We start from the raw sequence: 57424 nt of genomic DNA, 5'->3' as shown, positions 1-57424 counted from the left end.
TACCGCGTGCTGACGGTCTGGCTGCCCATGCCGCCGGGCATGCTGGCGCTCTCGGCCCTGGTGCAGCGCGAGGCGCTGTGAGCGCCCGGCCCCTCGGACCGGACGCTCACCCATGCTCCCGTGCCGGCGTCAGCTCTCGGCCGGCGTCAGCCGCAGCGACACGCTGTTGATGCAGTACCGCTGGTCGGTCGGGGTGGGGTAGCCCTCGCCCTCGAAGACATGGCCGAGGTGCGAGCCGCAGCGCGCGCAGCGCACCTCGGTGCGCACCATGCCGTGCGAGCGGTCCTCGATCAGCTCGACGGCATCGCTGTCCTTCGGGTCGAAGAACGACGGCCAGCCGCAGTGGGACTCGAACTTGGTGTCGGAGGTGAACAGTTCGGCGCCACAGGCCCGGCAGGAGTACACGCCCCGCGTCTTGGTGTCGGTGTACTCACCGGTGAAGGCGGGCTCGGTGCCCGCCTGGCGCAGCACGGCGTACTCGGCCGGGGTGAGCTCCGCCCGCCACTGCTCGTCGGGCTTTTCGACGTCGTACGACATGATGGCCAACCCCTCTGCTTCTCTCTACCGCTGTGCGAGACGGTCCAGGATCCTCGGGCCCAGGTCGGTCACGTCTCCCGCGCCCATGGTGAGAACGAGATCACCGGGCTTGGCCATTCCCGCGACGAGGGCCGGGGCCTCGTCCTTGTCGTGGACCAGGGTGACGTCCGCGCCCGCCGCACGGCCCGCGGCGATGATCAGCTCGCTGGTCACACCGGGGATCGGGTCCTCACGGGCCGGGTAGATGTCGAGGACGAGGGAGGTGTCGGCCAGGGCCAGCGCCTCGCCCATCTCCTTGCCCAGCTCCTGCGTGCGCGAGAACAGGTGGGGCTGGTAGACGACGACGATGCGGCCGTCGCCGGCGGCCCCGCGCATCGCCTCCAGGTCGGCGGTCATCTCGGTGGGGTGGTGCGCGTAGGAGTCGATGACCTGGACGCCCGCGGCCTCGCCCTTGAGCTGGAGGCGGCGCTTGACGCCGGTGTACGCGCCGAGCGCCGTCGCCAGCGCGGTGGCCGGGACGCCGAGGGCGACGCCGGCGGCGAGCGCGGCGACCGCGTTGTGCGCGTAGTGGCGGCCGGGCACGGAGACCGTGAAGGTGATCTCCTGGCCGTCCAGGGCGACGGTCACGCTGCTCTTCAGCCCCTGGGCCGTCACGGACAGGATCCGCACGTCGGCGTCGGCGGACTCGCCGTACGTCACCACGCGCAGGCCGCCCTCGATCCTCCGCGTCAGCTCGCGCGCGCCCTCGTGGTCGGCGGAGATCACCAGGGTGCCGCCGGGGACGATCTTGCGGACGAAGGTCTCGAAGGACTCGTAGATCTCGTCCATCGAGGCGTAGTTGGCGTGGTGGTCCAGCTCCACGTTGAGGACGATGGCGACCTCGGGCGCGTAGGTGTGGAAGCTGCGGTCGGACTCGTCCGCCTCGGCGACGAAGATCTCGCCCTCGCCGTGCTCCGCGTTGGAGCCGGGGACGTCCAGGTCGCCGCCGATCGCGTACGAGGGGTGCAGGGCCAGCTCGGTCAGCGCGACCGCCAGCATGGACGTGGTGGTGGTCTTCCCGTGGGTGCCGGCGACCGCGATCGGGCGCAGACCGTCCATCAGCCGGGCGAGAGCGTCCGAACGGTGGACGACCGGAATGCCCAGCTCCCCCGCGCGGGTGAGCTCCGGGTTGTCCGCGCGGATCGCCGACGACACCACGACACAGGTCGCGTCGTCGGCCAGGTGCCCGGCCGCGTGCCCGATGTGCACGGTGACGCCGAGCGCGCGCAGCGCCTCGGCGGTCGCGGTCTCCTTGGCGTCGCTGCCCGCCACCCGGGCCCCGCGCCGAGCGAGGATCTTGGCGATGCCCGACATCCCGGCGCCGCCGATGCCGATGAAGTGCGGTCGGTCCATGGCGGTAGGAAGGCCAGGTGCCATGCGTGTTCTCCCAAGTTCCGTACGACACTGAACGCGCCCCCGGGCGGGAGCGCGCCCCCAGACTATTGCGTACAGAACCGACGCGTCCCGGTAGGTGCCCGGAGCGCGCCCGCGTGCCGGGTCACGTCTTGCTGTGTGAGAACAGTTTGAGCACGGGCACGCCGACCTTGTGGCGGGCGCGGGAGGCCCAGTCGCGGTGGAAGAACTCCTCCACGTAGTGCGGATCGGTCAGGACGATCACCTCGTCCGCGTTCACCTCGTCGACGAGGGACTTCAGCGCGTCCAGCGGATGGTCCTCCACAAGCCGCCCCGACGCCCCGCTCCCGGCGGCGTGCAGCGCCTGAAGGGACACCTCCAGGGCGCGCTCGCCGAACCCCTTCGCCTCGTCGCCCTCCGGCGTCTCCCCCTCGCGCGCGGCCTCGTCGATCTCGCCGAGCGCCACGTCGTCGATGGCCCGCAGCAGCCGGTCCGCCTGGTCGCCGCGCGGCTGGAGCAGCACGTGGAAGGCGACCTGCTCGTCGCCGTGCAAGGTGGTGACGAACTCCACGTCGGCGGACGTCAGGGCCTTCTCGATCATCAACACGCTTGTGAACACCAGCGCCCCATTCTCCTATGAGGACCCCCGTGGCCCTCAGTCCTCCGTGAGCCGTGCCCGGCCCTGCCGAAACCATCCTTCCCCGTGCGCGCACGGGAAGCGCGCGGCGTGGTCCACCCGCGCGCCGTGCCCGCCTGCCCCGGATCCGGCCCGCCACACCCGGGTGCGTCCAGCCGGCGCCTGCACGTCAGTCGCCCCGCTCCCGGCGGTAGCTGCCGTACAGGAAGCCGTCCTCCTCCAGGAGGGAGGCCAGCGCGTACCGCTGCGGCACGGCGATGGCGGGGCCGCCCGCGATCCGCTGCGCGTCGCCCGCCGTGAGCAGCGGCGAGAGGGTCACGCACAGTTCGTCCAGCACGCCGGCGGCGACGAGCTGCCCCAGCAGCCGGGGGCCGCCCTCGGTCAGCAGCCGGGTGTGCCCGAGGCCGGCGAGGGCCGGCACGACCCGGTCCGGCTCGACGCCCGTGCCGTCGCCGGCGACGACCACCCGGGCGCCGGCCTTCTCGGCGGCCGCGACCCGGTCGGGGGCGGCCGCCGCGCCCGTCAGGACGAGGGTGGGGACCAGCGGCGAGGTGAACAGCGGGAGGGAGAAGTCGAGGTCCAGGCTCGCGGAGACGATGGCGATGGCCGGGGCGGGCCCCTGCCCGGCGGCCTCCCTCCGCCGCGCGAACTCCGCACGCGCGCGTGCCGGGCGGTACCCCTCCTGGCGTACCGTCTCCGCGCCGACGAGCACCACGTCGGCGAGGGCCCGCAGGGTGCCGAAGATCCGCATGTCGGTGGCGTTGGAGATGGGCTGGGAGCGCCCGTCGTGCTGGGCGGCGCCGTCGAGCGTGGACACCATGTTGGCCCGCAGCCAGGGCGCGGGCCCGCCCGGCCCGGGCCGGGGGTAGGCGTAGGCCTCGGCGATGTCGTCGAGCCCCCACTCCCGGGGCTCGGTCGCTGTCTGGTCGGTCACAGGGAACAGCCGTCGCATGCCAGGCAGTCTGGCACGCCCCGTACCGCCCCGGCGGGCGGCGTTCGCCGCGGCAGTACGATGGGGAACCGTGTCGTCCTCCACTCCCGCCTCCGCCCAGACCTCCCCTCACGGGCCGATAGCCGACGCCGCGCCGGTGTCCCTGTGCGCTCGTGAGCCGCGGGTCCCTGCGGACCGGCTGGTCGCCGAGATGGTTCCGCCGCCGCGGTTCGACTCGGTCCGCTTCAGCACGTACATCCCGGACCCGAACCAGCCCAGCCAGACCGAGGCGGTCGGCGTGCTGGAGGGCTTCGCGGCGGGGCTCGGCGCGCGGGCGGCCGCCGGTTCCGCCAAGCGGGGGTTCTTCGGGTTCGGCAGGGCGAAGGCGCCGAGGGCCGCGGCCGGCCCGCGCGGCGTCTACCTCGACGGCGGCTACGGCGTCGGCAAGACGCACCTGCTGGCCTCGCTGTGGCACGCCACCGAGGCCGAGCCCGAACTCAAGGCGTTCGGCACGTTCGTGGAGCTGACCAACCTGGTCGGCGCGCTCGGCTTCCAGCAGACCGTGCGCACGCTCTCCGGCCACCGGCTGCTGTGCATCGACGAGTTCGAGCTGGACGACCCCGGCGACACCGTCCTCGTCTCCACCCTGCTGGGCAAGCTGGTCGACGCGGGCGTCGCGCTCGCCGCCACCTCCAACACCCTGCCGGGCAAGCTCGGCGAGGGCCGCTTCGCGGCGGCCGACTTCCTGCGCGAGATCCAGGGCCTGTCGGCCCACTTCCGCGCCCTGCGCATCGACGGCGAGGACTACCGCCACCGCGGTCTGCCCGAGGCGCCGGCGCCGTACTCCGACGAGCAGGTGAAGAAGGCCGCGTACGACGTCGAGGGCGCCTCGCTCGACGACTTCCCCCGGCTGCTGGAGCACCTCGCCAAGGTCCACCCCAGCCGCTACGGCGCGCTGACCGACGGCCTGGAGGCGGTCTGCCTCACCGACGTGCGGCCGGTTCCCGACCAGTCGACGGCGCTGCGTCTGGTCGTCCTCGCCGACCGGCTCTACGACCGCGAGGTGCCGGTGCTGGCCTCCGGGCTGCCCTTCGACCGGCTGTTCAGCGAGGAGATGCTGAACGGCGGTTACCGCAAGAAGTACTTCCGGGCGATCTCGCGGCTCACCGCGCTCGCCCGTGACGCGGGCCGCCTCGTCGAAGGCGGCTGACACACCCGGCCGACAGGCCCACTACCCCGAGAGACCGAAGCGGATCAAGAGGCTTTTCCAGCCGTCCACCCCGCACGCTTCAGCCTGTCTTCAGCTCGAAACGTTAAGTTAACCCTGCAAACGACTTTGCAGGGCTAATGTGTTTCTTGACCATCCGTTGACCAACCGTTGGTCCGGACTAGAGGCGTGAACGGCCGGGAGGGGGGCGTGTGTTCCGAGGTACGACCGTCAAAGCCCTGCTGGCGCTCCTCGCCGCCGCCCTGCTCGCCCTCCCGCTCCTCACGCCCGCCGAGTGCTTCGCAACCGCGCACACGGCCCGCCATGTCGAGGCCAAGACCCAGTCCGGAACCAAGCTCTCCGGCAAGGCGCTCCGCGACACGAGCACATCGCCCCGCCCCTGCGACCCCTCCGGGGACCCGACCGGTCCCCTGCGCGCCCGCGACCGGCACCGCGCCGCCGACCTCCCCCCACAGGGAATCGAACGGCCCCTGCCGGCCCAGGACCGGACGGACCCACCCCCACCCTCCGCCCGCGCCGCGCTCACCCTGTCGAGACCGTCGGCAGCACACTCCCCGGCCGCACTCCAGGTCTTCCGCTGCTGACCGCACAGAGCAGTTCCCCCCACCTCTGTCACGCAAGCCCGACGCGCCGTTCGGCGCGCCAGGAGGAGTCAACACGCCATGCAGCCCCTCATCGACAACGCCCGCACGCACGGACAGCGCCCTGAGGAGTTCGCCCCGCTGGCCCAAGGCCAGTCACCGCAGGTCCTGTTCATCACCTGCTCCGACTCCAGGGTCGTCCCGGCCCTGATCACGGGCGCCCGGCCCGGCGAGCTCTTCGAGCTGCGCACCGCGGGCAACATCGTCCCGCCGTACGCCTCCGAGCACCCCACCAGCGAGGCGGCCACCATCGAGTACGCCGTGGAGGTCCTCGGCGTCAGCGACATCGTGGTCTGCGGGCACTCCCACTGCGGCGCCGTCGGCGCCCTGGTCCGCGGCGACGACCTGACCGCCGTGCCGGCCGTGCGGGAGTGGCTCGCGCGGGCCGAGCCCCGCCCCTCCGGCGCGGCCGAGGACCCGTGCGTGGCCGAGGGCGTGCAGAACCACGTCCTGGCCCAGGTGCTGCGGCTGCGCTCGTACCCGTTCATCGACAAGAAGCTGTCGGCCGGTGAACTCACCGTGCACGCCTGGTACTACGAGGTCCACACCGGTGCGGTGCTGACCCACGACACCGCCACCGACACCTTCCGCGCGCTGTGAGGGGCCCCGTGAACATAGCCAGGTTCCCCCATCTGAAGGCGGACTTCGCCGCCTCCCTCGTGGTCTTCCTGGTCGCGCTCCCGCTGTGCGTGGGCGTGGCCGTGGCCTCCGGCGTGCCGGCCGAGCTCGGGCTCGTCACCGGCATCGTCGGCGGCATCGTCACCGGTCTGATGCGGGGCAGCAGCCTTCAGGTGTCCGGTCCGGCGGCCGGTCTGACCGTGCTGGTCTTCGAGGCGGTGCAGGAGTTCGGGCTGCCCGCGCTCGGTGTGATCGTGCTCGTCTCCGGGATGCTGCAGATCGCCATGGGCGCGCTGAGGCTCGGGCGGTACTTCCGGGCCATCTCTGTCTCCGTCGTCGAGGGCATGCTGGCCGGGATCGGCCTGGTGCTGATCGCCGGGCAGCTCTACTCGATGGCCGGCGCCAAGGCGCCGGAGTCCGGGCTCGCGAAGATCGCGGGGCTGCCGGAGGCCCTCGTCACGTCCCTCGGCGACACCGGCGCGCTGGCCTCGCTGGGGCTCGGCGCCGGCACCATCGCCGTGCTGGTGCTGTGGAAGCGGATGCCGGCCAAGGTGCGCACGGTGCCCGGGCCGCTGGCCGCGGTCGGTCTCGCGACGCTGGCCGTGCTGGTGTTCTCTTTGCCGGTGGCCACCGTCGAGGTGCAGGGGCTGCTCGGCTCGATCCAGCCGCCGCCGCTGGGCGAGTTCGGCGAGCTCGCGAGCGTCGGTCTGCTCGGCACCGTCATCGCCTTCACGCTGATCGCGTCCGCGGAGTCGCTGTTCAGTGCGGCGGCGGTGGACCGGCTGCACGACGGGCCGCGCACCGAGTACGACAAGGAGCTGATGGCGCAGGGCGCCGGCAATGCGGTGTGCGGTGTGCTCGGCGCGCTGCCGATGACCGCGGTGATCGTGCGCAGCTCGGCCAACGTCGCGGCGGGCGCCCGCACCAAGGCCTCCCGGGTGATGCACGGCGTCTGGCTGCTGCTGTTCGCGGCGCTGCTGCCGAGCGTGCTGGCCTACATCCCGCTGCCGGCCCTCGCGGGCGTCCTCGTGCACGCCGGCGCCAAGCTGGTGCCGCTGCGCGCGATCGCCACGCTGTGGCGGGAGCACCGGGGTGAGGCGCTGATCCTCGTCGTCACGGCCGTGTCGATCGTCGCGGTCAGCATGTTCGAGGGCGTCCTGATCGGCCTCGCGCTCGCCGTCGTCAAGACGGCCTGGGAGGCCTCGCACATCAGGGTCCAGGTGATCGACAAGGGCGCGGGCCCGGTCCGCGTGTACCTGTCGGGCAACGCGACCTTCCTGCGGCTGCCCAAGATCCTCGACGACCTGGAGGCCCTCCCCCAGGACCGCCCCGTCGAACTGGACCTCACCGGCCTCCACCACCTCGACCACGCCTGCCGAACCGCACTGGAAACCTGGGCAGAACGCCACAGCGCGGTAGGCCCGGAACCGGTGAAGGTACGAGAACCCCACCCGGAGCCGGCCACAGCAGCGTGACGCCCTGCCGGGCGGCCCAACGGGTACGGGGGCTGGCCCAGTTGGCCGGTTCAGCCGGTCCGGCAGGCCCGGCAGGCCCGGCAGGCCCGGCAGACCCCGGGTCTGGCCCGCTGACCCGGCCGACGCGACTGAACCGTCAGCCCCGTCTGGCCCACTGGCCCGGCTGGCCAGCTGAACCGACTGGCTCGGCTGGTCGCTGGCCCGGCTGGTTGGACTGGCCGAGCTGGGTTCGACTGGTTCGGCCGTTACGCCGGTCCGCCGGGACCGGCTGGTCCCGCTGGTTCGACTGGTCCCCCGACGGCTGGCCCGGCGGACGCCGATTCGGCCGGCAGGGCCGGCAGCCCCAACCCGTTCAGCGGGTTCCACCGATTCCGCTGGCCCGGCTGAGACGGCTGGCCCGTGGCCCGACTGGCCCGGCTGGCCCGACTGGCCCGGGTGGCCCGGGTGGCCCGGCGGCGCAGACCTGGCAGGCGGCCTCGGCCGGTTCGGCCAGTTCAGCCATTCCAGCTGGTCGGGCCGGTTTGGCTGGGGCAGGCCCGGCTCGTTCGTGCTCGTTCGGCCGGCGGGACCACGGCGGTTCGGCCGGGGGCGGTCGTTGTGGCAGCGCGGCCCGTTTGGGAGTGCTGCGGGGTGCTGCCGGTCTCGTTGGTGCGGCCGACGCTCCGGTCCCCCGTGTCCGTCCCCACGGACACGGCCGCCCACCTGTTCCGGCCGGGCGGCTCCGCCAGGCTCAGCCCGCCGGTGTGCCGGCCCCACCTCCCGGCGGTTCTCCTGCCCTCCGGCTACCTTCCGAACGGCGGTCCCTTCGGTACAGCCGCCCTCGTCGGACCGCCCGACCGACCTGCCGGCCAGCCCCTCCCCATGCCTGCCCCGCCGGACCACTGGGTCCCGAGTCGGCCTGGCCACCTCCGCCTGCCCACCCGACAGCTCGCCCGGCCTGCCGGAGCCGCACCCGTCGGGGGTGCATGGCTCGGGGGACACCTCGGGGCATATCGTTGCATAGCAGGCTTTGGGGCGGGGGTGGGGTGAGGAGGTCGTCATGCTGGAGGATCTGCTGGCGGCGGGCGCGGCGGTCGGGATCGCCGGGGTGGCGTATCTCATCGCGGGTGCGCGGGTGGTCAAGCAGTACGAGCGCGGGGTGGTCTTCCGGCTGGGCCGGGTCCTCGGCGACATCCGCAAGCCCGGCTTCACTCTGGTGATCCCCGCCGTCGACAAACTGCGCAAGGTCAACCTGCAGATCGTGACGATGCCCGTGCCCGCCCAGGAGGGCATCACCCGGGACAACGTGACCGTGCGGGTGGACGCCGTCGTGTACTTCAAGGTCGTGGACCCCGAGGCGGCGATCGTCAACGTCGAGGACTACCGCTTCGCCGTCTCGCAGATGGCCCAGACCTCCCTGCGGTCGATCATCGGCAAGAGCGAGCTGGACGACCTTCTGTCCGACCGGGAGAAGCTCAACCAGGGCCTGGAGCTGATGATCGACAGCCCGGCGGTGGGCTGGGGCGTGCAGATCGACCGGGTCGAGATCAAGGACGTCTCCCTCCCGGACACGATGAAGCGGTCGATGGCCCGGCAGGCCGAGGCCGACCGGGAGCGGCGGGCCCGGATCATCAACGCGGACGCCGAACTCCAGGCGTCGAAGAAGCTCGCCGAGGCGGCACAGCAGATGGAGGACACGCCCTCCGCGCTCCAACTGCGGCTGCTCCAGACGGTGGTGGCCGTGGCCGCCGAGAAGAACTCGACGCTGGTGCTGCCCTTCCCGGTGGAACTGCTGCGGTTCCTGGAGAAGGCCCAGCAGCCGGCGCCGGCGACGCTCCCTCCGTCGAAGAGCCCGCAGAACAGCCCGCCGCATCCTGAACGCGCCACGCCGTGACACGTGCTACGCGCGTGGTTCCCGGGGCGCGCGGCGAGTGATAGACACGGGCGGGTCAGTGTGTTCCTGTCCGCCAGCAGGAAGGTGACTGCCCGTGCCGCAAACCCCTCGCCCCACGCCCCCCACCGCCCCCGCGCCGGAGGCCTCGCCCACCACCCGCCGCCAACTCCTCGCCCGCACCGGAGCGTTGGGCGCCGGCATCGTCTTCTCCGGGGCCCTCTCCGAGCTGTTCCCGGCCACCGCCGCCGCCGAGGACCTCGGCCACAGCGGCTACGGCCCCCTCGTCCCCGACCCCGACGGCCTGCTCGACCTGCCGAAGGGCTTCCGCTACCGGGTCCTCTCCCGCGAGGGCGATCCGCTGCGCTCCGGCGAGGGCCCGGTGCCCTCCAACCACGACGGCATGACGGCCCTCCCCGCCCGCGGCGGCCGCGTCCACCTCGTCCGCAACCACGAGAACCGCCCCACCGCGAAGATCGGCGTCCCCACCGTCGAGGGCCTGACCTACGACCCCGCCGGCAAGGGCGGCTGCACGGCCCTGACCCTCGGCCCCGGCGACAGGGTGCTCTCGGAGCGGGTCGCGATCGCCGGCACGGCCGTCAACTGCGCGGGCGGGCCCACCCCTTGGCGCACCTGGCTGACGTGCGAGGAGACCGAGGACAAGGCCGGCGTGAACGGCTACACGAAGGATCACGGCTTCATCTTCGAGGTGGACCCGGCGGACCCGCACCGCACCGGCGCCGTCCCGCTGACCGCGATGGGCCGCTTCCAGCACGAGGCGATCGCCGTCGACCCGGTGCGCGGCATCGTCTACGAGACGGAGGACGCGTTCCAGAAACCCTTCGGCCTGTTCTACCGGTTCCTGCCGAGGAAACCGCTCGGCGGCGTCGGCTCGCTGCGCGCGGGCGGCCGGCTCCAGGCGATGCGGGTGCCCGGCGTACCCGACCTGTCGGCGGTGAAGGAGACCGGTGCGTCCTTCGGCGGCGTCGAGTGGGTCGACGTACCGGACCCGCTGGCCGTCGGCACGCCAGTCCGGCTCCAGGACTTCGGGCCGGGGGGCATCACGCACGCGCAGAAGCTGGAGGGCTGCTACTGGGGCGGCCGGTGCGTGTACTTCGTGTCCTCGTTCGCGCGCGGCGCGGACGGCTCGGCGGCCGACCACTTCGGCCAGATCTGGCGCTACGACCCGGAGCGCCGCCGGCTGACCCTGGTGATCGTCTTCGGGCCCGACACGGACGTGCAGCTGCCCGGCGAGTCACCCGACAACATCTGTCTCGCGCCCAGCGGCGGCCTGATGGTCTGCGAGGACGGCAACGGCGCCCAGCACGTCTACGGGGTGACCCGCGGCGGCGAGGTGTACGCGATGGCCCGCGGACGCCAAAACATCGGCACTCAGGAGCCCGAGTGGGGCGAGTTCGCCGGCGTCACCTTCTCCCCCGACGGCCGCACGATGTACGTCAACTGCTACACCCCGGGGACGACGTTCGCGGTGACGGGCCCCTGGCGGCGGTAGCTCCGCCGGCCCGGTGATCCGGGCGGGTGACGGGACCGAAGACGCGAGCATATTTACACACGAGTGATCGCTCGTTTCTCGTACTTTCATCGGGTGATCACTCCTGTACGTCGTCTCGCCGTGGTCTGTGCCCTGGGCGCCGCTCTGGCCGCCTGCGGCCAGGCCCCGGCGCCCCCGGCCGGCCGCCCGGCCCCCGACCGCCCCAGCCCGTCCGGCTCCCCCACGGCACCGCCGTCCGGCGCACCCCCCGCCACGGCGCCGCCGTCCCCCACGAGCCCCTCCCCCGCGCCCACGCTGGCCCCGGGGCCGGCCGGCCTGACCCCCGTCTTCGAGCACGGCCCCCGCACCGGCGGCAAGACCGTCGCCCTCACCTTCGACGCCGACATGACCGCCGATCAGGGACCGCGGGCAGCGGCCGGGGAGCGTTTCGACCACCCGCAACTGATCGCCGCGCTGCGCGAGCTGAGGGTGCCGTCCACCGTGTTCATGACGGGCCGGTGGGCCGAGGAGTACCCGGACCAGGCCCGTTCCGTGGGACGCGACCCGCTGTTCGAGGTCGCCAACCACTCCTACAGCCACTACGCCTTCACCGACGACTGCTACGGCCTGCCCACGGTGCCGAAGGAGCGGATGCGGGCAGACGTGGAGCGGGCGTACGCGGCCTTTCGCGCGGCCGGGGTGCCGAACGCGATGCCCTACTTCCGCTTCCCCGGCGGCTGTCACGACCGGCGGGCGCTGCGCGAGGTGAGCGGCGCGGGCGTCACCGCCGTGCAGTGGGACGTGGTGAGCGGCGACGCGTTCGCGACGGACGCGGACGCCGTGGCCCGGCAGGTGCTGGACGGGGTGAGACCCGGGTCGGTGGTCGTCATGCACTGCACCCGCAGCGCAGCCCCCACGACCGAGCGCGCGGTCCGCGCGATCGTCCCCGAACTGCGCCGCCGGGGCTACCGCTTCGTCAAGGTCTCCGAGCTGATCCGGGCGGCCGGCGAGCGGCGCTGAGACACACCCGCGCGCGTGCGGCGCGTTCGTACCCTTGGAGGCATGAGCGACGAGAGCGGCAACGACTACTGCCTGATCGACGACGCCCGGCCGCCCCGGGCCGACGGGCCGCCGTACGCGGCCTGCGTGCTCTGCCAGGAGCCGACGGAGTACCCGGAGTCGTACAAGGGCATCACTCTGTGCCCCGTCTGCGAATGGCAGGAGGCCCAGCGCACGGCCTGCTCGGGCTGAACGGGCACAGCCGCGTCGGCGGCTTCAGGCCGACCGCCGGGACGTCAGCGCGCACGCCACCGCGGTGGCCGCGGCGCAGACCAGCGCCGCCGCGGCCAGCGGCAGCAGCGGCGGATGCGCTGTCGCCGACCGCGACCCGCTGACCAGGCCCTCGACCGCGGCCTGCGCCGGAGAGCCGGTCGCCACCAGCGCGAGCAGCGCCGCGAGCAGCAGCGAGGGCACCGCCCGGCCGGGCGTGCGCAGGACGGGCCAGGCGGTGAGCGCGCCCACGGCCGTGCCGAGCAGCGCGCAGGTCAGGGCCGCGAGCAGCCCCGCCGCGGCGGCCTCGGGCAGGGGGATCCGCTGCTGGTGGTCGGCGCTCACCGGGTCGCTGATCAGCGCCAGGACCGCCGTCGCCGCCGTCCCGAGCACGGCGGCGGCCGTCAGCGCCGCCAGCACGGCGGCCAGGTGCGCCCGCGCGGGTCCGGCCGCCGCCGCGACGACGGTACGGGCCGCCGGGGGCTCGTCGGTCACGCAGATCCGCACCAGCCAGGCGGCGACGGGCAGCAGGGCCGCGGCCGCGTAGCCGAGCGAGTCCAGCACGGGCTGGCCGCTCTGCACGCCGACGCCCAGGAACACGGCGTACAGCAGGAACGGCGGCAGCCAGCGCTGGGAGCGCACGAGCAGGGCGGCCCGGTACCGCAGGAGGGCCTTCACGAGGTGCCTTCACGGTCGGGTGCGGTCGCCGCCGCCGGGCCGACGCCGATCACGTGCCACGGCGGGCGGGCGGTGAGCAGGGCGCGGAGCAGCACGTCGGAGCGGGAGGCGGGGACGGTGAGGCGGTGGACCCCGGGGGCCGTCTCCTCGGCGGTGACGGCCAGGCGCAGCGCCTGAACCGGCAGCGGCCCGGCGGGCGGCCCCTCCACCTCGACGGCCACCTGCGGCCCCGGGACGGCGGGGGGCGGTTCCGTACGGGGGTGCAGGCCGCCGTCGCGGACCGTGTACTCGGCGTCGGTGGTCCCGGCGAGCCGGCGCGGGTCGTGGTCGACGAAGACGACGGCCGCTCCGGACGCCGTCCTCTCGGCGACCGCCCGCTCCAGTTCGGCCCGCGCGCCGGCGTCCAGTCCGGTCCACGCCTCGTCCAGGACGAGCAGTTCCGGCTCGGCGAGGAGCGCCTGCGCCACGGCGACCTTCTGGCTGGTCCCCTTGGACAGCCGGGCCATCGGCACGCGCGCGTGGGCGGTGACGCCCAAGCGGTCCAGCCACTCCTCGGCGGCCCGCCCCGCGGCGGGGCGGGTGAGGCCGTGCACGGTCCCGAGGTGGGTGAGGTAGCCGACGGCGGTGAAGGGCAGGGCGGCGGGGAAGCGTTCGGGGACGTACGCGGTGCGGGGGCGGCCGGTGAGCCGTCCCTCCGTCGGGGCGTCGACGCGCGCCAGGACGCGGAGCAGGGTGGACTTGCCGGTGCCGTTGGCCCCCTGGACGCGGGTGAGGGCGCCGGGCGTCAGCTCCAGGCTCGCGTCGCGGAACACCCAGGGCCCCCGCACGCCGTAGCGGCGGCCCACCCTGTCCAGACGTAACACGTAGGTCATCGCCACATCCTCCCGTACGCGCCCCCCGCGGACGAGGAGGGCGGCCCCTCGCCAGGAGGACTGTCCGGGGCCCCTTAGGGTTGGCCGGTGTGAGCTCTGATCGTGCGTCCGCCGGTGACAGTCCCTTCCGGTCCGAGGTGAGCGCGCGCGACGCCGCGCCGCAGTTCGTGCTGCCCCTCGTCCTCCACCTGGAGAAGGCGGCTCCTCCCGCCCGTACCGACGCGCTGGAGACGGCCGCCCGGGCGGTGCTCGTGCTGCTCAGCGACGAGCGGGCCGCCGGGGACGGGGAGTGGGCGCAGGCCGTGCGGGACTGGCAGGACGCCCGGATCCGGAAGGTCGTGCGGCGGGCCCGGGGCGCCGAGTGGCGGCGTGCCGAGGCGCTGCCCGGGATCACCGTCACCGGGAAGGCGGCCGAGGTGCGGGTGTTCCCGCCGGTGCCCCTGGACGGGTGGCCGAAGGAGCTCGCGAAGCTCCAGGTGTCCGGCACCGAGCTGGACGACCCCGAGGCCCCGGCGAAGCCGGATCCGGACGCGCCGGTGTTGTGGATGAGCCCGGAGGTGGAGATGTCCGCGGGCAAGGCGATGGCGCAGGCCGGGCACGGGGCGCAGCTCGCCTGGTGGGAGCTGACGGACGACGAGCGGTCGGCGTGGCGGGAGGCGGGGTTCGCGCTCTCGGTGCGGACCGCGGAGCCCGCACGGTGGCGTGAACTGACCGCGAGCGGGCTGCCGTTGGTGCGGGACGCCGGTTTCACCGAGATCGCTCCCGGCAGCTGCACGGTCGTCGCGGACCACCCGGCCCTGCGGGCGCGGTCGACGCGGTGAGCGCACCCCGTCCGGCTCCCCTGCCTTGACGTGCACGCGGTCGATTCCTCTCCGCTCCTTTGAACCCGCTGTGCCCGGCGCGCGTACCAGACGGTGACGGGGACCGCGGGCGCTGCCCGCACGCCCCGGGCCGAACCTCAAATGTTGCTCTGAAGGACGGCGGCGGGCGGTTCGGGGAGCGGTGCCCGGGTCATATCCCCGTCACCGCGGTGGGGGCCGGACGGAGGAGGGGACCATGACGCGACTCGGGACGGGAATCGGCTGGCGGCCGGAGATCGCGGACGCGGTCGAGCGGATGCCGGGCATCGACTGGGTCGAGGCGGTGGCGGAGAACGTCTGCCCCGGCCACCTCCCCGACTCCCTGCTGCGGCTGCGCGAGCGTGGCGTCACCGTCGTACCGCACGGCGTCTCGCTCGGGCTCGGCGGCGCGGACCGGCCCGACGAGGGGCGGCTCACGGCGCTGGCCGAGCGGGCCGAGGCGCTGGGCTCGCCGCTGGTCACCGAGCACATCGCGTTCGTCCGCGCGGGCGGTCCGCTGACGGCCTCCCCGCGACTGGAGGCCGGGCACCTGCTGCCCGTGCCCCGCACCCGCGACGCCCTCGACGTGCTGTGCGAGAACGTGCGCATCGCTCAGGAGGCGCTGCCCGTGCCGCTCGCCGTGGAGAACATCGCCGCGCTCATCTCCTGGCCGGGCGAGGAGATGACCGAGGGCCAGTTCCTCTACGACCTCGCCGACCGCACCGGAGTGCGGCTGCTGATCGACGTCGCCAACCTGCACACCAACCACGTCAACCGTGGTGAGGATCCGGCCGAGGCGCTCGCCGAACTGCCCCTGGAGGCCATCGCGTACGTCCATGTCGCGGGCGGCTTCGAGCGGGACGGCGTCTGGCACGACAGCCACGCCCACCCGGTGCCGCGCCCCGTCCTCGACATCCTGACCGACCTCGCCTCCCGCGTCTCCCCGCCCGGGGTGCTGCTGGAGCGCGACGAGAACTTCCCCGAGCCGGCAGAACTTGAAGGGGAGTTGAGCGCGATCCGGGAGGCGGTGGAGCGGGGCGCCCGCACCCGCCCGCAGGCGGAGAGCCGCCCGGAGCGGCAGGCCCAGGACCACACCGCTCCGGCGCCTCCCGGCGGCGAAGCGGCCCGGCAGCGTCTCGCCCTGGCCCAGGCCGCGCTGCTGTCCTCGCTGGTCGCCGGGACTCCCGTCCCGGAAGGGTTCGACCGGGTGCGGCTCGGGGTGCAGTCGCGGGCGCTGGCGGCCAAGCGGGCGGACGTGGTGGCGAAGGTCGCCCCGGAGCTGCCGTCGATCCTCGGCACGGAGTACCGGTCCGCCTTCGTCGGCTACGCCCAGCGCCACCCGATGCGCGGCGGTTACCGCCAGGACGCCCTGGACTTCGCGGAGTCGCTGCTGCTGGGCGAGAAGCTGACGGAGGGCCGCGCACGGCGTGAGCTGCGCCGGTGGTGGCTGGACCGGTCGGGGCCCGCGCCGCGGCCGCTGTCGCGGCTGGCCCGGGTGGGGCAGGTCGGCCGATCGCTGATCGGACGCTGAGGCGGCGCTGGGACTGGCCCCTGGCCCGGGGCCCGGCCCGGCGCCTGGTCCGGCGGCCGGCCCGACGCCTGGCCCGATGCCTGGCCCGGGGCAGTAATATGCCTTTCCCGCACGTACCCGAAGCGCACTGGCGTGCGGTGCGTGTGCAGGAGGCTCCATGCGACCGCGACCCCCGATCAGGGGCAGAGGCATGTTCACCGGCACCGGGCTCATCATCACGGGCCTGGTGGCGACGCTGGCGGCGTTGATCCTCCCGCTCTGGTCCTACGAGGGCCGGTCCTCGCCGGGGACGAGCGTCGACACGCTGAACGCCGACACCGTGCCGACGCTGTACGGGCCGCTGACCGCTCTCGACCGGGACTTCCTCGTCAAGGTCCGGCTGGCCGGGCTCTGGGAGCTGCCGGCGGGGCGGCAGGCACAGCAGAAGGGCGTCGGCGAGGCCGTACGGACGGCGGGCCGGCATCTCGTCGAGGGGCACACCCTCCTCGACGAGCGGGTGCGCACCGTCGCGGCGCAGTTGAACATCGCGCTGCCCGACCAGCCGAACGACCAGCAGAAGGCCTGGCTGTCCCAGCTGGACTCGGCTCAAGGCACGGACTACGACCGTGAGTTCGCCAACATCCTGCGGCTGGCGCACGGCCGGGTCTTCCCGCTCGTCGCCCAGGTGCGGGCGAGCACCCAGAACGCGCTGGTGCGCGGCCTCGCCGACGACGCCAACACCACCGTCCTGGACCACATCACGGTCCTGGAGGCGACCGGTTACGTCGACTTCGCCGCTCTGGCCCGCGAGCTGGCGGCCACCGGCGCATCGCCGACCACCGCCGCCACGACGCCCGCCGCACCCGCCTCGCCCGCCGACCTCGGTGCTGCGACGCCCGCCGACCCCACCATCCCCGCCGATCCCGCCGCCCCCGCCGTCTCCGCCCCGGCCGCCCGGTCCGTGCCGGTGGATCCCGGCACCGGGCCCGGGCAGGTCGTCCCGGTCACGCCGTGACGCCGTGACGCCGACACAAACGGAACATCACGTACCAGCAACGCTCTGGGTCCGAACAGTGAACGAGGCATGGTGCTCCCGTGTGCGTCCGGCATAGAAACACGGCATGTTCTGGCTTCTTCTCCTCCTCCTGGCCTGGGCCGGCGCCGGTGTGACGTGCACCCGGCTGTGCCTGGCCGCCGTCCGGGCGGCGGCCGTCGGCACGGACGCGGGACGAGCATATGAACTGACCCTGTACGAGGCGGCGTTCCTGTCCGGGGGACCCACCCGGGTCGCCGACCTCACGCTGGTGGCCATGGCCCGGCAGCGGCGGCTCCTGCTCGCCCACACCGGCTGGGCGACCGTCGTCGACCCGTACGGGCGCGACGAGATGGAGCGGTCGGTCATCGGAGCCATCGGACCGGCCGGGCAGTCCCGCACAGCCCCGGTGCGCGCCGCCGCGGCCGCCGCCGACGCCGTGCGCGGACTGGCGGACCGGCTGGTCGCCGCGGGCCTGGCCGTGCCCGACGGCGCCCGGACGACGGTCGCCACCGGAGTGCGGCAGGTGCGGGCGGCCGCCGTGGCCGTCGTCGCGCTGGGCGCCGTCGCGCTGCTGCTGCCGGTCGCCCAGGACGTGCCGCGCGCCCATGTGGCCCTGTGGTTCGCGCTGCCCCTGGCGCTCACCCTGAGCTGCCTTGCGATCGCCCGGTTCGAGGCGCACCCGTACACCCGCTGGGCCTCCCCGGCCGGTATGCGCCTCCTGAGCGCACTGACCGTGCCCTCGGCCGGCGCGGGCGACGACGGCGCCTACCTGGCCTCGATCGCCGTCCACGGCGTCCACGCCGTCCGCGAGCCCGGGCTGCGCGCCGCGCTGGCGCACCGTCACCACTGAGCGGGGCGCTCGGATCCCTCGGGGGCGCGCCGACATTGAAGGGGCGCACCGGGGGCATCGGATGCGACACCCGGGTGCGGTGCTTGCCTTCGCCCACGGCCGAACCAACCATCCCTTCTGTCGCCGCCGTGCACCGAAGGGACACCGATGAGAGCCGCCGTCCTCTACCCGGCCGCCGGAGCCCTGCTCCTGTCGACCCTGACCGCCGCGCCGGCCGGCGGCGCCCCGCGCACCGCGGGCGTCTCCGGCGTCGCGCTCGCCGCCGCCCGGGCCGCCGCCACGGGCATCGCCTTCGGGAAGTGCTCCGCCGCGCAGGACCTGCCGGGCGACCTGCAGTGCGGCAAGGTCTCCGTCCCGCTGGACTACGCCCGGCCGGACGGCAGGCAGATCGAGCTGACGGTCAGCCGGGTGCGGGCCACCCACCGCGACCCGCACAACAGCAAGCGCCGGGTGCCCCGGCAGGGCGCGCTCGTCTTCAACCCGGGCGGGCCCGGCGCCTCCGGGCTGTTCTTCCCGCTGGTCGGGCTGATGCCCGAGTGGAAGCGCATCGGGGGCGCCTACGACCTCGTCGGCTACGACCCGCGCGGCGTCGGCCGCTCCGCGCCGCTGTCCTGCCAGAAGCCCGAGGACTTCTTCAAGGGCCCCTCGCCCGCCCCGGCCCACCCCTCGGAGGCGTACAAGCGGGAACGCGTCGCGCGGGCCAAGAAGCTGGCGCGCGGCTGCGCCGAGCGGACGGGCAGCGCCCTGCGGCACTACAACTCGCTCAACAACGCCCGCGACCTGGACGTGCTGCGCGCCGCGCTCGGCGAGGAGCGGCTGACGTTCATGGGGGCGTCGTACGGCACCTACTTCGGCGCGCTGTACGCGACGATGTTCCCCTCACACGTGCGGCGGATGGTGTTCGACGCGGCCGTGAACCCCGACCCGGCGAAGGTCTGGTACCGCAACAACCTCGACCAGTCGGTGGCGTTCGAGAGCCGCTGGACCGACCTGCGCGAGTGGATCGCCGCCAACGACGAGGTGTACGGGCTGGGCGGGACCGCCGAGGCGGTGCGGGGGAGCTACGAGCGGGCGCTGGCCCGGCTGGCCGAGAAGCCGGCCGGCGGCGCCGTCGGCCCCGGCCAGTTGCAGGGCGCGTTTCTCCAGGCCGGCTACTACGACGACCTCTGGCCGTCGCGGGCCGAGGCGCTGTCGGCGTATCTGAAGGGCGATCCGGAGCCGCTGGTCGCGCTGGCCTCGCCGGTCCGGGAGGCCGCCGCCGAGGCGGAGAACGCGAGCGCCGTCTACACGGCCGTGGAGTGCAACGACGCGCCCTGGCCGACCGACTTCCGGGTGTGGGACCGCGACAACACGCGGCTCGCGCGGGTGGCGCCGTTCGAGACCTGGGACAACGTGTGGGCGAACCTGCCGTGCGCGTACTGGACCGCGCCCCGGCAGCGGCCGCTGGACGTGCGGACGGGGCCGGGCGAGCTGCCGCCGACGCTGATCCTGGCCGCCGAGCGGGACGCCGCCGCGCCGTACGACGGGGCGCTGGAGATGCACCGGCGACTGTCGGACTCGGTGCTGGTGACCGAGCGGGACGCCGGCACGCACGGCATCGCGGGCGGGCCCAACCGGTGCGTCAACGGCCACCTCGACGCGTACCTGCTGGAGGGCCGGCTGCCCTCACGGCGGGCCGCCTGCGCGGGACACGCGGCGCCTTCGGCCACGGCCCCGGAGGCGGAAGCGGCGGCGAAGTGAGACCGTGAGCGGCCTCCGGCCCGCCCGCGCGCGTGGAGCCGCACGGTGATGCGGCTCCACGCGCGTGCGGGGCGTTCTAGGCGAGGCCCGCGATCAGGTCGGCGACCGACTTGCGGCGGCCCGTGTAGAACGGGACCTCCTCGCGGACGTGCATACGGGCCTCGGAGGCGCGCAGGTGGCGCATGAGGTCGACGATGCGGTACAGCTCGTCGGCCTCGAAGGCCAGGATCCACTCGTAGTCGCCCAGCGAGAACGAGGCGACCGTGTTGGCGCGCACGTCCGGGTAGCCGCGGGCCATCTTGCCGTGATCGGCGAGCATGCGGCGGCGGTCCTCGTCGGGCAGCAGGTACCAGTCGTAGGAGCGCACGAAGGGGTAGACGCTGACGTAGTCGCGGGGCGTCTCGTCGGCGAGGAACGCCGGGATGTGCGAGCGGTTGAACTCGGCGGGGCGGTGCAGCGCCATGTTGGACCACACCGGCTCCAGCGCGCGGCCGAGCCTCGTGCGGCGGAAGAGGTTGTACGCCTCCTGGAGCTGGTCGGCGGTCTCGGCGTGCCACCAGATCATGACGTCGGCGTCGGCGCGCAGCCCGGAGACGTCGTACGTGCCGCGGATCGTGACGTCCTTGGCGGCGAGCTGGTCGAACAGCTCCTGGACCTCGTCGGCGTAGCAGGTGCGGTCCTCGGGCAGCACGTCCTTCAGCCGGAAGACGGACCACAGGGTGTAGCGGATGACCTCGTTGAGGTCCTTGGCCAGCTTGCCCTTGTTGGGGATCCTGCCGGGCTCGGTGGTGGAGGCGTCGTCACTCATGGTCCTCATTCTCCCGCTCCGCCGTGCAGGCTCTGCACCGGGTGGGCGGTGAGCTCCTGCACAGCGCGCAGGTCGCCGTGGATCTGGTCGACCGCCGCGTGGGCGCTGGCGACGCAGGCGGGGATGCCGACGCCGTCGTACTGCGCGCCGCACACGGCGAGGCCGGGCAGCTTGGCGACGTGGTCGCGGACGCGGGCCACGCGCGCGTGGTGGCCGACCGGGTACTGGGGCAGGCCGTCCGTCCAGCGGGTGACGCGGGTCTCCACGGGGGCGGCGGCGAGACCGGTGGCCGCCTCCAGGTCGCCGCGGGAGACGGCCACCAGGTCGGCGTCGGAGCGGTCCAGGATCGCCGTCTCGCCGTGGCGCCCCACGGAGGTGCGCACCACGACGACGTCCGGGTCCTGGTCGGCGATCCAGCCCCACTTCTGCGAGGCGAACGTGGACGCCTTGATGGTGCGTCCGTCGACGGGCGGCACGAGGAAGCCGCTGCCGTCGGGCAGCGCGGCGGCCTCGGAGCGGCGGTAGGCGAGGGTGATCAGGGCCATGGAGGCGTACTCGACGGCGCGCAGTTCGGCGGCGGCCCCGGGCGACTCGGCGGCGAGCAGCGCGGCGGCGGCGGGCGCGGGGACGGCGACGATCACTGCGTCGGCGTGCAGCACCCGGTCGCCGGCGACGACCCGCCAGCGCGCCGGGCCCGCGTCGCCGTCCGCGCCGTCGGCCGGTGCGGACGTCCTGCGCAGCCCGGTGACCGGCGTGCCGGTGACGATCTCGCCGCCCCGCGCGCGGACCGACTCGGCGACCGCGAGCGGCAGGGAGCCGACCCCGCCCTCGATGCCCATGAACACGGGTCCGGTCTGCTGAGCGGCGGCGGCCTTGGCCTGGATCTCGCGGACGGCCTCGGTGAGCGAGGTGTGCGTGCGCGCCGCCTCGAAGAGCTGGGGGACGGCCGACCGCATCGAGAGGCGGTAGGCGTCACCGGCGTAGACGCCGCCCAGCAGCGGCTCCACGAGGCGGTCGACGACCTCACGGCCGAGGCGGGCCGCCACGTACTCCCCCACCGCCACGTCCTCGCCGACCTCCGTGCGGGGCAGGTCGGCGTCGCGCTCGACGCGCGCGAGGCCCTCGTCGGAGAGGACGCCGGCGAGGGCGGAGGCGGTGCCGGGGACGCCCATGACGTGGCCCTTGGGCATGGGGCGGAGCGCACCGCGGGTCCACAGGGACGCGGTGGCGGTGGCCGGCGGCCGGAGCCGGTCGGCGAGGCCGGCCTCGCGCGCGAGGGCGACCGCCTCGGGACGGCGCGCCAGCATCGACTCCGCGCCGAGGTCGACGCGGACGCCCGCGATCTCGCCGGGCAGCAGCTTGCCGCCGACCCGGTCCGACGCCTCCAGCACGGTCACGCGCGCGCCGCGATCCAGCAGCCGGTGGGCCGCGGCCAGGCCCGCGACACCGGCTCCCACGACGACGACATGCCCGCTGCTGGTGCCCGTTGCGCTCATGTCCCCACTCTCTCAGACCCCACTGACACTCCCGCCGCGCCCCGGTGTCCTCCCCGCGTCCCGACCGTGACCTGTTCGGGACCGTCGGCCGCCAACGTTCCGGTCCGCCCCGGCGTCGAAGGACCGTCAGCCGTTCCACGACTCTCGGGGGTACGCCCGCATGCGCACACGACGATCCGTACGAACCGTACGACCGGCCCGGGCCCTGGCCGGACTCCTGCTCGCCGCCGTCGCGCTCGCCGGCTGCGGCGCCGGGGGCGACTCGGGCGACGCGCCTTCCCAGATGAAGGACGCGGCCGCCGCGCCGGGCGAGGCCGACGGCGCGAAAGCGGACGCCAAGGAGGGCGCGGGCCCGGCGGCGAGCGGCGCGCGGCCCGGCGCCGCGCCGAAGCTCCCGGTGGACCACGTCATCCGCACCGCCACCCTGACCGTGCAGGTCAAGGACGTCTCCAAGGCCCTCGACACCGCCCGCACGGCCACCGAGAACGCCGGCGGCTACATCGGCGACGAGACCACCACCCGCGATGTGGACAGCGCCGAGCAGACGCGGGTCGTACTGCGCGTGCCCGTCGAGAAATACGACGACGTCCTCACCGCCCTTCAGGGCACGGGCACGCTCCTGGAGCGCACGGCGAAGGCCCAGGACGTCGGCGACCAGGTCGTCGACGTGGACAGCCGCGTCGCCTCGCAGCGGGCCAGCGTCGCCCGGGTCCGGGCGCTGATGGAGCGGGCCACCAAGCTGACCGACGTGGTCGCCCTGGAGGGCGAGCTGAGCCGCCGCGAGGCCGACCTGGAGGCCCTGCTCGCCCGGCAGGCGTCCCTGAAGGACCGCACGAGCCTGGCCACCGTGACGCTGACGCTGACGGAGACGCCGGTGAAGAAGGCCGCCGAGGACGAAGACCCCGGTTTCCTGGACGCACTGGCCGGCGGCTGGCACGCACTGCTGACGACCCTGCGCTGGATCGCCGTCGCAATCGGCGCGGCCCTCCCGTTCGCCCTCCCGGCCTTGGCGATCCTGCTCGTGTGGCGGCGCCTCAGGCAACCCCGCCACGAAACCCGTCCGGACAAGCCCACCGAGGACTGACCCGCCCGCCTCCCCGGCCCGGGAGGCACCCAGGCGGAGGCCAGGGTGCGGCGGCGGTCGCCGTCCGGGCGGCGTGGGACGTGGACGGGCGAGCCCGCCGGCGATTGACCCGCCCGGCCCCACAGCGGAGCCGCAGGGTGCTGCGGCGGCTCTGCCCGGGGCCGCCGGGGCTGGCCCGACCGGACTCACGAGCTGAGCCGCCCCGTCAGCGGCCAGAGTGTTGCATCGGCCGCCACCCGGGGCAGCGCAGGACGCGGACGGGTGACCCACCGGCGACTGCCCCACCGACGCCCCCGGCCGGGGCCCCCGGCGGAGACCAGGGTGCGGCGGCGGCCGCCGCCCGGGCAGCGGGGGACGCGGGCGGGTGACCCACCGGCGACCGGCCCGCTGACACCCCCGGCCGGGGCCACCCTGGCCGAGACCAGGGTGCGGCGGCGGTCGCCGTCCGGGCGGCGTGGGGCGCGGGCGGGGGGACCGGTTCGAGAATGGCCCGGCCGGGCCCCGCGGTCCGGGCCGGCCCCGGCGGGGAGTGGCCCGGGCGGGAGTGAAGTTGCGGGCGGTCGTAGCGTGTTCGCATGAGTTCGAGTGAGAGCGTGCGGGGTGGGGGCAGTGGGCGGGAGCGTCTCGTCGTGGTCGGTGGGGACGCCGCGGGGATGTCCGCGGCGTCCCGGGCCCGGCGGCTGAAGGGGCCCGGGGAGCTGGAGATCGTGGCCTTCGAGCGCGGGCACTTCACGTCCTACTCGGCGTGCGGCATCCCGTACTGGGTGGGCGGTGACGTGCCCGACCGGGACGACCTGGTCGCCCGCACGCCCGAGGAGCACCGCGCCCGCGGGATCGACCTGCGGCTGCGCACGGAGGTCACCGAGATCGACGTGCCCGGACAGCGGGTACGCGCGCGTGACGTCGACTCCGGCGCCGAGTCCTGGACGTCGTACGACAAGCTCGTCATCGCGACCGGGGCCCGGCCGGTCCGGCCGGACATGCCGGGCGCGGACGCCGACGGGGTGCACGGCGTGCAGACCCTGGACGACGGCCAGGAACTGATCGACACGCTCACGCGTGCGCGTGGCCGGCGCGCGGTGGTGGTCGGCGCGGGCTACATCGGCGTGGAGATGGCCGAGGCGCTCATCAACCGCGGGTATGAGGTGACGGTCGTCAACCGGGGCAGCGAGCCGATGTCCACGCTGGACGCGGACATGGGCCGGCTGGTGCACGAGGCCATGGAGGGCCTCGGCATCACCATGGTGAACGACGCCAAGGTCACCAAGCTGCTCACCGGCGAGGACGGCCGGGTGCGGGCCGTCGTCACGGACGACGCCGAGTACCCGGCGGACGTGGTGGTCCTCGGTCTCGGCGTCCGTCCGGAGACGAGCCTGGCGGAGGCCGCCGGCCTGCCCCTGGGCGCCCACCGCGGTCTGCTCACCGACCTGGCGATGCGGGTGCGCGGCCACGAGAACATCTGGGCCGGCGGCGACTGCGTGGAGGTCCTGGACCTGGTGTCGGGCCGGGAGCGCCACATCGCCCTGGGCACGCACGCCAACAAGCACGGCCAGGTCATCGGCACCAACGTCGGCGGCGGTTACGCCACCTTCCCCGGCGTCGTCGGCACCGCCGTCAGCAAGGTGTGCGACCTGGAGATCGCCCGCACGGGCCTGCGGGAGAAGGACGCGCGCCGGGCCGGACTCCGGTTCGAGACGGTCACCGTGGAGTCCACCAGCCGCGCCGGCTACTACCCCGGCGCCTCCCCCATGACGGTCAAGATGCTCGCCGAGCGGCGGACCGGCCGCCTGCTCGGCGTGCAGATCGTCGGCAGGGAGGGCGCGGCCAAGCGCGTCGACATCGCCGCGGTGGCCCTGACGGCCGGTATGACGGTGGAGCAGATGACCGCCCTGGACCTGGGCTACGCCCCGCCGTTCAGCCCGGTGTGGGACCCGGTGCTGGTGGCGGCCCGCAAGGCGGCGGCGAAGGTACGGGGCGACTAGGCCGTCCCGGACAGCCTCGGCAGCGTGGAGACCGGTGAGCCGGACGTGGGCGGCTGCTCCGCCGGCTTGGCGTGCGCGGCGGTCGCGGGCCGGGAGCGCAGCCGGTGGCTCACCGCCTCGTCCAGCGTGACCGGCCGCTGCGACTGGGAGGCGAGCCGTGCCGCCTCCTGGCCGAGCCTGGCCACGTCCTCCCAGGGGAGTCTGATCACGAGCGCGATCTCCGCCTCGCCGTCGGGCAGAGCGTGCATCGGGGGAGTAACCCGGTCGTTCATCGCCTGATCCTCACGTCGTCCCCGCGGCCCGCATCCCCGTGCCGCGGACGGTTGACGCTTGATACGCGGTCACGGGAGGGCGCGTTCACCGATTCACCGAACGGATCGGGGGCAGTACTTCCTTGTGGTCATCCCCGTCCATGACGTGAACCCTGTGCGCCGTACTCCGGTGGTGACGTACGCGCTGATCGGCGTGAACGTCTTCGTGTTCTTCTTCATGCCCGGCCTGTCGGGCTCCGTGGCCGGCGACAGCACCCTGGTGCAGACGTGCAACCTGCACGCGTTCCTGGAGCAGTACGCGGCCGTGCCGACCGAGTTGATCCACCATCAGCTGCCGCAGCTCGTGCCCACGGGCGACGCGCGCGACGGCGGCTGCGTGCTGGGCCCGCCCGGCTACGACAAGTCCCCGGCGCTGAGCGTCCTCACCGCGATGTTCCTGCACGGCGGCTGGCTGCATCTGCTGGGCAACATGCTGTTCCTGCTGATCTTCGGCAACAACATCGAGGACCGCATGGGCCACCTGCGCTTCGCGCTGTTCTACGTCGCCTGCGGTTACGCGGCGTCGTACGGCTTCGCGCTGCTGAACGCCGACTCCACCGATCCGCTGATCGGCGCGTCGGGGGCGATCGCGGGGGTGCTGGGCGCCTATCTGGTGCTGTATCCGAAGGCCAGGGTGTGGGTCCTGGTGCCGTTCCTGATCTTCCTGCCGCTGCGGCTGCCGGCCTGGCTGGTGCTCGGCTCCTGGTTCGTGCTGCAGGCGGTGTACTCCTCCGGCGAGGGCGTCTCCGAGGCGGGCACCGTGGCGTACGCGGCGCACATCGTCGGTTTCCTCGCCGGCATGCTGCTCGCCTGGCCCCTCAAGCCGGGCACGCCCCCGCCGCCGGAGCCGGGCGGCCTGCTCTTCGGCAGGCGGGCCCGGCCCCGGCAGACGTGGTGAGCGACTCGCCCGCCGGTCAGCCGGCGGTCTGGGTGTGGACGTAGTCCACGAGGCGGGTGAGGGCGTCCGGGTCGGTGGACGGCATGACGCCGTGGCCGAGGTTGAAGATGTGGCCCTCCAGACCGGCGGCGGCGTCGAGGACCTCGCGGGTCTTGGTCTCGACGGCCTCGCGGGTGGCGAAGAGGACGGTCGGGTCCAGGTTGCCCTGGAGCGCCTTGCCGGGGCCGACGCGCCGGGCGGCCTCGTCCAGCGGGACACGCCAGTCGACGCCGACGACGTCCGCGCCGGCCTCGCCCATGAGCGTCAGCAGCTCGCCGGTGCCGACGCCGAAGTGGATGCGCGGGACGCCGTACCCGGCGACGGCGTCGAAGACCTTCGCGGAGGCCGGCAGCACCGAGCGGCGGTAGTCGGACGGGGCGAGGGCGCCGGCCCATGAGTCGAACAGCTGGACGGCGGAGGCGCCCGCCTCGATCTGCACCTTCAGGAACGCGGCCGTGATGCCGGCGAGGCGGTCGAGCAGGTCGGCCCAGAGCTCCGGGTCGCCGTACATCATCGCCTTGGCGTTCTCGTAGGTGCGCGAGGGGCCGCCCTCGACGAGGTAGCTCGCGAGGGTGAAGGGTGCGCCGGCGAAGCCGATGAGGGGGGTGGCGCCGAGCTCCCGGGTGAGCAGGCCGATCGCCTCGGTGACGTAGGAGACGTCCTCGGGGGTGAGTTCGCGCAGCCGGGCGAGGTCGGCGCGGGTGCGGACCGGCTGTTCGACGACCGGGCCGACGCCGGGCTTGATGTCGAGGTCGATGCCGATGGCCTTGAGCGGGACGACGATGTCGCTGAAGAAGATCGCCGCGTCCACGTTGTGCCGGCGGACCGGCTGGAGGGTGATCTCGGTGACCAGTTCGGGCCGCATGCAGGACTCGAGCATCGGGATGCCCTCGCGGACCTTGCGGTACTCCGGCAGGGAGCGCCCGGCCTGCCGCATGAACCACACGGGCGTGTGCGGCACGGGTTCACGCCTGCACGCCTTCAGGAAGGGGCTGTCGTACGTCGCTGTCGGCTGCCGGCCCGCGGGGCCCTCGTTCACGCTCACGACGGCAAGTCTCGCACGGCGCCGGAACCGGTGCGGCCGCCCTCTTGCGGGCCCCCTCCCCCGCGCTCCCCGGGGCCCGCCGCCCGCGCGCGTGTTCGCCCAGCGCGCATCCGCCCGCGGCCCGCGCGCGGGTGTCTTGCCCTGCGCGAAGGCCCCGTTCCCTTTAATCTTCCCCGCATGGCTGCGGCTCAGGGACGACTGTCGGACGGCACGGACGGAATGGACGACGGGAACGAGGAGGACCGGAATGGGACCAGTTCGGCTCCGCCGCCCTTCCGGGCCGCCGTCGACGCGCTGAGGGCCGCCCGGCTGCGACCACAGATCGAGGTCGAGCCGACGCCCGCCCCGCAGCGGCTCGCGCCGCACGCGTACGCGTTGGAGGCGACCGTCGTGGACGGCGACCTGGACCTGGCCGACGGCCGGCTGGTGCTGCTGCACGACCCCGCCGGGCACGAAGCGTGGCGCGGCACGTTCCGGCTGGTGACGCTGATCCGGGCCGAGCTGGAGCAGGAGATGGCCGTCGATCCGCTGCTGCCGGAGGTGTGCTGGTCCTGGCTGACGGGCGCGCTCCAGGCCCGGGGGCTGACCTACGGCGAGCCGAGCGGGACCGTGACGCGCGCGAGTTCGCACTACTTCGGCGGGCTGTCGGAGCGTCCGGCGGCCTCGCAGATCGAGATCCGGGCCTCATGGACGCCCCGGGAGGGGCTGGGCGGGGTGCCGGACACGGGGGCGCATCTGGCGTCCTGGTGCGATCTGCTGGCCCAGGTGGCGGGGCTGCCGCCGGCCGGGCCCGGGGACGCCTCGGTGGTGACGCTCCCCCAACGACGGGATCCCCAGGCCCGCTGACCCCCGGCGGGACCCCGGGGGGCGCCCCCCGACGAGACCTCAGGCGCGCTGCCCTCGTGGCAGCGCGCTTTGTCGTTCCGTACCCCAGTCCGGGGAACCCCTGTGCTGCCGGAAACCTCGCGCCGCCCTCATTGACCATCTCTTTGTCGATACGACCACTTTCGATCTCGTACGACACCCACTCAAACCGACTCGATCTTCGGATGATCGATCGCGTGTCCGAATTGCACAGATTGTTACTCACTAGATCGTGATCATCCCCTAAAGGACACCGGGCCCGGTGCCGAAGACGACTGTGACCTTGAAAGCACGGTTCGCCCCGGCTCCACTCCCCACGAGCCGGCCCGTCCCGCAACCCAGGAGGCCTGGTGTCCGTTCTCCTCGAGCAGCCCGCAAGCCTGGTCGCCTACCGCCCGAACAAGCCCACCGCCATGGTGGTCGTGGCCGACCCGCGCGTCCGCTCCACCGTCACCCGCCATCTGTGGGCGCTCGGTGTGCGCGATGTCATCGAGGCCTCGTCCGTCGCGGAGGCTCGTCCCCGCATCGGCAACCCCCGCGACATCTGCGTCGCCGACGTCCACCTTCCCGACGGCTCCGGCCTGACCCTGCTGTCGGAGACCCGTGCCGCCGGCTGGCCCAACGGGCTCGCCCTGTCCGCCGCCGACGACATCGGAGCCGTGCGCAACGCCCTCGCGGGCGGCGTCAAGGGCTACGTCGTCACCGGCACCCGTACCAACGTCGGGCTCCCCACCCGGCCCGGCGCCGCCCCCATCGGTGCGGCCGCCGCCCGCCTCCACCGCCGCCCCCCGGGCGCCCCGAGCCACCCGGGCGGCTACCGCGAGCTGTCAGGCCGCGAGGTGGAGGTGCTCAGACTGGTCGCCGAAGGCCAGTCCAACAAGGCCATCGGCGTCTCCATGGGCCTGTCCGCGCTGACCGTCAAGAGCCACCTCGCCCGCATCGCCCGCAAGCTCGGCACGGGCGACCGCGCCGGCATGGTCGCGGTCGCCCTGCGGACCGGCATCATCCACTGACCCCCACCCCCACCCTGACCTCACCCGTGACCTCGCACCGACCGCTCCGCCTTGCGACCATTGCCCTGAACCGACCGACCGCCGTCCCGACCCTTACGGGACCGCCCGATCGATCACCGATCTGACCGGTTTACGACCCCGCGAAGCCCGCCGACGGAACGTTCCGTCGGCGGGCGACGCCCCCACACGGATACCCTTGACAGGTGACCGACGCCCAAGAAACCGCAGCAGCCAGCTCACTGCGAACCACCGGAGGCGCCCCTCCGGACGACGGCGGATCGACTGCTTCCGGGGCGCCGACACCTCTCCTCGAACCGCGCGAGGGCATCCCCGAGGTGATCGCCGACGAGGCCTCGCTCGCCGAGGTGATCGCCGCGTTCGCCGCCGGCTCCGGCCCCGTCGCCGTCGACGCCGAGCGCGCCTCCGGCTACCGCTACGGACAGCGCGCCTATCTGGTGCAGCTGCGCCGCCAGGGCGCCGGCACCGCGCTGATCGACCCCGTCGCCTGCCCCGACCTCTCCGCGCTGGGTGAGGCGCTCTCCGGCGTCGAGTGGGTGCTGCACGCCGCCACCCAGGACCTGCCCTGCCTGCGCGAGATAGGCATGGTGCCGACGCGGCTGTTCGACACCGAGCTGGCCGGACGGCTGGCCGGGTTCCCGCGGGTCGGCCTCGGCGCGATGGTCGAGGGTGTCCTCGGCTTCGTACTGGAGAAGGGGCATTCCGCCGTCGACTGGTCGACCCGCCCGCTGCCCGAGCCGTGGCTGCGCTACGCCGCTCTGGACGTCGAGCTGCTCGTCGACCTGCGTGACGCGCTGGAGAAGGAGCTCGACCGGCAGGGCAAGCTGGAGTGGGCCCGCCAGGAGTTCGACGCGATCGCCTCCGCGCCCCCGCCCGAGCCCCGCAAGGACCCCTGGCGCCGTACGTCCGGCATGCACAAGGTGCGCCGCCGCCGGCAGCTCGGCGTGGTGCGGGAGCTGTGGCAGACCCGGGACCGGATCGCGCAGCGGCGGGACGTCTCGCCGGGCAAGGTCCTGTCGGACGCGGCCATCGTGGAGGCGGCGCTCGCCCTTCCCACCACCGTGCAGGCGCTCGCGGCGCTGAACGGCTTCGGGCACCGGATGGGGCGGCGCCAGCTGGAGCAGTGGCAGGCCGCCGTCGACCGGGTGAGGTCGCTGACGGAGGCGCAGCTGCCGCTGCCGGGGCAGTCGGTCGCCGGGCCGCCCCCGCCCCGGGCGTGGGCCGACAAGGACCCGGCGGCCGCCGCGCGGCTGTCCGCCGCGCGGGCCGCGGTGTCGGCGCTCGCCGAGGAGCTGAACATGCCCCAGGAGAACCTGATCGCGCCGGACAGCGTGCGCCGGGTCTGCTGGGAGCCGCCCGCACAGGCCGACGAGAGCGCGGTCGCGGCCGCCCTCGCGGGACTCGGCGCGCGTCCATGGCAGGTGGAGCAGGTGACACCGGCCCTGACCGCCGCCCTTTCCGCCAAGCCGGCCTAGGCACCGCGGGCGAACGGACGGCGGTCGGCAGCGGCACAGGGGCGGCGAGATCACGCCAAGATCTGCGACGGACGCACCCGTCGGTGTGACCTTCGCCGCTCGCCACGCGAGGACTGGGCAGCTACGTTACTCAGAAGTAGCATGGTCTGAGCAAGCGCTCAGCGTCCCGCACCTGGAGGAGAGCCATCGTGCCTCGTACCGTCAGGGACGTCGTCTTCGTCGACGGCGTCCGTACCCCGTTCGGCAAGGCGGGCCCGAAGGGCATCTACCACGAGACCCGCGCCGACGACCTCGTCGTGAAGGCGATCCGGGAGCTGCTGCGCCGCAACCCCGGGCTCGACCCCGCGAAGATCGACGAGGTCGCCATCGCCGCGACCACGCAGATCGGCGACCAGGGCCTCACCATCGGCCGCACGGCCGGGATCCTGGCCGGTCTCCCCCAGTCGGTCCCCGGCTACTCCATCGACCGCATGTGCGCCGGCGCCCTGACCGCCGTCACCTCGGTCGCCGGCTCCGTCGCCTTCGGCGCGTACGACATCGCCGTCGCCGGCGGTGTCGAGCACATGGGCCGCCACCCGATGGGCGAGGGCGTCGACCCCAACCCGCGCTTCGTCAGCGAGAAGCTGGTCGACGAGTCCGCGCTGTTCATGGGCATGACCGCGGAGAACCTGCACGACCGCTACCCGCAGATCACCAAGCAGCGCGCCGACGAGTACGCCGTGCGCTCCCAGGAGAAGGCCGCCAAGGCGTACGCCAACGGCAAGATCCAGGCCGACCTGGTGCCGATCTCGGTGCGCCGCACCAACCCGGAGGCCGGTGAGACGGGCTGGGGCCTGGTCACCGCCGACGAGCCGATGCGCCCGGGCACCACCCTGGAGAACCTCCAGGGCCTGAAGACCCCGTTCCGCGTCCACGGCCGGGTCACCGCCGGCAACGCGGCCGGCCTGAACGACGGCGCCACCGCCTCGCTCATCGCCTCCGAGGACTTCGCCCGCGCCAACGACCTGCCGGTCAAGATGCGCCTGGTGTCCTACTCCTTCGCGGGCGTCGAGCCCGAGGTCATGGGCTACGGCCCGATCCCGGCGACGGAGAAGGCGCTGGCCCAGGCGGGCCTGTCCATCTCCGACATCGGCCTGTTCGAGATCAACGAGGCCTTCGCCGTCCAGGTCCTGGCGTTCCTGGACCACTACGGCATCGCCGACGACGACGAGCGCGTCAACCAGTACGGCGGCGCCATCGCCTTCGGCCACCCGCTCGCCTCCTCCGGCGTCCGTCTGATGACGCAGCTGGCCCGCCAGTTCGAGGAGCAGCCGCAGGTCCGTTACGGCCTGACCACCATGTGCGTCGGCTTCGGCATGGGCGCGACGGTCATCTGGGAGAACCCGCACTTCGAGGGGGACAAGTGAGCACCACCGCTGAGCTGTTGAAGGGTGCGGCCGAGCTGTTCCCGGACGAGGTCGTCACCCAGGCGCACGTACGCCACCTGGACCTGCCGTTCGGCGCAGGGCGCTTCGCCCTGATCACGCTGGACAACGGTTTCGACCACACCAAGCCCACCACCTTCGGCCCCGCGTCGCTGGCGAACCTGAACCTCGCCATCGACCAGGTCGAGAAGGAGGCCGCGGCCGGCGACATCGTCGGTGTCGGCATCACGGGCAAGCCGTTCATCTTCGCCGTCGGCGCGGACCTCAAGGGCGTCGAGCTCCTCAAGGAGCACAAGGACGCGCTCGCCATCGGCAAGGGCGGCCACGAGGTGTTCAAGCGCCTCGCGGGCCTCGGTGTGCCGACCTTCGCGTACTACAACGGCGCGGCCATGGGCGGCGGCGTCGAGGTCGGCCTGCACTGCACCTACCGCACGGTGTCCGCGGCGCTGCCCGCGTTCTCGCTCCCCGAGGTCTTCCTCGGCCTGGTCCCCGGCTGGGGCGGCTGCACGCTGCTGCCGAACCTGATCGGCGCCGAGAAGGCCGTCTCGGTGATCATCGAGAACTCGCTCAACCAGAACAAGCAGCTCAAGGGCGCCCAGGTCTACGAGCTGGGCATCGCCGACGCGCTGTTCGAGGGCGCGGACTTCCTGGAGCAGTCCCTGCTGTGGACGGCGTCCGTCCTCAAGGGCGAGATCGTCGTCGACCGCCCGGTGATCGACCGCGGCGAGGCCTGGGACCAGGCCGTCGCCAAGGGCCGTTTCGTCGCGGACTCCAAGGTGCACGGCGCGGCCCCGGCCGCCTACCGCGCCCTCGACATCATCGCCGCCGCCAAGAACGGCGACCTCCAGCAGGGCTACGACGCCGAGGACAAGGCGCTCGCCGACCTGATCATGGGCGGTGAACTGCGCGCCGGCATCTACGCGTTCAACCTGGTGCAGAAGCGCGGCAAGCGTCCCGCGGGCGCCCCGGACAAGAACCTCGCCCGTCCGGTCACCAAGGTCGGCGTCGTGGGCGCGGGCCTCATGGCCTCCCAGCTCGCGCTGCTGTTCCTGCGCCGCCTGGAGGTGCCGGTCGTGCTGACCGACATCGACCAGGAGCGCGTCGACAAGGGTGTGGGTTACGTCCACGCCGAGATCGAGAAGCTGCTCGGCAAGGGCCGTATCAACCAGGACAAGGCCAACCGCCTCAAGGCGCTGGTGTCCGGCGTCCTGGACAAGGCCGAGGGCTTCTCCGACGCGGACTTCGTGATCGAGGCCGTGTTCGAGGAGATCGGCGTCAAGCAGCAGGTGTTCGCGGAGGTCGAGGCGGTCGCCCCGGCGCACGCGATCTTCGCCACCAACACCTCCTCGCTGTCGGTCTCCGAGATGGCGTCGAAGCTGAAGCACCCCGAGCGGGTCGTCGGCTTCCACTTCTTCAACCCGGTCGCCGTCCTGCCGCTCCTGGAGATCGTCCGCGGCGAGAAGACCGACGACGCCTCCCTCGCCACGGCGTTCGCCGTCGCCAAGAAGCTGAAGAAGACCGCGGTGCTGACGAAGGACGCCCCGGCGTTCGTCGTGAACCGCATCCTGACCCGCTTCATGGGCGAGATCCAGAACGTCATCGACGAGGGCACGCCGGTCGAGGTCGCCGAGAAGGCGGTCGAGCCGCTGGGCCTGCCGATGTCGCCGCTGGTGCTGCTGGAGCTCGTCGGCCCGGCCATCGGTCTGCACGTCTCGGAGACCCTCAACCGCGCTTTCCCGGAGCGGTTCACGGTGTCCCCGAACCTGGCCGCCGTCGTCAAGGCGGGCAAGCGCGGCTTCTACGTCTACGACTCCGGCAAGCCGGAGCTGGACCCCGAGGTCGCCGCGCTCCTCAAGCAGGGCGATGTCGTCCTCACCGAGGAGCAGGTCCGTGACCGCGTTCTGGACGCCGTCGCCCAGGAGATCGGGCTCATGCTCGACGAGGGCGTCGTCGCCGAGGCCCAGGACATCGACCTGTGCCTGATCACCGGTGCCGGCTGGCCCTTCCACCTGGGCGGCATCACGCCGTACCTGGACCGCGAGGGCGTGTCGGAGCGGGTGAACGGCAAGCGTTTCCTGGCCCCCGGCGTGGCGTCCGTCCCGGCGTAACCGCCGTACGGCACACGGGAGCACGACCGTGAAGAGGGCCTCCGCCGGTTCGGCGGGGGCCCTCTTCCGTACTCGCCCGTCCCCTCAGACCTCCTGCCAGGACGCCGGCGCGGGGCCCGGCTCGCCGGCGTGGAGGCGGGCGACGAGGAGGCGGCCGGTCGACGGGGACAGGGCTGCCGCGACCACCCGGCCCTCGTCGTCCTTCGCGAGGGCCACCTCGGTGTCGTCGGGCAGCGTCGGCCCGGACTCGGTCCAGCCGCCGGCCGCTTCCTCCCCGGCGCGGTACGCGATGAAGGCGACGCGGCCGTCCGTCGAGCGCTGGGCGAGCAACGTGACGTCCCGGCCGTCGAGTTGGCACCGCACGGCGGCCACCGGGCCGGGGCCCGCCACCGGCGCCACCGTGACCGGCTCGCTGCCCGGACGCCAGGCGCGCAGGTCGCGGGAGTCGTCGGCGTAGAAGAGCGTGGTCTCCTCGGACGAGGTGGCCAGGGCGCGGAGGGTGCCGGGCCGGACCGGCGCGCGAAGAAACTCGGCCGCCGCCACCCGCTTGGCCGGCGCGTCCTGCCGTCGGCGCAGGATCCCGCCGCCGACCACGGTGTACACCTCCACGCACCCCGACTCCCCGACCATGGCGGCCGGCGGCCCCTGCGTCTGGGCCCCCTCCGTCTCCGGTAGGTCCTCCAGCACGCGCCAGGGCCCCCAGCCGCCCTTCTCCTTCTGCGCGATCATGCGCAGCCCGCCGTCGCCGCAGCGCACGAAGACGTGCGCCCGCCCCTGGTGGTCGACGGCCACCGCGGGCGGGCCCGTGCGGTCGCCCTTGGTGTCCGGGTGGCCGAGAGGGGTCCAGTCCATCGGGGAGAGCAGCGGACGGAAGTGGGTCGAGTGCACCACGCCCGCCTCGCCCTTCCCCAGGGGCCGCCAGGAGACCAGGTGTGCGTAGCCGTCGACGCCTCGGCCGACGGCGAGGACCGGGTGCACCTTCTGGTCGCCGCCGACTTTGCGGGGTGTCTGCCACGAGCCGCCCGGGGCCTGCTCGGCCCGGCACAGGACGCCGTCGTCCGACGTGAGGTAGACACAGAGCCGCCCGTCACGCCCGCGTATAAGCCAATCGCCGTTCATCGGCACACTGTAAGCCGCGGACATCGGGTGCCGTGCGCCGCCCGTGCGACCCTGGGCGCATGGACGACGACAGTGACCCTGTGCTGGTGATCGTGGACGCCGCGAACGTGGTCGGGTCGGTGCCCGACGGCTGGTGGCGGGACCGGCGCGGCGCCGCCGAGCGGCTGCGGGACCGGCTGGCGGCGGACGGGCTGCCGGGGCACCCCGGGCCCACGGAGATCGTCCTCGTCGTGGAGGGCGCGGCCCGCGGGGTCTCGACGGTGCCCGGCGTACGGGTGGAGTCGGCCCCCGGCAGCGGCGACGACCACATCGTCGCCCTGGTGTCCGACGCGACCGACCGCCGCCGCCTGGTGGTGACGGCCGACCGGGAACTACGCCGCCGGGTGACGGAACTGGGCGCGGAGGTGACGGGCCCCCGCACGGTACGCGGCTGACCCCCGCACGGGAGCGCCGCCGCACGCAGCGGGCTGCCCGTTCCGCAGGTGCGCATCCCGCGGGCATCCAGCCGCCCCGGGTCACGGCCCGGCCCGCAGGCATCCAGCCGCCCCGAGGACGCAGCCCACTCAGCGGACCTTCCAGCCCCACCTGCGTCGCGCCCCGACCGGCGAACCGGCTTCGCAGCTCGCACAGGGCATCCAGCCGCACCCGGGCGCCTCATGCTCAGCCGGCAAGCAGGGCCGTATCCCGGCTCGCGGGCATCCGGCCCCACGGCCGCATCCCGGCGCGGGTCCAGCCTCCCCCGGGGGGCAGCCCACTCAGCGGGCCTGCGGGCGCCTCTGGGGCGCAGAGCCATCAGTGGGCTTGTGGGTTCGCCGGGGGCGTTCCCTGGGCCGTTGCGGCCTCGGCGCGGCCCAGGCGGCTGTGGGAGCGGCCGTAGAGGAAGTAGACGGCGATGCCGATGACCATCCAGACGGCGAAGCGGAGCCAGGTCTCGGCGGGCAGGTTGAGCATGAGCCACAGGGAGGCGGCCACCGACAGGATCGGGATGACCGGCACCCACGGGGTGCGGAAGGCCCGGTGCAGGTCGGGGCGGGTCCGGCGGAGGATGATCACGCCGATGGCGACGACCACGAAGGCGAACAGAGTGCCGATGTTGACCAGTTCTGCCAGCTCGCTCAGCGGCGTGAAGCCGGCCAGGACCGCGATGAGCACACCGAGCAGGATGGTCGGCCGGTGCGGGGTCTTGAAGCGCGGGTGGACCTGGGAGAAGAAGCGGGGCAGCAGTCCGTCGCGGCTCATCGCGAAGAAGACCCGCGTCTGGCCGAGCAGCAGGATCATGCAGACCGTGGTGAGGCCCACGGCGGCGCCGAAGCTGATGAACCCGGCGAACCAGGGGTGCCCGGTGGCCTTGAAGGCGTCGGCGAGCGGCGCGGTGACGGACAGCCTGCTGTAGTGCTGCATGCCGGTCACGACGATCGACACCAGCACGTACAGCGTGGTGCAGATGACGAGCGAGCCGATGATGCCGCGGGGCATGTCCCGCTGCGGGTTCCTGGTCTCCTCGGCGGCCGTGGCGACGACGTCGAAGCCGATGAACGCGAAGAAGACGACCGAGGCGGCCGTGAAGATGCCCAGCACGCCGAAGTTGGACGGCGCCCAGCCGAACATCAGCTGGATCAGCGGGGACTGCAGGCTGTCCCCCGCCGGCACCGGCTGCGACTTCGGGATGAACGGCTTGTAGTTGTCACCGTTGATCAGGAAGGCCCCCGCGACGATCACCGTGAGCACGACGGTCACCTTGATGGCGACGACGACCGTGGTCACGCGCGCGGAGAGCTTGGTGCCGACCACCAGGATGGCGGTGAGCACCAGCACCAGCAGCGCGGCGAGGAGGTCGAAGCCGAAGCCCGTGGCGCCGTCCCGCACGCCGAGCGCGGCCGGCAGGTGCACGCCCACGTTGTCCAGCAGCGAGTGGATGTACCCGGACCAGCCGACGGCGACCACCGCCGTGCCGAGCGCGAACTCGAGGACGAGGTCCCAGCCGATGATCCAGGCGGGCAGTTCCCCCAGGGAGGCGTACGAGAACGTGTACGCGGAACCCGCCACCGGGACGGTGGAGGCGAACTCGGCGTAGCAGAGCGCGGCGAGCGCGCAGACGACGCCGGACACCACGAAGGCAAGGGCGACGGCGGGGCCGGCGTTGTTCTTGGCCACGGTGCCGGTGAGGACGAAGATGCCGGTGCCGATGATGACGCCGACGCCGAAGACGGTCAGGTCCAGCGCGGACAAGGACTTCTTGAGCGCGTGCTCTGGCTCCTCGGTATCGAGGATGGACTGCTCGACCTTCTTCGTCCGGAAGAGGGTGCTGCTCACGGGGTACCTCCCACGCTGTGTCGTCCTCGACATGATCGAGAGGGGGCGTATTGCGTATGCCCCGGCGCGGGCGCGTTAACGCGAATGGGCCGGTGCGACCACTCCTTACAGTGGCCGCACCGGCCCATCCGGGCGTGTCGGGTGGCGTCAGTCGCGCGCGGACTCCACCGCGTCGGCCGCCGCCGTCGTCCCGCCGTACCGGCCGTCGAGCCGGGAGACCAGGCCGGTGACCTGGCGGGCGATGTCGGGGGCGGTCAGGCCGATCTCGGCCATGACCTCGGCGCGGGAGGCGTGGTCGAGGAAGCGCGGCGGGATGCCGAAGTCGCGCAGCGGGACGTCGACGCCGGCGTCGCGCAGGGCCTGGGAGATTGCGGAGCCGACGCCGCCGACGCGGGAGTTGTCCTCGACGGTGACGACGACGCGGTGGCGGTCGGCGAGCGGGGCCATCGCCTCGTCGACGGGCTTGACCCAGCGGGGGTCGACGACGGTGGTGGTGATGCCCTGCCGGTCGAGCAGCGCGGCGATCTCCAGGCACATCGGGGCGAGGGCGCCCACGGAGACGAGCAGCACGTCGGGCCGGTCGGTGCCGGGCTCGCGCAGCACGTCCATGCCGCCCACGCGGCCCACGGCGGGCACGGCGGGGCCGACGGCACCCTTGGAGAAGCGGACGACGGTCGGGGCGTCGTCGACGGCGACGGCCTCGCGCAGCTGGGCGCGCACCTGGTCGGCGTCGCGCGGCGCGGCCAGCCGCAGGCCGGGGACGACCTGGAGGATCGACATGTCCCACATGCCGTTGTGGGAGGCGCCGTCGGTGCCGGTGACGCCGGCCCGGTCCAGGACGAAGGTGACGCCGCACTTGTGCAGGGCGACGTCCATCAGCACCTGGTCGAAGGCGCGGTTGAGGAAGGTGGCGTAGACGGCGAAGACGGGGTGCACGCCCGCGTGCGCGAGGCCCGCGGCGGAGACGGCGCCGTGCTGCTCGGCGATGCCGACGTCGTAGACGCGCTCGGGGAAGGCCTTGGCGAACTTGTCGAGGCCGACGGGCTGGAGCATCGCGGCGGTGATGGCGACGATGTCCTCGCGCTCCTTGCCGAGCTCGACCATCTCGTCGCCGAAGACGGAGGTCCAGTCGGCGCCGGAGGTGGAGATCGGCAGGCCGGTGTCCGGGTGGATCTTGCCGACGGCGTGGAAGCGGTCGGCCTCGTCCTGGAGGGCAGGCTGGTAGCCGCGGCCCTTCTCGGTGAGGCAGTGCACGATGACGGGGCCGCCGAACCGCTTGGCGCGGGCCAGGGCCGACTCCAGGGCCTCGAGGTCGTGGCCGTCGATGGGGCCGACGTACTTCAGGCCGAGGTCCTCGAACATGCCCTGGGGGGCGACCAGGTCCTTCAGGCCCTTCTTGGCGCCGTGCAGGGTCTCGTACAGGGGCCGTCCGACGACCGGCGTGCGGTCGAGGATCTCCTTGGTGCGGGTGAGGAAGCGCTCGTAGCCGTCGGTGGTGCGCAGCGTGGCCAGGTGGTTGGCGAGGCCGCCGATGGTGGGCGCGTAGGAGCGCTCGTTGTCGTTGACGACGATGACGAGCGGGCGGTCCTTGGCCTCGGCGATGTTGTTGAGCGCCTCCCAGGCCATGCCGCCGGTCAGGGCGCCATCGCCGATGACGGCCACGACGTGGCTGTCGCGTTCCAGCAGCTGGTTGGCCTTGGCGATGCCGTCGGCCCAGCCGAGCACCGTGGAGGCGTGGCTGTTCTCGATGACGTCGTGCTCGGACTCGGCCTGCGAGGGGTAGCCGGACAGGCCGCCCTTCATCTTCAGCCGGGAGAAGTCCTGCCGCCCGGTGAGCAGCTTGTGTACGTAGGACTGGTGGCCGGTGTCCCAGAGCACCTTGTCCTTGGGGGACTCGAAGACGCGGTGCAGGGCGATGGTGAGCTCGACCACGCCGAGGTTGGGGCCGAGGTGGCCGCCGGTCTTGGAGACGGCGTCGACGAGGAAGCTCCGGATCTCCCCGGCCAGCAGGGTCAGCTCCTCCGGGCTGAGCCGGTCCAGATCGCGCGGTCCCCTGATGCGGGTCAGCAGCGGCACCCGTGCCTCCTTGCAGTAGAGCTGATCGAGCTGTTTCCGGGCGCATCGAGTCTAATGTTCCGCCCGGGCGGACGGCGCCCACCCCGTGCGTAGTGCGTCACGCCGGGTCAGTACCCGTGACGGCGGTCCCCGTCACACGGGTCGTGCCCGGGCCGCCCGCACACGACCCTGCCCGGCACCGAGGACGGTGCCGGGCAGGGGTGCGGGGCTTCGTCGTGCCTCGTGAACCGCTATCCGCGGCCCGCGGCCTTCTGGCTGCGGCGGGAGACGGAGTCGATGACGACCGCGCCGAGCAGGACACCACCGGTGATCATGTACTGGATCGAGGTGTTCATGTTCAGCAGGTTCAGTCCGGTCGTGATCGACTGGATGACGAGCATGCCCAGCAGCGCGGACCACACGGAGCCGCGGCCGCCGAAGAGGCTGGTGCCGCCGATGACCGCCGCGGCGATGGCCAGCATCAGGGTGTTGCCGCCGCCCGCGTTCAGCGTCGCGGACGCGGTCTGGCCGGCGAAGAACATGCCGCCGATCGCGGCGAAGCCGCCGGAGATGGCGAACACCGTGATGCGGATCATCGGCACGTTGATGCCGGCGCGGCGTGCGGCCTCGATACCGCCGCCGACCGCGAACACCTTGCGGCCGTAGGTGGTGCGGCGCAGCACGAAGTCCACGATCACCAGCGCCGCGAGGAAGATCACCAGCGCGTTGGAGACGCCCTGGGCGTTGTTCAGCACGGCGGCGGCGACGAAGGAGGCGACGGCCAGCAGGCCGACCCGGACGAGGATCTCGCCGGTGGGCCGGAAGGGCACGCCGGCGGCCTTGCGGCGGCGCTGCTCGCCGAAGTTGCCGACGAGGGAGAGCACGACGCCGAGGCCCGCCAGCAGGTAGGCGCCGACGATGGCCTGGTCCATGAAGAAGGAGCTCTGGCCGAGGATGTGGACGGGGCCGTCGTCGGAGGGGATGTTGATGGTGCCGGTCGAGCCGAGCAGCCACAGCATCAGGCCGTTCCAGCCGAGGAAGCCGGCGAGGGTCACCACGAACGCCGGCACGCCGATCTTGGCGAAGAACCAGCCGTGCAGCGCGCCGATGCCGAGGCCCGTGACGATGGCGAGGATCAGCGCCAGCCAGCCGTTCATGCCGTGCTCCACGACGAACACGGCGAAGAGCGTGGAGGCCAGACCGCTGACGGAGCCGACGGACAGGTCGATCTCGCCGAGCAGCAGGACGAACACCAGGCCGATGGCGAGCATGCCGGTGGCCGACATGAAGTAGCTGACGTCGGAGAGGTTGTCGGCGCTGAGGAAGCGGTCGTTCTTCGACTGGAAGATGACCCAGATGATGATCAGGCCGAGGACGACCGGGAGCGAGCCGAGCTCGCCGCCCTTGATCTTGCGCTTGAACTCGGTGACGTATCCCTTGAGTCCCTCTTCGCGGACCAGCAGGCGCGGGTCGACGACGGCGACCGGGGCGGCCGTCGGGTCGTCGGCGGGCGCGACCGTGGTCTGGTCCTCCACGACGCCGTCGGTCTTGACGTCCCCGGCGGCGCTCTTGACGGTCTTGGACGTGTCGCTCACTTGGCCGCCTCCGTGGTGCGACGTCCGGCACGACGGGTGACGGCGTTGTCCGTGGCACCCGTGATGGCGGCGATGATCTCTTCGTGGCTGGTGTCCTTCACGGGGAAGGAACCGTTGTTCTTGCCCAGGCGCAGGACGGCGACGGTGTCCGCGACCGCCTTCACGTCGGCCATGTTGTGGCTGATGAGGATGACGCCCAGGTCGCGCTCGCGCAGCCGCTCGACCAGGTCGAGGACCTGCGCGGTCTGCTCGACGCCGAGGGCGGCGGTGGGCTCGTCCAGGATGACGACCTTGGGGTCGCCGATCAGGGCGCGGGCGATGGCGACGACCTGGCGCTGGCCTCCGGAGAGGCTGGCGATCGGGATGCGCACGCTCGGGATGCGGATGGAGAGCGTGGACAGCAGCTCGCGGGCGTTCTTCTCCATCATCACCTCGTCGATGACGCCGCGGTGCAGCAGCTCGCGCCCGAGGTAGAGGTTGCCGACCACGTCGAGGTTGTCGCAGAGGGCGAGGTCCTGGTAGACCGTCGCGACGCCGAGTCCCTGGGCGTCGTGCGGCTTGTTGATGCTGACCGGCTTGCCCTCCCACTCGATGACGCCCTCATCGATGGGGTGGACACCCGCGATCGTCTTGACCAGGGTGGACTTTCCTGCGCCGTTGTCGCCGACCAGCGCGACGACCTCTCCGGCGTGGACCTCCAGTTCGACGTCGGTGAGGGCCTGGACCGCACCGAATCGCTTGGAGACTCCGCGCAACGCCAGCACGGGCGTAGCGGACACGTGAACCATCTCCTTCGCCGCCTGACCGGCGGGGATGCCGCGCTGTGGGACAGGCGCGGAGGGATGTGCGGGGCGGTCGCGGGTGGGCGGCGCCGGCGCACGAGGTTTACAGAATGAACATGCGCGAGACCGTCTGCGTTGGCAACGGTTCCGTTCGGTCGTCGTCGGCGACGGTTTTCGCGTCGTCGTCGGCGGCGGCGGTTCCGTCCGACGCCCGCCCCGCAGCGGGGTGTTGGGCGGGGCGGGCGTCGGCGGGGTCTCGCGGGGCCTTACGGCGTGAGGCCGTCGGCGTGGGCCGTGCGGCGTGGGGCCGTGCGGCGGCCGGGGGCCCGGGTCCCCGCTGAGGGGCCCGGGCCGCCGGCGCGGTGCGGGCGCCTACTGCAGGCCGGCGGCCTTGCAGGCGGCGGCGTACTCGGCGGTGCAGATCTCGCCGACGGTGTACACCTTGTCCTTGAGGACGGTGTCCTTGATGTTGGTCTTGGTGACCGACACCGGAGTCAGCAGCTGGGAGGGCACCTTGTCGCCGGAGCCGCTGGTCAGCTCCTGCGAGGCGAGGGACTTGATGTCCTTGCCCTGGAGCAGGTTGACGGCCATCTGCGCGGCGGCGTCGGCCTCCGGCTTGAAGGCCTTGTAGACCGTGGCGGACTGGGTGCCGGCCACGATCCGCTGGATGGCGGCGAGTTCGGCGTCCTGACCGGTCAGCGGGATGGTGCCGATGCCGGCGCCCTTGAGGGTGTTGGCGATGCCACCGGCCATGCCGTCGTTGGCGGCGTAGACGCCGGCTATGTTCTTCGCGCCGATCTGGGTGATCGCGGCGGACATCTTCTCGGCGGCGACCGTGTCCTTCCACAGACCGGACTGCTCGTAGTCGATGGCCACCTTGCCGTCGAGGGCCTTGTGGGCGCCTTCCTTGAACTGCGCGGCGTTCGGGTCCTGGTCGTCACCGTTGATCATGACGACCTTGGCGGCCGGGGTGGCCTTGGCGCCCAGGGCGTCGAGCAGGGCCTGGCCCTGGAGCTCGCCGACCTTGACGTTGTCGAAGGAGACGTAGGCGGAGACGGGGCCCTGCGCGAGGCGGTCGTACGCGACGACCTTGACGCCCTTGTCCACCGCGGCCTTGATGGAGGACTTGATCGCGGCGGAGTCCTGGGCGGAGATCACGATGACCTTGACGCCCTTGGTCACCATGCTGCTGACCTGCTGGGCCTGCTTGGCGGTGTCGGCGGCGGCGTTGGCGTACTCGACGGTGCAGTCGGAGCAGAGTTCCTTGACCTTGGCCGTGAACAGCGGCTTGTCGAACTTCTCGTAGCGCGCGGTGACGCTGTCGGGGAGCAGCAGGCCGATGGACTTGCTGTCGGAGTTGCTGCTGCCGGAGTCCTTGTCGTCGCCCGCCTTGCCACACGCGGCAATCGACAGGGCCATGGAGACGGCGGTGGCGCCGATCACGACTCTACGCATCGTTGCGTTCATTTGGGGTGTGCCTCCCTGACAGGGCCGCAACGCTGCGGCCGAGGTGGCTCGAAGTCAACTCGGCCGCAAGTTCGACGTCAAGAAGTAAATACTTAACGAGATGGCAACGGCGTCATGCGTTCTCTAAGTGAAGGCGGGTGCCGCGACGGTGAGGGTTCCGTCCAAAAGGGTTGAATCGCCCATCTCGCTGAGGGCGAGCGCGAGCGCGCCGAGCACCTCCGCACGGCCCCCAAGTGCCCCTGGGAGCACGGAGAGCTGCCGTGCCGCACTGGGGATCGCGTAGCGGCCCACGGACTCCCTTATGGGCCCGAGCACCAGCTCACCGGCCTCGGCGAGATCGCCGCCGAGGACGACCCGGCTCGGGTTCAACAGGTTGCAGAGGTTGGCGACTCCGCTGCCGACGTGGCGGCCGACGTCGGCGATCACCCTGCGGCAGCCGGGGTCTCCGTCCCTGGCCAGCCGCACGACGCCCTCCATGGTGAGGTCGGTGCCGTGGCTCCCCTGGAGCAGCGGCAGGACGTACCGCGCGGCCGCGAAGGTCTCCAGGCAGCCGCGGTTGCCGCAGCGGCAGACGGGGCCGGACTCGTCGAGGGTGATGTGCCCGATCTCGCCGGCGGTTCCGCCGGGACCGCGGTAGATCTTGCCGTCTATCACCAGCCCCGCGCCGACGCCGCTGGCGACCTTGATGTAGGCAAGATCACGTACGCCCCGGCCGCTGCCCCAGACCATCTCACCGAGGGCGCCGAGGTTGGCGTCGTTGTCCACGTGCACGGGCACGCCGAGGCGGCCTCTCAGTTCCTCGGCGGGACGGGTGCCGATCCAGCCGGGCAGGATGGCGGAGGAGCCGAGCGTGCCGGACTCCAGCTCGATGGGGCCGGGGACGCCGAGGCCCACTCCGGCGACCTTCGAGCGGTCCACGCCGGTGGCCTCGATCAAGCGGCTGACCAGCTGTTCCGCCCGGTCGAAGCCCTGCTGTGCGGAGGCGTCGACGTCCAGCGGCTCGGACTCCTCGGCGAGGACCTGGTGGGCCAGGTTGCCGACCGCGACCCGCAGATGGGTGTGGCCGAAATCGACCCCGATGACGATGCCGGCGTCCCCGCTCAGCGATACGCTGCGAGCCCTTCGGCCGCCCGCGGAGGTGGGCGTGACCTCGACGGTTCCGCCGTCCTTCAGCTCCCGCACGATGTTGGACACGGTCGCCGCCGACAGCCCGGTCGTCCGGGCGATCTCCGCCTGGGTGAGTGACCCGGCCAGACGCACGGCCCGTACGACTCGCTCCAGGTTGGCTCGGTGCAGCGACGACTGCGACCCCGGAGTCTCCACGACGACCTCCTGCGCGCGGGGCCGCTTCGATGAGACCCCGTCCATGTCCAACTAGTGAACTCTAAGCTGAGCTGTTCGGGTCGCCTCCCGTCAAGAGGTTGAACGGTTTCCGCGTGGTCGAACACTTGGGCGCGAAGCGACCCGATCGGTGGTCGCGGGGTGTACGGGGGCAGGTGCGCGGTGTCGCCGGACGGGCCCTGCGCGGGCAGTTCATACCGGCACGGATACGGGCGCAAGCGGACAACACGCGGCGCGTGCGTGGCTCCGTGGCCGAGGGGGGCGCGTACGCCGCCTGAAGGCACGGGGTTCGTTCCAGCGCTCCCGCCGCCGAGTTCCGTGAATCAGCCCGGGAAAGTGCGCCGGAAAAGCACGAGCCGTTGGCGCGACAGGCCTTCTTGACACCCTCCGTCGCCGGGCCGCTACTGAAGTCTGCGTGTCCCGCGGGACAACGTTGTCCGGCACCGTGAGCGTGCACGGTTTCCCGAAGGGGAGTTGTCGTCTTGAGTCGAGCGGATGCGGCGGACGTCGACCCGGCCTGGCTGCCGCCCGAGGCGTTTCGCGCCCTGGGGGCGCGGCGGACCCTGGTCCGTGGGGCGGGGCCGCTGGTGGACACCGTACGCGGCGAGGTGGCGGACGCGTGCGGGCGGTTCGGCGGGCGATTGGTCGAGGACGGCGGCTCCCCCGACCTCCTGCTCGAAGTGGTCGACTCGGAAAGCGAGTCGGGATCCGAGGGCTTCACGTGCGCACGGGACGGCGGCACGACGACGGTCACGGCCTCCGACGGACGCGGGCTGCTGTACGGCCTCTTCCACGTCGTACGGCTCGGCGAGGCGGCGTTCGACGGCGAGTCCCCGCGCGAGACGCACCGGCCGGCGACGGCGCTGCGGATGCTGGACCACTGGGACAACGTCGACGTGCACCCCGTCATGGGCCAGGTCGAGCGCGGCTACGCGGGCGGCTCCCTGTTCTGGCGGGACGGACGGGCGCGGGGCGATAAGGAGCGGATACGGGCGTACGCGCGGCTCCTCGCGGCCTGCGGGATCAACGCCGTCTGCGTCAACAACGTCAACGTGCACGACGCGGAGGCCCGTCTGCTGACCGACCGGATCGGCGAAGTCGCCGACATCGCCGAGGAGTTGCGGCCGTACGGGATCCGGACACATCTGTCGGTCACCTTCGCCGCGCCGATCGTGCTGGGCGGGCTGCCCACGGCCGACCCTCTGGACGCGGCCGTGCGCGACTGGTGGGAGCGGGCCGTGCGCGGGGTGTACGCGGCGATCGGGGACTTCGGCGGGTTCGTGGTGAAGGCGGACTCGGAGGGCCGTCCGGGGCCGTTCGCCTACGGCCGCTCGCACGCGGACGGCGCGAACATGCTCGCCGCCGCGCTCGCCCCGTACGGGGGCACCGTGCACTGGCGGGCGTTCGTCTACGACCACCGCCAGGACTGGCGGGACCGCACCACTGACCGGGCGAGGGCTGCGTACGACCACTTCGCGCCGCTCGACGGGGAGTTCGCCGGCAACGCGGTGCTCCAGGTGAAGCACGGGCCGATGGACTTCCAGGTGCGCGAGCCGGTCTCGCCGGTGCTGGGCGCGATGCCGCGGACCCGGCTGGCGCTGGAGGTGCAGGCCACTCAGGAGTACACCGGCCAGCAGCGGCACGTGTGCTGGCTGGGCCCCATGTGGAGCGAGGTGCTGCGGTTCCGGCTTCAGGAGGAGGCCTGTGTCGGGGAGACGGTCCGGGGCGGGATCGTGGCCGTGTCCAACGTGGGCGACGACCCCTTCTGGACCGGGCATCCGCTGGCGCAGGCCAACCTCTACACCTTCGGGCGGCTCGCCTGGCGGCCGGACGCCGACCCGCTCGGGATCCTGGACGAGTGGATCGCGCTGACCTTCCCGGCCGCCCCCGAACGCCTGACGGCCGGCCTGCACCGGGTGCTGGACGGCTCCTGGGCGACGTACGAGAAGTACACGGCGCCGCTGGGCGTCGGTTTCATGGTGCAGCCGGGGCACCACTACGGGCCGAGCGTCGACGGCTACGAGTACAGCCCTTGGGGCACCTACCACTTCGCCGACCGCGACGGCGTGGGCGTGGACCGCAGCGCCGCCACCGGGACCGGTTACGCCGCCCAGTACGCCAAGCCCTGGTCCGAGCTCTACGAGACGCCCGGCACGTGCCCGGACGAGCTGCTGCTGTTCTTCCACCACGTCCCCTACGGGCATGTGCTGCAAAGCGGGAAGACGGTGATCCAGCACATCTACGACACTCATTTCGAGGGCGTCGAGGAGGTCGCGGAGGCCCTCCGGGTGTGGGAGGGCCTCGAGGACCTGGTGGCGCCGGCCCGGCACGCGCGCGTGGCCGAGCGGTTCGAGGAGCAGCTGCGCTGTGCGCGGGAGTGGCGGGACCAGGTGAACAGCTACTTCCTGCGCAAGTCGGGGATCGGGGACGAGCGGGGCCGGACGGTCTACTGAGGTCTGAGGACCGCCACGCCCAGCGGGTCGAGGGCGAGGGGCTCGCCGCGCGCGTACCGCTTGCCGGTGAGCAGGTCGGTGGCGGCGGTGTGGGCGGTCAGGTGCGCCGGTGCGGCTGCGTGGTTGAGGAGGAAGAGGAGGTGCTCGCCGGCGGGGGTGACACGGCCGGCGGTCTCGACGGTGGGCAGGTGGGCGTAGGGGCCGACGAGGCCGTGGCGGTCCAGGACGCGCCGGACGACGTCGTCGACGCCGCTCGGGTCCAGGGCGGTGGCCACGTACCAGGCCTCACCGTCGCCGAACCGGTTGCGGGTCACGGCGGGCGTGCCGGCGTAGAAGTCCGCGCCGTAGGTGGCGACCGGTTCGGCGCCGCGCGGCTGCACGATCTCGAAGACGAGATGGGCGTCGTGGCGGGCCTCCCCCATGCGCACGGGCTGTACGACGTCCTGCGGGCGGGCGTCCCACTCGTCGACGCGGATGCCCAGGAGGCCGGCGAGCGGGCCGGGCACGTCGGTGGGGAACGCCCGGTCGTGCTCGTCGCAGCGCGCGGTGAGGAAGGTCGCGAGGAAGGTGCCGCCGCGCCGGGTCAGCTCCTCCAGGCGGGTGGGCAGGTCGCCCCGGATCAGATGCAGGACGGGGGCGAGGACCACGTCGTAGCGGGTCAGGTCGGCGGTCACGGGGACGACGTCCACGTCGGCGCCGGCCTCCCGGGCGGCCCGGTAGTAGGTGTGGACTACGTCCGGGTAGCGGACCAGCCGGGAGGGGCCGTCGGAGATCTCCAGGGCCCACCAGCTGTCCCAGTCGAAGAGGAGCGCGGTGCGGGCCGGGGTGCGGGCGCCCAGGGTGAGGTCCCCGAGCTGCGCCAGCTCCTCGCCGAGGGCGGCGACCTCGCGGAACACCCGGGTGTCGGCGCGGCCGGCGTGTCCGATGACCGCGCCGTGGTATTTCTCGCAGGCGCCGAGCGAGGCCCGCAGCTGGAAGAAGAGGGCGGCGTCGGCGCCGTGGGCGACGGCCTGCCAGGTGGCGAGGCGGAGCTCGCCGGGGCGTCTGAGGGGGTTCACGTCGCGGCAGGCTGTCGTGGACGGGGTCTGCTCCATCAGCCAGAAGGGCGCGCCGTCCTTCAGGCCGCGGATCAGGTCGTGGGCGAGGGCCGGCCGGGTGGGCGGCGCGTCGAGGGGCGGGTAGTTGTCCCAGGAGGCGAAGTCCAGGTGGGGCGCCCAGCGGTGGTAGTCGAGCGGGCGGTAGGCGCCCATGAGGTTGGTGGTGACGGGGGTGTCCGGGTCGTGGACGCGGATCGCCTGCTTCTCGGCCGTGAAGCAGCCGAGCAGGGCGTCGGTCATGAAGCGCTGGTAGTCGAGGGTGATGCCCTGGAAGGCGGTGTGGTCGGGGCCGCGCCAGTGCTCGGTGAGCGCGCTCGGGGGCTCGATCTGGTCCCAGTCGGTGTAGCGGTGCGACCAGAAGGCGGTCCACCAGGCGTCGTTGAGCCCGTCGAGCGTGCCGTGCCGCTCGCGCAGCCAGCCGCGGAAGGCCTCGGCGCACAGGTCGCAGTGACAGGCGCCGCCGTACTCGTTGTTGATGTGCCAGGCGAGCAACGCCTCGTGTCCGGCGTACCGTTCGGCGAGCCGGCCGGCCATCGCGGTGGCGAGCCGGCGGTAGGCCGGCGCGGTGGGGCAGAAGTTGTGGCGCTGGCCGTACCGGTGCCGGCGGCCCTCGAAGTCGGTGCGGTTGACCTCCGGGTACCGCTTGGCGAGCCAGGGCGGGACGGCGGCGGTGCCGGTGGCCAGGACGATGTGCCGGCCCGCACGCGCGGCGCGGGCGAGGACGCGGTCCAGGAGGCCGAAGTCGTAGGTGTCCTCGGCGGGTTGGGTGAGGGACCAGGAGAAGACGCCGACGGTGAGGGTGTCCACGCCGGCCCGGGAGAACAGGCGGTGGTCGTCGTCCCAGACCCGCTCCGGCCACTGTTCGGGGTTGTAGTCGCCGCCGTAGGGGATCTTTCCGGTGCGCGGGAGGCGGCCGTCGTCTCCGGTGTCGGGGGCGGTCATACGGTGAAGTCCTCCTGGGTCTCGGCGATCACCGTGCGGCTCGTGTGCAGCAGGGAGAGCAGCAGCGGCGCGGCGAGCAGGGCGGGCAGGGCCTCGGTGAGCAGGGCGGTGAGCGCGCCGGCCAGCACGAGCAGGGAGGCGGCGGCGAGGGTGGCGCGGCCGTGCCGGAGCAGGAAGTACGCGGCGAGGCGGGCGGTGTCGCGGGCGCGGAAGGCGAAGAGCGAGGTGAGGACGAGGGCGTGGGCGCCCCACAGCAGCAGTGTCACGCCGATCGCGCCGAGCAGCGCCGCCCACCAGCCGGGCAGTCCGGTGGCGGTGAAGCGGGTGAGGGTGAAGGCGATCACGGTCAGCCAGGCCAGCAGCGGCGTGAAGAGCTTCAGCGCGGGCAGGGCGTTGAGGCGCAGGCCGCGCAGGTAGGCGCGGGCCGGGTGGAGGTCGGTGAGGTCGCGGCCGCGGTGGTGCAGGGCGTAGACGGCAGCGGACAGTGCGGGGCCGAGCGGCAGCAGACAGAGGGCGGCGAGCGGCAGACTGCCCGGGTCGGTGCCGAGGGACAGCAGGGCGGCGAAGCCGGGTGCGGCGGTCAGGAGCAGCAGTGCCTCGACGGTGAGCAGCGTGTGGACGAGGGCGGCGGCGCGGGAGAGGGGGCCGGCGCCGAAGGCGATCGGCGGGGTGCTCATCGCGGGTCCCTTCCGAGCAGCCGGCGGTCGTCCGACCAGGGCGGGGCCTCCTCCTCGACGGGGCTGATCTCGACGAGGGTGATCTCGTGGCGGGTGAGCGTGAGGTCGAGGGCGGTCCGGCCGTCCTCGACGGGCAGCCGGAGGTGGGCGCGTGCGGGCTCGGCCGCTTCGTGCAGGACGTCGAGCTGGTGCGGGCGGGGTGAGCGTGGGCTGCCCATCCGCTGCCATGCGGTACGGGCGTTGCCGTGCTCCTCGTCCACGGTGGACCGGCGGACGAACGCCTCCGGCCCGCGCAGGGGGACGGACAGCCGCAGGGTGTGCCGCTCCGGTCCGGGCGTCGTGCCGCTCGGGTCGACGGGCGCCCAGGCCAGGACGGTGACCCGGCCGTCCGGGTGCCGTGTCACCAGGTGGTCCGGGCCGCGCGTCAGCAGTTCCTCGCCCATCCGCGCCATGAACGCGTACAGGTGGTACGTCGGCTTCCTCACCTGCCGGTGGGTGAGGAGCCCGAAGCCGCCGTGGAAGAGCGCGGTGGGGACGCCGGCCTCCTCGAACATGTCGCTGAACGTCCAGTAGGAGAAGGAGTCGGCGTGCTCATGGCCTCCCGCGAGAACGGGGGCCAGGTACGCGGCGTTGAAGGCGGTGTCGTGGACGGGGTTGTCGGGGCAGTACGAGGAGTTGAACTCGGTGATGTGGACCGGGAGTTCCGCCAGACGGGTGCCTTTGAGCAGCTCACGGGGCGGGGCGAACTGGTCCAGCAGCTGCCGCGCCGGCGCCAGCGTCTGGTACGAACCGAACGGCACGTGCTGGGCCGGCCCCGAGGTGTAGGCGTGCTTGGACACGAAGTCCACGGGCACGTCCCGGCGTTCGGCGAACTCGGCGAAGCGGAGCAGCCAGTCGTCGGCGCCCGGTGAGATCGCGGGACCGCCGACCTGGAGGCTCGCGTCCACCTCCTTCACGGCGTGCGCGGTCACCTCGTAGAGCCGGTGGTAGGCGGCCTCATCGGCGCCCTGCCAGAAGTCGGACAGGTTGGGCTCGTTCCACACCTCGATCGGCCAGGTGCGGACCTCGTCCAGGCCGTAACGGTCGACGAGATGGGCGAGGGTGGCGCGGACGAGGGCGGCCCACTCCCGGTCGGAGCGGGGTGGGGTGACGTTGCCCTTCCACCAGAAGACCGTCTGCTCGCCGGAGGCCAGTCCCGTCGGCATGAAGCCGAGTTCGAGGAAGGGCCGGATGCCGAGTCCGAGGTAGGCGTCGACGACCTGGTCGACATAGGTGAAGCAGTGGTGGACGTGCCGGGCGCCCTCATGGTCGTAGGGGCGGTGTACGCCCATGCCGTCACTGAGGAGGCCGTGGCCGCGGATGTACCGGAAGCCGATCTCGCGCTGGAGCAGGGCCAGGGAGTCCTGGTAGTCGCGGCGCAGGGCGAGCTCGATCCGGCCGGTGCCGACGCAGGTCCGCCAGGCGTCGGGGAGCCGGCCGGTCGCCTCGGCGGGGACGCGGATCACTTGCTCTCCTTCGTGAAGCGCTCATGGGCCTTGTTGTGCAGGTCGACGAGCCGGTCCATGTTCTTGGCCTTCAACTCCCGCACGTAGGACTCCCATTCGGACAGCGGGCGCTTGCCGAGGACGAACTTCAGCGTGTTCTGGGTGACGTGGTCCCTGAGCGGGGTGTCCCACAGGGTGGCCTGTTCCTGCTCGACGGACTGCAGCGGGTGCGCGGGCGCGATCGGCAGTTGCCGCCGCTCGGCCATGGCGTCCTGGAACTTCTTCTCGTCCGGGCTGAAGGAGGAGGAGACGAGGGCCCAGCTGCCGCCGTAGGTGAAGACGCCGTTGAAGAAGCCGTAGTCCTTCTGGAGGTCCTTCGGGGCGTCGGCGTCGGAGCCCATGAGGGAGATGCCGTCCTTGAGCCGGTACCGGCCGCCGGCGTCGGTGTAGGTGAGGCCCTCCACGCCCCACTTGGCGAACCGCTGCCCCTCGTCGGAGTACCAGAGCCAGTCGACGAACTGCATCATGGCGACGAAGGTGTCGCTCTCCAGCGCCTTGCTGGAGATCATGACGCCGTTCTCCAGCCGGGCGCCGCCCAGCACCACGGGCCCGGCGGGTCCGAGCGGTACCGGGATCATCTCGATCCGCGCGCCCTTGACCTGCCTCTCCAGGTTGTAGCGGTACTTCTGCACCAGCTCCTGGGGGTTGGCGCTGATCACGAAGGACTTCTCGGACAGCAGCTTCGTCACCGCGTCGTCGTCGGTCTGGGTGAAGCTCTCCGGGTCCATGAGCTTCTCGGCGACCAGTCTGCGCACGTAGTCGATCATCTGGCGGAAGCCGTCGGTGGCGCCGGTGAAGACGAACTTCTTCGTGCCGTCGTCCCAGCTGATGTTGTCGTAGGTCCAGCCCGCCCGAACCCCGTACGCCTGGCCGAGGTAGCTGAAGAAGGCGCCCGCGGGGAAGGGGGTGTTGGTGCTCCAGCGGTCGGTGAAGGGGTAGCGGTCGGGGTACCGGTCCTTGATCGCCTTGAGGACGGTGTACACCTGGTCCCAGGTGGTGGGCGCGGTCAGGCCGAGCCGGTCGAGGACGTCCGTGCGCAGCGACAGCGAGTAGCCGGACTTGACCTTCTCGTGCAGGCCGGGCAGCAGGTAGTACTTGCCGTCGGACTGACGGATGGAGTCCAGTTCCGGTTCCAGCCGCCACTTCCGCACCTTGTCCTGGAAGTTGGGCATCAGATGGACGTACTCGCTGACCGGGAGGATCGCGCCCGACGACACGAACGCGACCTCGGAGGGGTGGTACGTCTTGGGGATCAGGAACGGGGCGTCGCCGGCGCCGATGAGGAGGCTGCGTTTCTTCTCGTAGTCGCTCAGCGGGACCGACACCGGTTTCAGGGTGATCCCGGTGCGTTTGGTGAGCTCCTGCCAGAACGGCCAGCCGCTCTTCATCGGGTAGGCCGGGTTGTCGTTGTGCAGCATCGAGAAGGACAGCGGCCGGGCCGCCTTGAACTGCTGGCCGACGCGGTACTCCTTCATCGCGCCGTTCTGCTTCTTCGACAGGTCCTTGCCGTCGCCGTCTCCGCCGCTGCCGCAGCCGGTGAGGGCGGCGAGGCCGACGAAGCCGGCGGCCGCGAGGATCTGACGCCGCGACAGGTTCCCTTGGTTCTTCACGGACGCTCCTTTGTTCGTCGAGCCGTTGCGAGCCCTCGGTGGCGCTCAGCCCTTCACCGCGCCGAGCATCACGCCCGAGACGAAGTAGCGCTGGACGAAGGGGTACACGCTGAGGATGGGCAGGGAGGTCAGCACGATGGTGACCGCCTGGATGTTCGCCGCGACCTGGCTGCCCTGTTCCGTCGTGGCGCCGGCGTTGGTGGCGCCGGTGGCGCCCGCGATGAGGTTGCGCAGATAGACGGTGACCGGCATCAGGTCGGTGCGGTCCATGTAGAGGAAGGCCGAGAACCAGGAGTTCCAGAAGGACACCGAGTAGAACAGCACCATCGTCGCGATGACCGCCTTGGACAGCGGCAGCACGATCCTGAGCAGGATGCCGTAGGTGCTCAGCCCGTCGATCTCGGCGGCCTCCTCCAGCTCGGCCGGCAGGCTCTCGAAGAAGGCCTTCATCACCAGCAGGTTGAAGACGCTGATCGCGTTCGGCAGCGCGATCGCCCACACGGAGTTCTTCAGGCCGAGGCTGGTGATCAGCACGTAGTTCGGGATGAGACCGCCGGAGAAGAACATGGTGAACACCGCGACCCCGACGAGGAGTCCGCGCCCCCGCAGCTGCTTCTTCGACAGCACGTAGGCGTAACAGGTCGTCAGGACCATGGCCACCACGGTGGAAAGCACCGTGTACAGCACGGTGTTGCCGTAGTTGCGCCAGAACACCCCGTCCCGGACGACGATCTCGTACGTGGTGAGGTTGAACCCCTTGGGCCACAGGGTCACTTCACCGGCCCGGATCTGGCGTTCGCCGCTGAGGGAGCGGGCGACGATGTTCACGAACGGGTAGAGGGTCACCACCACGACCAGGGTGAGGATGACGCCGTTCACACCCTGGAAGGCACGCTGGCCGCGCGTCGGCCGGCCGGCGCTCACCATAGGCTCGTTCCCACCGTGCGGCGCGACAGCTGGTTCGCCGAGGTGATCAGCACCAGCCCGATGACCGCCTCGAACAGGCCGATCGCGGCGGCGTAGCTGAAGCTGTTGGACTCCACGCCGGCGCGGTACAGGTAGGTGGAGACCACATCGGCCGTCGGGTAGGTCAGCGGGTTGTAGAGCAGCAGGATCTTCTCGAACCCGACCGCCATGAACGTGCCGATGTTGAGGATCAGCAGCGTGATCATGGTGGGCCGGATGCCGGGCAGGGTGACGTGCCAGATCTGCCGCAGGCGGCCGGCTCCGTCGATACGGGCTGCCTCGTAGAGGTCGTCGTCGATCGTGGTGAGCGCGGCGAGGTAGAGGATGGTGCCCCAGCCGGCGGTCTGCCAGATCTCGGAGCCGACGTAGATCGTGCGGAACCACTCCGGTTCCTGCACGAAGCGGATCGGGTCGTGCCCGAACCAGCCGAGCGCGTGGTTGACCGGACCGTCCGTGGCCAGCATCTGCATGGTGATGCCGGCGACGATCACGATCGACAGGAAGTGCGGCAGGTACGACACCGTCTGCACGAACCGTTTGAGCGCCGTGCGGCGCACCTCGTTGAGCAGCAGCGCCAGCACGACCGGGACCGGGAAGCAGAAGACCAGGGTGAGCGTGCCGAGCCACAGGGTGTTGCGGAACACCTGCCAGAAGGTCGGGTCGGTCAGGAACATCTCCACATAGCGCAGCCCGACCCAGCGCTCCCCCAGGATGGAACCGCCCGGCTCGAAGCGGCGGAAGGCGATCACGTTGCCGATCATCGGCAGGTAGCGGAAGACCAGGAAGAACAGCAGCGGCAGCACGGCCAGCGAGTACAACTGCCAGTCCCGGCGCAGGGAACGCCGCCAGCCGCGCCGGGCGTTCGGGGCCGCCGGTCCGTGCCGGGTCTTCGCCGGCTGCTGCCGGGTGCCCGGCGGTGGGGCCGATGTGGTGGAGGTGCTCATGCTCGGGCCTCCCGGGGCGTCATCAGAAACGCTCGATCTCCGGACGCCCCGACACGGCGCGCCTCGAAACTTTCGTGCCCTTACCGGTAACTGTGCGGAAACGTAAGGGCACTCGGAAAGCGCTGTCAATGGGTGCTGCACGGCGGGCGGTTGGGGCCCGACGGGCGTTGGAAACCCCGTCGGGCGGGGTAGGACCGGTGAGTCGAGTGGTACTGTCCTGGCGCAAATTTCTGGACGACGCACGCAACGATCGATCGCCCACGACCTGCGAGGTGCCGCCCGTGCCCGCGTTCGACCTGCCCCTGCCCGATCTTGAGCGCCACCGTCCCGACATCGACGAGCCCGCCGACTTCGACGCGTTCTGGCACGACACGCTGAAGGACGCCGGGCGGCACGAACCGCTGGTCTCGGTCCGGCCCGTGGAGACCGGTCTGCGACTGACCCGGACCTGGGACGTGACGTTCCGCGGCTTCGCGGGCGATCCGGTGCGCGCCTGGTACAGCCGGCCCGCGCGGCCTCGTGACGAGGAGCCGGCCGAGCCCCTGCCGGCGGTCGTCGAGTACGTCGGCTACGGCCGCGGCCGGGGTCTGCCCCATGAGCGGCTGACCTGGGTCAACGCGGGCTGTGCGCACCTGCTGATGGACAACCGCGGTCAGGGTGACCAGTACGGCAACGGCGGCGGCACCCCGGATCCGCACGCCACCGCACCGGGCGGCCCCGGCCCGGCCGTGCGCGGGATCCTCTCCCCGCACGACTACCACTACCGCCGTCTGATCACGGACGCCGTGCGCGCGGTGACGGCGGTGCGGGCGCTGCCGGGGGTGGACGGGACACGGGTCGTCGCCGCCGGCAACAGCCAGGGCGGCGGCCTCGCCCTGGCCGTGGCGGGCCTGGTGCCCGACCTGGCCGCCGTCCTGGTCACCGCGCCGCTGCTGTGCGGCGTGCGCCGCGCGCTGGATCTCACCGACGCCGGACCCTACGGCGAGATCGCCGCGTACCTGGGCGTTCACCGGGGGGCCGAGCGGGCCGCGTACCGCACCCTCTCCTACGTCGAGGGGGTCTCCTTCGCGCGCCGCGCCCACGCCCCGGCGCACTTCGGCACGGGGCTGCGGGACACGGTGTGCCCGCCGAGCGGGGCGTACGGGGCGTTCAACCGGTACGGGGAGCTGACGGGCGGGGCCGTCCGCAAGGAGATGCACGCGTACCCGTACAACGGGCACGAGGGAGGCGAGGCGGAGCAGGTGCGGCGTCAACTGCTCTGGCTGGGCGAGGTTTTGGAGAAGTGAGCGTGCTCACCGTTCGCCGGTGACGGCGGCCCGCCGGCAGTCCTCGGGCCGCACCAGCGGATCCGGTGGGCGGAGAGGCACATCCGCCCACCGGATCCGTGTTCCGTCGTCCGCCGGGGCGGACCGAGCGGAACGGCTCAACCCACGCGGCAGGGAAGGCCGGTGGCGCTGTCGCCGCCGCTTCCGGAGACCACGTATCCGAACGTCGCGCTCTGGCCCGGACTCAACGAGCCGTTCCAGCCCGCGTTGTGGACCATCACCGCCTGGCCGCTGTAGGTGGCGGTGCCGTTCCACAGGCTGTCGACCTTCTGGCCGGCGGGCAGGGACCAGTCGACCATCCAGCCGAGCATCGGCACGTCACCGGAGTTGGTGACGGTCACCTCGGACTGGTAGCCGCCGCTCCAGGTGCCGGTCGTCCTGCGGGTGGCGGTGCAGGCGCCGGGGACGGGCTCGGTCGGGTTGCCGGGCTCGTGGATACCGGTGACCTCGCCGTTGCCGCCGTCGAAGACGACGTCGGAGCAGGAGTAGAAGGTCTCCTGGCTGTCGGAGCGCTGCCAGACCATGTAGATGATGTGGCGTCCCGACTTGCCGGCCGGAAGCCGCCCGTTCCAGCTGTAGTTGGCCTCGACCGTGCCGGGACTGCCCTTGAGCGGCGGGTGGTCGACGGAGAGGAAGGGGCGGTCCTCGATGTCGTTCCAGGTGAGGGTCCTGGTCGGGTCGAAGCCGTCCTTGGTGACGTAGACGTAGAACCAACCCGGGTGGGCGGCCCAGGCGTTGTAGGAGAAGTCGACGGACGCGCCGGCGGTCAGGTGGGTCAGCGGCCAGTCGTTGCGGGCGGCGTTGAAGCCGGTGAAGTTGGTGTTGCCGCCGCTGCACAGCTGCCCGTCGGGCACGAAGCCGCGGGTGCGGCCGGCGCCGTCGGAGCGCAGCACCGAGAACCAGTTGTAGAACGGCGTGGTGCCGCTGACCTGTTGGGCGTTCTTGCAGGCCGGGTTGACGGGCTTGATCTCGCCGGTGTCGGTCAGTGCGTCCTGCCAGCACAGGAAGGTGCGG

General features: G+C 72.6%; 49 protein-coding genes (2 of these 49 running past the window's edge). 25 read left to right on the top strand and 24 right to left on the bottom strand.

All coding sequences use genetic code 11. The features are described from left to right. Positions 1 to 81, top strand: the end of a protein-coding gene (locus tag ACFYXA_RS01130; protein ID WP_389027246.1) for a YbhN family protein. 957 nt of this gene lie to the left of the window's left edge; 81 of the gene's 1038 nt are visible here — the last part of the coding sequence; its start codon lies beyond the left edge, outside the window; it ends in the stop codon at positions 79 to 81. A gap of 48 nt (positions 82 to 129) precedes the next feature. Here ACFYXA_RS01130 and msrB read toward each other — a convergent pair whose 3' ends face one another. From msrB to ACFYXA_RS01110, 4 genes are all read right to left on the bottom strand, one after another. After that, on the bottom strand, positions 130 to 537 hold the full coding sequence (msrB, locus tag ACFYXA_RS01125; RefSeq protein ID WP_130438052.1) for a peptide-methionine (R)-S-oxide reductase MsrB: 408 nt from the start codon (positions 535 to 537) through the stop codon (positions 130 to 132). Positions 538 to 561: 24 nt separating this feature from the next. Continuing rightward, the gene (murC, locus tag ACFYXA_RS01120; RefSeq protein WP_389027243.1) at positions 562 to 1953 is read right to left on the bottom strand and encodes a UDP-N-acetylmuramate--L-alanine ligase; all 1392 of its coding nucleotides are present in this window, start codon (positions 1951 to 1953) and stop codon (positions 562 to 564) included. Positions 1954 to 2074: 121 nt separating this feature from the next. Continuing rightward, on the bottom strand, positions 2075 to 2548 hold the full coding sequence (locus tag ACFYXA_RS01115) for an indole-3-glycerol phosphate synthase (protein WP_352245957.1): 474 nt from the start codon (positions 2546 to 2548) through the stop codon (positions 2075 to 2077). Between the two features lie 187 nt (positions 2549 to 2735). Then, positions 2736 to 3518, bottom strand: a complete 783-nt coding sequence (locus ACFYXA_RS01110) for a pyrimidine reductase family protein (protein WP_389027241.1) — start codon at positions 3516 to 3518, stop codon at positions 2736 to 2738. Positions 3519 to 3588: 70 nt separating this feature from the next. Between ACFYXA_RS01110 and zapE the strand changes: the two genes are divergently transcribed. From zapE to ACFYXA_RS01070, 8 genes are all read left to right on the top strand, one after another. Further along, a complete protein-coding gene (gene zapE, locus ACFYXA_RS01105) occupies positions 3589 to 4707 on the top strand; it encodes a cell division protein ZapE (protein WP_352245955.1) in 1119 nt (372 codons plus the stop codon). 209 nt (positions 4708 to 4916) lie between these two features. After that, the gene (locus ACFYXA_RS01100) at positions 4917 to 5309 is read left to right on the top strand and encodes a hypothetical protein (RefSeq protein WP_352245954.1); all 393 of its coding nucleotides are present in this window, start codon (positions 4917 to 4919) and stop codon (positions 5307 to 5309) included. 78 nt (positions 5310 to 5387) lie between these two features. Next, positions 5388 to 5966, top strand: a complete 579-nt coding sequence (locus tag ACFYXA_RS01095) for a carbonic anhydrase (protein ID WP_352245953.1) — start codon at positions 5388 to 5390, stop codon at positions 5964 to 5966. 14 nt (positions 5967 to 5980) lie between these two features. Continuing rightward, complete coding sequence (locus ACFYXA_RS01090; RefSeq protein ID WP_352245980.1) at positions 5981 to 7459, top strand: SulP family inorganic anion transporter; 1479 nt, start codon at positions 5981 to 5983, stop codon at positions 7457 to 7459. A 1039-nt stretch (positions 7460 to 8498) separates the two neighbouring features. Next, positions 8499 to 9332 (top strand): slipin family protein, encoded by an 834-nt coding sequence (locus ACFYXA_RS01085; protein WP_389027237.1) that lies wholly within the window; start codon positions 8499 to 8501, stop codon positions 9330 to 9332. A 94-nt stretch (positions 9333 to 9426) separates the two neighbouring features. Then, positions 9427 to 10842, top strand: coding sequence for an alkaline phosphatase PhoX (locus ACFYXA_RS01080; protein ID WP_389027235.1), 1416 nt, complete (start codon positions 9427 to 9429; stop codon positions 10840 to 10842). A gap of 93 nt (positions 10843 to 10935) precedes the next feature. Next, positions 10936 to 11841 carry a polysaccharide deacetylase family protein gene (locus ACFYXA_RS01075; protein ID WP_389027233.1) on the top strand — a complete coding sequence of 302 codons (906 nt, stop codon included), beginning with the start codon at positions 10936 to 10938 and terminating at the stop codon, positions 11839 to 11841. A 42-nt stretch (positions 11842 to 11883) separates the two neighbouring features. After that, positions 11884 to 12072, top strand: a complete 189-nt coding sequence (locus ACFYXA_RS01070) for a hypothetical protein (protein ID WP_352245949.1) — start codon at positions 11884 to 11886, stop codon at positions 12070 to 12072. Positions 12073 to 12096: 24 nt separating this feature from the next. Here ACFYXA_RS01070 and ACFYXA_RS01065 read toward each other — a convergent pair whose 3' ends face one another. Both ACFYXA_RS01065 and ACFYXA_RS01060 read right to left on the bottom strand, forming a co-directional pair. Next, positions 12097 to 12768, bottom strand: a complete 672-nt coding sequence (locus ACFYXA_RS01065) for an ABC transporter (RefSeq protein WP_389027230.1) — start codon at positions 12766 to 12768, stop codon at positions 12097 to 12099. After that, the gene (locus ACFYXA_RS01060; RefSeq protein WP_389027229.1) at positions 12765 to 13640 is read right to left on the bottom strand and encodes an ATP-binding cassette domain-containing protein; all 876 of its coding nucleotides are present in this window, start codon (positions 13638 to 13640) and stop codon (positions 12765 to 12767) included. The genes ACFYXA_RS01065 and ACFYXA_RS01060 overlap by 4 nt, the downstream gene beginning before the upstream one ends. A gap of 89 nt (positions 13641 to 13729) precedes the next feature. On the opposite strand from ACFYXA_RS01060, the gene ACFYXA_RS01055 reads away from it, so the two are divergent. From ACFYXA_RS01055 to ACFYXA_RS01035, 5 genes are all read left to right on the top strand, one after another. Then, entirely contained in the window at positions 13730 to 14461 is a 732-nt protein-coding gene (locus tag ACFYXA_RS01055; RefSeq protein ID WP_389027227.1) for an aminoacyl-tRNA hydrolase, read from the top strand. 235 nt (positions 14462 to 14696) lie between these two features. Next, on the top strand, positions 14697 to 16010 hold the full coding sequence (locus tag ACFYXA_RS01050; RefSeq protein WP_389027225.1) for a DUF692 domain-containing protein: 1314 nt from the start codon (positions 14697 to 14699) through the stop codon (positions 16008 to 16010). A gap of 157 nt (positions 16011 to 16167) precedes the next feature. Further along, positions 16168 to 17004, top strand: coding sequence for a DUF4142 domain-containing protein (locus ACFYXA_RS01045; protein ID WP_389027223.1), 837 nt, complete (start codon positions 16168 to 16170; stop codon positions 17002 to 17004). 106 nt (positions 17005 to 17110) lie between these two features. Continuing rightward, entirely contained in the window at positions 17111 to 17875 is a 765-nt protein-coding gene (locus ACFYXA_RS01040; protein WP_389027221.1) for a TIGR04222 domain-containing membrane protein, read from the top strand. Between the two features lie 147 nt (positions 17876 to 18022). Continuing rightward, positions 18023 to 19615, top strand: a complete 1593-nt coding sequence (locus ACFYXA_RS01035; protein WP_389027219.1) for an alpha/beta hydrolase — start codon at positions 18023 to 18025, stop codon at positions 19613 to 19615. 76 nt (positions 19616 to 19691) lie between these two features. On the opposite strand, the gene hemQ is transcribed toward ACFYXA_RS01035, so the two are convergent. Then, complete coding sequence (gene hemQ, locus ACFYXA_RS01030; RefSeq protein ID WP_389027216.1) at positions 19692 to 20423, bottom strand: hydrogen peroxide-dependent heme synthase; 732 nt, start codon at positions 20421 to 20423, stop codon at positions 19692 to 19694. Positions 20424 to 20428: 5 nt separating this feature from the next. Beyond that, the gene (gene hemG / locus ACFYXA_RS01025) at positions 20429 to 21919 is read right to left on the bottom strand and encodes a protoporphyrinogen oxidase (protein ID WP_389027214.1); all 1491 of its coding nucleotides are present in this window, start codon (positions 21917 to 21919) and stop codon (positions 20429 to 20431) included. A 160-nt stretch (positions 21920 to 22079) separates the two neighbouring features. Between hemG and ACFYXA_RS01020 the strand changes: the two genes are divergently transcribed. Continuing rightward, positions 22080 to 23003 (top strand): DUF4349 domain-containing protein, encoded by a 924-nt coding sequence (locus ACFYXA_RS01020; protein WP_389027212.1) that lies wholly within the window; start codon positions 22080 to 22082, stop codon positions 23001 to 23003. A 575-nt stretch (positions 23004 to 23578) separates the two neighbouring features. Then, on the top strand, positions 23579 to 24985 hold the full coding sequence (locus ACFYXA_RS01015; protein WP_389027210.1) for an FAD-dependent oxidoreductase: 1407 nt from the start codon (positions 23579 to 23581) through the stop codon (positions 24983 to 24985). On the opposite strand, the gene ACFYXA_RS01010 is transcribed toward ACFYXA_RS01015, so the two are convergent. Then, the gene (locus ACFYXA_RS01010) at positions 24982 to 25257 is read right to left on the bottom strand and encodes a hypothetical protein (RefSeq protein WP_352245937.1); all 276 of its coding nucleotides are present in this window, start codon (positions 25255 to 25257) and stop codon (positions 24982 to 24984) included. The two genes, ACFYXA_RS01015 and ACFYXA_RS01010, sit on opposite strands and share 4 nt — an antisense overlap. A 124-nt stretch (positions 25258 to 25381) precedes the next feature. Between ACFYXA_RS01010 and ACFYXA_RS01005 the strand changes: the two genes are divergently transcribed. Beyond that, on the top strand, positions 25382 to 26194 hold the full coding sequence (locus ACFYXA_RS01005; protein WP_389027208.1) for a rhomboid family intramembrane serine protease: 813 nt from the start codon (positions 25382 to 25384) through the stop codon (positions 26192 to 26194). Between the two features lie 16 nt (positions 26195 to 26210). Here ACFYXA_RS01005 and hemE read toward each other — a convergent pair whose 3' ends face one another. Further along, on the bottom strand, positions 26211 to 27278 hold the full coding sequence (gene hemE, locus ACFYXA_RS01000) for a uroporphyrinogen decarboxylase (RefSeq protein WP_389027206.1): 1068 nt from the start codon (positions 27276 to 27278) through the stop codon (positions 26211 to 26213). A gap of 177 nt (positions 27279 to 27455) precedes the next feature. On the opposite strand from hemE, the gene ACFYXA_RS00995 reads away from it, so the two are divergent. From ACFYXA_RS00995 to ACFYXA_RS00975, 5 genes are all read left to right on the top strand, one after another. Beyond that, positions 27456 to 28124, top strand: a complete 669-nt coding sequence (locus ACFYXA_RS00995; protein WP_130438077.1) for a DUF3000 domain-containing protein — start codon at positions 27456 to 27458, stop codon at positions 28122 to 28124. A 368-nt stretch (positions 28125 to 28492) separates the two neighbouring features. Further along, positions 28493 to 29155 (top strand): response regulator transcription factor, encoded by a 663-nt coding sequence (locus ACFYXA_RS00990; protein ID WP_003972894.1) that lies wholly within the window; start codon positions 28493 to 28495, stop codon positions 29153 to 29155. 203 nt (positions 29156 to 29358) lie between these two features. Further along, positions 29359 to 30648: a ribonuclease D gene (locus ACFYXA_RS00985; protein WP_351092163.1), complete on the top strand. Its 1290-nt coding sequence runs from the start codon at positions 29359 to 29361 to the stop codon at positions 30646 to 30648. A gap of 188 nt (positions 30649 to 30836) precedes the next feature. Continuing rightward, on the top strand, positions 30837 to 32054 hold the full coding sequence (locus ACFYXA_RS00980; protein WP_130438079.1) for an acetyl-CoA C-acyltransferase: 1218 nt from the start codon (positions 30837 to 30839) through the stop codon (positions 32052 to 32054). Continuing rightward, the gene (locus ACFYXA_RS00975) at positions 32051 to 34180 is read left to right on the top strand and encodes a 3-hydroxyacyl-CoA dehydrogenase NAD-binding domain-containing protein (RefSeq protein ID WP_389027202.1); all 2130 of its coding nucleotides are present in this window, start codon (positions 32051 to 32053) and stop codon (positions 34178 to 34180) included. Before ACFYXA_RS00980 ends, ACFYXA_RS00975 begins: the two co-directional genes overlap by 4 nt. An 84-nt stretch (positions 34181 to 34264) precedes the next feature. Here ACFYXA_RS00975 and ACFYXA_RS00970 read toward each other — a convergent pair whose 3' ends face one another. After that, on the bottom strand, positions 34265 to 35299 hold the full coding sequence (locus ACFYXA_RS00970) for a hypothetical protein (protein WP_389027200.1): 1035 nt from the start codon (positions 35297 to 35299) through the stop codon (positions 34265 to 34267). Positions 35300 to 35358: 59 nt separating this feature from the next. On the opposite strand from ACFYXA_RS00970, the gene ACFYXA_RS00965 reads away from it, so the two are divergent. Continuing rightward, positions 35359 to 35733 (top strand): NTP pyrophosphohydrolase, encoded by a 375-nt coding sequence (locus ACFYXA_RS00965; protein WP_389027198.1) that lies wholly within the window; start codon positions 35359 to 35361, stop codon positions 35731 to 35733. Between the two features lie 358 nt (positions 35734 to 36091). Here the strand turns inward: ACFYXA_RS00965 and ACFYXA_RS00960 are convergent, their stop codons facing one another. The 6 genes from ACFYXA_RS00960 to ACFYXA_RS00935 all read right to left on the bottom strand — a co-directional run bounded on the left by ACFYXA_RS00960 (position 36092) and on the right by ACFYXA_RS00935 (position 44834). Beyond that, positions 36092 to 37612, bottom strand: coding sequence for an amino acid permease (locus ACFYXA_RS00960; RefSeq protein WP_389027196.1), 1521 nt, complete (start codon positions 37610 to 37612; stop codon positions 36092 to 36094). Positions 37613 to 37759: 147 nt separating this feature from the next. Then, the gene (gene dxs / locus ACFYXA_RS00955; RefSeq protein WP_351092153.1) at positions 37760 to 39688 is read right to left on the bottom strand and encodes a 1-deoxy-D-xylulose-5-phosphate synthase; all 1929 of its coding nucleotides are present in this window, start codon (positions 39686 to 39688) and stop codon (positions 37760 to 37762) included. A gap of 230 nt (positions 39689 to 39918) precedes the next feature. Continuing rightward, positions 39919 to 41262 (bottom strand): sugar ABC transporter permease, encoded by a 1344-nt coding sequence (locus ACFYXA_RS00950; protein WP_351338219.1) that lies wholly within the window; start codon positions 41260 to 41262, stop codon positions 39919 to 39921. Continuing rightward, positions 41259 to 42050: an ATP-binding cassette domain-containing protein gene (locus ACFYXA_RS00945; protein WP_130438086.1), complete on the bottom strand. Its 792-nt coding sequence runs from the start codon at positions 42048 to 42050 to the stop codon at positions 41259 to 41261. Before ACFYXA_RS00945 ends, ACFYXA_RS00950 begins: the two co-directional genes overlap by 4 nt. Positions 42051 to 42416: 366 nt before the next feature. After that, positions 42417 to 43511, bottom strand: coding sequence for a sugar ABC transporter substrate-binding protein (locus ACFYXA_RS00940; protein WP_389027193.1), 1095 nt, complete (start codon positions 43509 to 43511; stop codon positions 42417 to 42419). Between the two features lie 123 nt (positions 43512 to 43634). Continuing rightward, positions 43635 to 44834 carry an ROK family transcriptional regulator gene (locus ACFYXA_RS00935; protein ID WP_352245978.1) on the bottom strand — a complete coding sequence of 400 codons (1200 nt, stop codon included), beginning with the start codon at positions 44832 to 44834 and terminating at the stop codon, positions 43635 to 43637. Between the two features lie 500 nt (positions 44835 to 45334). On the opposite strand from ACFYXA_RS00935, the gene ACFYXA_RS00930 reads away from it, so the two are divergent. Then, a complete protein-coding gene (locus ACFYXA_RS00930) occupies positions 45335 to 47305 on the top strand; it encodes an alpha-glucuronidase (protein WP_389027191.1) in 1971 nt (656 codons plus the stop codon). Here ACFYXA_RS00930 and ACFYXA_RS00925 read toward each other — a convergent pair. The 6 genes from ACFYXA_RS00925 to ACFYXA_RS00900 are packed head-to-tail and all read right to left on the bottom strand — an operon-like array spanning position 47299 to position 55085. After that, entirely contained in the window at positions 47299 to 49344 is a 2046-nt protein-coding gene (locus ACFYXA_RS00925) for a beta-galactosidase (protein ID WP_389027189.1), read from the bottom strand. The genes ACFYXA_RS00930 and ACFYXA_RS00925 overlap by 7 nt on opposite strands. Further along, on the bottom strand, positions 49341 to 50021 hold the full coding sequence (locus ACFYXA_RS00920) for a hypothetical protein (protein ID WP_389027187.1): 681 nt from the start codon (positions 50019 to 50021) through the stop codon (positions 49341 to 49343). Before ACFYXA_RS00920 ends, ACFYXA_RS00925 begins: the two co-directional genes overlap by 4 nt. Beyond that, positions 50018 to 51526, bottom strand: a complete 1509-nt coding sequence (locus ACFYXA_RS00915) for a xylan 1,4-beta-xylosidase (RefSeq protein ID WP_389027185.1) — start codon at positions 51524 to 51526, stop codon at positions 50018 to 50020. The genes ACFYXA_RS00920 and ACFYXA_RS00915 overlap by 4 nt, the downstream gene beginning before the upstream one ends. Continuing rightward, positions 51523 to 53175: an extracellular solute-binding protein gene (locus ACFYXA_RS00910; protein ID WP_389027183.1), complete on the bottom strand. Its 1653-nt coding sequence runs from the start codon at positions 53173 to 53175 to the stop codon at positions 51523 to 51525. The genes ACFYXA_RS00915 and ACFYXA_RS00910 overlap by 4 nt, the downstream gene beginning before the upstream one ends. Before the next feature lie 45 nt (positions 53176 to 53220). Then, positions 53221 to 54102, bottom strand: coding sequence for a carbohydrate ABC transporter permease (locus tag ACFYXA_RS00905; protein WP_389027181.1), 882 nt, complete (start codon positions 54100 to 54102; stop codon positions 53221 to 53223). Beyond that, the gene (locus ACFYXA_RS00900) at positions 54096 to 55085 is read right to left on the bottom strand and encodes an ABC transporter permease (RefSeq protein ID WP_389027179.1); all 990 of its coding nucleotides are present in this window, start codon (positions 55083 to 55085) and stop codon (positions 54096 to 54098) included. The genes ACFYXA_RS00905 and ACFYXA_RS00900 overlap by 7 nt, the downstream gene beginning before the upstream one ends. Before the next feature lie 281 nt (positions 55086 to 55366). On the opposite strand from ACFYXA_RS00900, the gene ACFYXA_RS00895 reads away from it, so the two are divergent. Beyond that, a complete protein-coding gene (locus ACFYXA_RS00895) occupies positions 55367 to 56371 on the top strand; it encodes an acetylxylan esterase (protein WP_389027177.1) in 1005 nt (334 codons plus the stop codon). Between the two features lie 137 nt (positions 56372 to 56508). Here the strand turns inward: ACFYXA_RS00895 and ACFYXA_RS00890 are convergent, their stop codons facing one another. Next, a protein-coding gene (locus ACFYXA_RS00890) for a lytic polysaccharide monooxygenase (protein ID WP_389027175.1) crosses the window boundary here: on the bottom strand, positions 56509 to 57424 show its 3' portion. 161 nt of this gene lie beyond the right edge of the window; only the last 916 of its 1077 coding nucleotides appear in the window; the start codon falls outside the window, past its right edge — the gene reads right to left on this strand; its stop codon occupies positions 56509 to 56511.

The sequence above is a fragment of the Streptomyces sp. NPDC002566 genome (assembly GCF_042889585.1).
Lineage (GTDB): Bacteria > Actinomycetota > Actinomycetes > Streptomycetales > Streptomycetaceae > Streptomyces.
Note: the sequence above shows the minus strand (reverse complement) of the source record. Positions and strands in the feature narration are given on the sequence as shown.

Excerpts from the sequence above, each read along its gene's own strand:
- msrB (WP_130438052.1), bottom strand. The coding sequence starts at position 537 with ATGTCGTACGACGTCGAAAAGCCCGACGAGCAGTGGCGGGCGGAGCTC.
- murC (WP_389027243.1), bottom strand. The coding sequence starts at position 1,953 with ATGGCACCTGGCCTTCCTACCGCCATGGACCGACCGCACTTCATCGGC.
- ACFYXA_RS01110 (WP_389027241.1), bottom strand. The coding sequence starts at position 3,518 with ATGCGACGGCTGTTCCCTGTGACCGACCAGACAGCGACCGAGCCCCGG.
- ACFYXA_RS01095 (WP_352245953.1), top strand. The coding sequence starts at position 5,388 with ATGCAGCCCCTCATCGACAACGCCCGCACGCACGGACAGCGCCCTGAG.
- ACFYXA_RS01085 (WP_389027237.1), top strand. The coding sequence starts at position 8,499 with ATGCTGGAGGATCTGCTGGCGGCGGGCGCGGCGGTCGGGATCGCCGGG.
- ACFYXA_RS01070 (WP_352245949.1), top strand. The coding sequence starts at position 11,884 with ATGAGCGACGAGAGCGGCAACGACTACTGCCTGATCGACGACGCCCGG.
- ACFYXA_RS01060 (WP_389027229.1), bottom strand. The coding sequence starts at position 13,640 with ATGACCTACGTGTTACGTCTGGACAGGGTGGGCCGCCGCTACGGCGTG.
- ACFYXA_RS01050 (WP_389027225.1), top strand. The coding sequence starts at position 14,697 with ATGACGCGACTCGGGACGGGAATCGGCTGGCGGCCGGAGATCGCGGAC.
- ACFYXA_RS01045 (WP_389027223.1), top strand. The coding sequence starts at position 16,168 with ATGCGACCGCGACCCCCGATCAGGGGCAGAGGCATGTTCACCGGCACC.
- ACFYXA_RS01040 (WP_389027221.1), top strand. The coding sequence starts at position 17,111 with ATGTTCTGGCTTCTTCTCCTCCTCCTGGCCTGGGCCGGCGCCGGTGTG.
- ACFYXA_RS01035 (WP_389027219.1), top strand. The coding sequence starts at position 18,023 with ATGAGAGCCGCCGTCCTCTACCCGGCCGCCGGAGCCCTGCTCCTGTCG.
- hemQ (WP_389027216.1), bottom strand. The coding sequence starts at position 20,423 with ATGAGTGACGACGCCTCCACCACCGAGCCCGGCAGGATCCCCAACAAG.
- hemG (WP_389027214.1), bottom strand. The coding sequence starts at position 21,919 with ATGAGCGCAACGGGCACCAGCAGCGGGCATGTCGTCGTCGTGGGAGCC.
- ACFYXA_RS01020 (WP_389027212.1), top strand. The coding sequence starts at position 22,080 with ATGCGCACACGACGATCCGTACGAACCGTACGACCGGCCCGGGCCCTG.
- ACFYXA_RS01015 (WP_389027210.1), top strand. The coding sequence starts at position 23,579 with ATGAGTTCGAGTGAGAGCGTGCGGGGTGGGGGCAGTGGGCGGGAGCGT.
- ACFYXA_RS01010 (WP_352245937.1), bottom strand. The coding sequence starts at position 25,257 with ATGAACGACCGGGTTACTCCCCCGATGCACGCTCTGCCCGACGGCGAG.
- ACFYXA_RS00995 (WP_130438077.1), top strand. The coding sequence starts at position 27,456 with ATGGCTGCGGCTCAGGGACGACTGTCGGACGGCACGGACGGAATGGAC.
- ACFYXA_RS00970 (WP_389027200.1), bottom strand. The coding sequence starts at position 35,299 with ATGAACGGCGATTGGCTTATACGCGGGCGTGACGGGCGGCTCTGTGTC.
- ACFYXA_RS00965 (WP_389027198.1), top strand. The coding sequence starts at position 35,359 with ATGGACGACGACAGTGACCCTGTGCTGGTGATCGTGGACGCCGCGAAC.
- ACFYXA_RS00945 (WP_130438086.1), bottom strand. The coding sequence starts at position 42,050 with ATGGTTCACGTGTCCGCTACGCCCGTGCTGGCGTTGCGCGGAGTCTCC.
- ACFYXA_RS00940 (WP_389027193.1), bottom strand. The coding sequence starts at position 43,511 with ATGAACGCAACGATGCGTAGAGTCGTGATCGGCGCCACCGCCGTCTCC.
- ACFYXA_RS00925 (WP_389027189.1), bottom strand. The coding sequence starts at position 49,344 with ATGACCGCCCCCGACACCGGAGACGACGGCCGCCTCCCGCGCACCGGA.
- ACFYXA_RS00920 (WP_389027187.1), bottom strand. The coding sequence starts at position 50,021 with ATGAGCACCCCGCCGATCGCCTTCGGCGCCGGCCCCCTCTCCCGCGCC.
- ACFYXA_RS00905 (WP_389027181.1), bottom strand. The coding sequence starts at position 54,102 with ATGGTGAGCGCCGGCCGGCCGACGCGCGGCCAGCGTGCCTTCCAGGGT.
- ACFYXA_RS00900 (WP_389027179.1), bottom strand. The coding sequence starts at position 55,085 with ATGAGCACCTCCACCACATCGGCCCCACCGCCGGGCACCCGGCAGCAG.